41 protein-coding genes are annotated in these 49,779 nt (G+C 42.0%); 22 read left to right on the plus strand and 19 right to left on the minus strand.

Translation table 11 applies throughout. The features are described 5' to 3' along the window. Window positions 1–66: 66 nt before the first annotated feature. Window positions 67–444, minus strand: a complete 378-nt coding sequence (locus RH40_RS01680) for a NirD/YgiW/YdeI family stress tolerance protein (RefSeq protein WP_009599537.1) — start codon at window positions 442–444, stop codon at window positions 67–69. 184 nt (window positions 445–628) lie between these two features. Here RH40_RS01680 and RH40_RS01685 point away from each other — a divergent pair, with 184 nt between their 5' ends. Further along, window positions 629–1,474, plus strand: coding sequence for a CPBP family intramembrane glutamic endopeptidase (locus tag RH40_RS01685; protein WP_009599538.1), 846 nt, complete (start codon window positions 629–631; stop codon window positions 1,472–1,474). 44 nt (window positions 1,475–1,518) lie between these two features. Here RH40_RS01685 and cysS read toward each other — a convergent pair whose 3' ends face one another. Both cysS and RH40_RS01695 read right to left on the minus strand, forming a co-directional pair. Continuing rightward, window positions 1,519–2,892 carry a cysteine--tRNA ligase gene (gene cysS / locus RH40_RS01690; RefSeq protein ID WP_009599539.1) on the minus strand — a complete coding sequence of 458 codons (1,374 nt, stop codon included), beginning with the start codon at window positions 2,890–2,892 and terminating at the stop codon, window positions 1,519–1,521. A gap of 234 nt (window positions 2,893–3,126) precedes the next feature. After that, window positions 3,127–4,155: a S66 family peptidase gene (locus RH40_RS01695; RefSeq protein WP_009599540.1), complete on the minus strand. Its 1,029-nt coding sequence runs from the start codon at window positions 4,153–4,155 to the stop codon at window positions 3,127–3,129. 166 nt (window positions 4,156–4,321) lie between these two features. Between RH40_RS01695 and RH40_RS01700 the strand changes: the two genes are divergently transcribed. From RH40_RS01700 to RH40_RS20005, 3 genes are all read left to right on the plus strand, one after another. Next, a complete protein-coding gene (locus tag RH40_RS01700) occupies window positions 4,322–4,672 on the plus strand; it encodes a hypothetical protein (RefSeq protein WP_009599541.1) in 351 nt (116 codons plus the stop codon). A 505-nt stretch (window positions 4,673–5,177) separates the two neighbouring features. Further along, on the plus strand, window positions 5,178–5,576 hold the full coding sequence (locus tag RH40_RS01705) for a hypothetical protein (RefSeq protein ID WP_009599542.1): 399 nt from the start codon (window positions 5,178–5,180) through the stop codon (window positions 5,574–5,576). A gap of 232 nt (window positions 5,577–5,808) precedes the next feature. Further along, window positions 5,809–6,567: a 4'-phosphopantetheinyl transferase family protein gene (locus tag RH40_RS20005; protein WP_009599543.1), complete on the plus strand. Its 759-nt coding sequence runs from the start codon at window positions 5,809–5,811 to the stop codon at window positions 6,565–6,567. An 89-nt stretch (window positions 6,568–6,656) separates the two neighbouring features. On the opposite strand, the gene RH40_RS01715 is transcribed toward RH40_RS20005, so the two are convergent. After that, on the minus strand, window positions 6,657–9,725 hold the full coding sequence (locus RH40_RS01715; RefSeq protein WP_039954005.1) for an efflux RND transporter permease subunit: 3,069 nt from the start codon (window positions 9,723–9,725) through the stop codon (window positions 6,657–6,659). Beyond that, complete coding sequence (locus tag RH40_RS01720) at window positions 9,712–10,878, minus strand: efflux RND transporter periplasmic adaptor subunit (protein WP_009599545.1); 1,167 nt, start codon at window positions 10,876–10,878, stop codon at window positions 9,712–9,714. Before RH40_RS01720 ends, RH40_RS01715 begins: the two co-directional genes overlap by 14 nt. A gap of 395 nt (window positions 10,879–11,273) precedes the next feature. Here RH40_RS01720 and RH40_RS01725 point away from each other — a divergent pair, with 395 nt between their 5' ends. From RH40_RS01725 to RH40_RS01740, 4 genes are all read left to right on the plus strand, one after another. Beyond that, window positions 11,274–11,729, plus strand: a complete 456-nt coding sequence (locus tag RH40_RS01725; RefSeq protein ID WP_009599546.1) for a hypothetical protein — start codon at window positions 11,274–11,276, stop codon at window positions 11,727–11,729. A 32-nt stretch (window positions 11,730–11,761) separates the two neighbouring features. Beyond that, window positions 11,762–16,204: a toxin VasX gene (locus RH40_RS01730; protein ID WP_009599547.1), complete on the plus strand. Its 4,443-nt coding sequence runs from the start codon at window positions 11,762–11,764 to the stop codon at window positions 16,202–16,204. 9 nt (window positions 16,205–16,213) lie between these two features. Further along, the gene (locus RH40_RS01735; RefSeq protein WP_009599548.1) at window positions 16,214–17,161 is read left to right on the plus strand and encodes a hypothetical protein; all 948 of its coding nucleotides are present in this window, start codon (window positions 16,214–16,216) and stop codon (window positions 17,159–17,161) included. Window positions 17,162–17,494: 333 nt separating this feature from the next. Next, window positions 17,495–18,193, plus strand: a complete 699-nt coding sequence (locus tag RH40_RS01740) for a hypothetical protein (protein WP_009599549.1) — start codon at window positions 17,495–17,497, stop codon at window positions 18,191–18,193. A 47-nt stretch (window positions 18,194–18,240) separates the two neighbouring features. Here RH40_RS01740 and RH40_RS01745 read toward each other — a convergent pair whose 3' ends face one another. Next, window positions 18,241–18,657, minus strand: coding sequence for a cupin domain-containing protein (locus RH40_RS01745; protein WP_009599550.1), 417 nt, complete (start codon window positions 18,655–18,657; stop codon window positions 18,241–18,243). A 566-nt stretch (window positions 18,658–19,223) separates the two neighbouring features. Between RH40_RS01745 and RH40_RS01755 the strand changes: the two genes are divergently transcribed. After that, window positions 19,224–20,945 (plus strand): LVIVD repeat-containing protein, encoded by a 1,722-nt coding sequence (locus RH40_RS01755; protein WP_009599552.1) that lies wholly within the window; start codon window positions 19,224–19,226, stop codon window positions 20,943–20,945. A gap of 145 nt (window positions 20,946–21,090) precedes the next feature. Next, window positions 21,091–21,702 carry a LysE family translocator gene (locus tag RH40_RS01760; protein WP_009599553.1) on the plus strand — a complete coding sequence of 204 codons (612 nt, stop codon included), beginning with the start codon at window positions 21,091–21,093 and terminating at the stop codon, window positions 21,700–21,702. A gap of 76 nt (window positions 21,703–21,778) precedes the next feature. Here the strand turns inward: RH40_RS01760 and RH40_RS01765 are convergent, their stop codons facing one another. Continuing rightward, entirely contained in the window at window positions 21,779–22,489 is a 711-nt protein-coding gene (locus RH40_RS01765) for an SDR family NAD(P)-dependent oxidoreductase (RefSeq protein WP_009599554.1), read from the minus strand. A gap of 218 nt (window positions 22,490–22,707) precedes the next feature. Between RH40_RS01765 and RH40_RS01770 the strand changes: the two genes are divergently transcribed. Beyond that, window positions 22,708–23,301 (plus strand): cysteine dioxygenase, encoded by a 594-nt coding sequence (locus RH40_RS01770; RefSeq protein WP_009599555.1) that lies wholly within the window; start codon window positions 22,708–22,710, stop codon window positions 23,299–23,301. Between the two features lie 87 nt (window positions 23,302–23,388). After that, entirely contained in the window at window positions 23,389–23,514 is a 126-nt protein-coding gene (locus RH40_RS21140; RefSeq protein WP_009599557.1) for a hypothetical protein, read from the plus strand. A gap of 95 nt (window positions 23,515–23,609) precedes the next feature. Here the strand turns inward: RH40_RS21140 and RH40_RS01780 are convergent, their stop codons facing one another. From RH40_RS01780 to pyrC, 5 genes are all read right to left on the minus strand, one after another. Beyond that, window positions 23,610–25,766 (minus strand): c-type cytochrome, encoded by a 2,157-nt coding sequence (locus tag RH40_RS01780; protein WP_009599560.1) that lies wholly within the window; start codon window positions 25,764–25,766, stop codon window positions 23,610–23,612. Next, window positions 25,763–26,374 carry a cbb3-type cytochrome c oxidase subunit II gene (locus RH40_RS01785; RefSeq protein ID WP_009599561.1) on the minus strand — a complete coding sequence of 204 codons (612 nt, stop codon included), beginning with the start codon at window positions 26,372–26,374 and terminating at the stop codon, window positions 25,763–25,765. The genes RH40_RS01780 and RH40_RS01785 overlap by 4 nt, the downstream gene beginning before the upstream one ends. Before the next feature lie 2 nt (window positions 26,375–26,376). Continuing rightward, the gene (gene ccoN, locus RH40_RS01790; protein WP_009599562.1) at window positions 26,377–27,786 is read right to left on the minus strand and encodes a cytochrome-c oxidase, cbb3-type subunit I; all 1,410 of its coding nucleotides are present in this window, start codon (window positions 27,784–27,786) and stop codon (window positions 26,377–26,379) included. Window positions 27,787–27,802: 16 nt separating this feature from the next. Further along, the gene (locus RH40_RS01795) at window positions 27,803–28,165 is read right to left on the minus strand and encodes a c-type cytochrome (protein WP_009599563.1); all 363 of its coding nucleotides are present in this window, start codon (window positions 28,163–28,165) and stop codon (window positions 27,803–27,805) included. 451 nt (window positions 28,166–28,616) lie between these two features. Next, window positions 28,617–29,645 (minus strand): dihydroorotase, encoded by a 1,029-nt coding sequence (gene pyrC, locus RH40_RS01800; protein WP_009599564.1) that lies wholly within the window; start codon window positions 29,643–29,645, stop codon window positions 28,617–28,619. A 329-nt stretch (window positions 29,646–29,974) separates the two neighbouring features. On the opposite strand from pyrC, the gene RH40_RS01805 reads away from it, so the two are divergent. Next, window positions 29,975–31,792: a hybrid-cluster NAD(P)-dependent oxidoreductase gene (locus tag RH40_RS01805; RefSeq protein WP_009599565.1), complete on the plus strand. Its 1,818-nt coding sequence runs from the start codon at window positions 29,975–29,977 to the stop codon at window positions 31,790–31,792. 113 nt (window positions 31,793–31,905) lie between these two features. On the opposite strand, the gene RH40_RS01810 is transcribed toward RH40_RS01805, so the two are convergent. After that, window positions 31,906–32,805, minus strand: a complete 900-nt coding sequence (locus tag RH40_RS01810) for a DMT family transporter (RefSeq protein ID WP_009599566.1) — start codon at window positions 32,803–32,805, stop codon at window positions 31,906–31,908. Window positions 32,806–32,904: 99 nt separating this feature from the next. On the opposite strand from RH40_RS01810, the gene RH40_RS01815 reads away from it, so the two are divergent. After that, a complete protein-coding gene (locus tag RH40_RS01815; protein WP_009599567.1) occupies window positions 32,905–33,693 on the plus strand; it encodes an AraC family transcriptional regulator in 789 nt (262 codons plus the stop codon). On the opposite strand, the gene RH40_RS01820 is transcribed toward RH40_RS01815, so the two are convergent. Next, a complete protein-coding gene (locus tag RH40_RS01820; RefSeq protein ID WP_009599568.1) occupies window positions 33,685–34,602 on the minus strand; it encodes a M14 family metallopeptidase in 918 nt (305 codons plus the stop codon). The genes RH40_RS01815 and RH40_RS01820 overlap by 9 nt on opposite strands. Before the next feature lie 240 nt (window positions 34,603–34,842). On the opposite strand from RH40_RS01820, the gene RH40_RS01825 reads away from it, so the two are divergent. Further along, on the plus strand, window positions 34,843–35,748 hold the full coding sequence (locus RH40_RS01825) for a DUF808 domain-containing protein (RefSeq protein WP_009599569.1): 906 nt from the start codon (window positions 34,843–34,845) through the stop codon (window positions 35,746–35,748). Here the strand turns inward: RH40_RS01825 and RH40_RS01830 are convergent. From RH40_RS01830 to RH40_RS01840, 3 genes are all read right to left on the minus strand, one after another. After that, a complete protein-coding gene (locus RH40_RS01830) occupies window positions 35,741–36,385 on the minus strand; it encodes a DsbA family oxidoreductase (RefSeq protein ID WP_009599570.1) in 645 nt (214 codons plus the stop codon). The genes RH40_RS01825 and RH40_RS01830 overlap by 8 nt on opposite strands. A 220-nt stretch (window positions 36,386–36,605) precedes the next feature. Further along, the gene (locus tag RH40_RS01835) at window positions 36,606–38,474 is read right to left on the minus strand and encodes a methyl-accepting chemotaxis protein (protein ID WP_009599571.1); all 1,869 of its coding nucleotides are present in this window, start codon (window positions 38,472–38,474) and stop codon (window positions 36,606–36,608) included. A gap of 86 nt (window positions 38,475–38,560) precedes the next feature. Then, window positions 38,561–39,163, minus strand: coding sequence for a hypothetical protein (locus RH40_RS01840; protein WP_009599572.1), 603 nt, complete (start codon window positions 39,161–39,163; stop codon window positions 38,561–38,563). A 190-nt stretch (window positions 39,164–39,353) separates the two neighbouring features. Between RH40_RS01840 and RH40_RS01845 the strand changes: the two genes are divergently transcribed. Beyond that, window positions 39,354–40,460 carry a 1-acyl-sn-glycerol-3-phosphate acyltransferase gene (locus RH40_RS01845; RefSeq protein WP_009599573.1) on the plus strand — a complete coding sequence of 369 codons (1,107 nt, stop codon included), beginning with the start codon at window positions 39,354–39,356 and terminating at the stop codon, window positions 40,458–40,460. A gap of 33 nt (window positions 40,461–40,493) precedes the next feature. Here RH40_RS01845 and RH40_RS01850 read toward each other — a convergent pair whose 3' ends face one another. Further along, window positions 40,494–41,051, minus strand: a complete 558-nt coding sequence (locus RH40_RS01850) for a leucine-rich repeat domain-containing protein (protein ID WP_009599574.1) — start codon at window positions 41,049–41,051, stop codon at window positions 40,494–40,496. 581 nt (window positions 41,052–41,632) lie between these two features. On the opposite strand from RH40_RS01850, the gene RH40_RS01855 reads away from it, so the two are divergent. Then, window positions 41,633–42,094 carry a TetR/AcrR family transcriptional regulator gene (locus RH40_RS01855; RefSeq protein ID WP_009599575.1) on the plus strand — a complete coding sequence of 154 codons (462 nt, stop codon included), beginning with the start codon at window positions 41,633–41,635 and terminating at the stop codon, window positions 42,092–42,094. A 51-nt stretch (window positions 42,095–42,145) separates the two neighbouring features. On the opposite strand, the gene RH40_RS01860 is transcribed toward RH40_RS01855, so the two are convergent. Further along, entirely contained in the window at window positions 42,146–43,702 is a 1,557-nt protein-coding gene (locus tag RH40_RS01860; protein ID WP_009599576.1) for a methyl-accepting chemotaxis protein, read from the minus strand. Between the two features lie 379 nt (window positions 43,703–44,081). On the opposite strand from RH40_RS01860, the gene RH40_RS01865 reads away from it, so the two are divergent. From RH40_RS01865 to infC, 5 genes are all read left to right on the plus strand, one after another. Beyond that, a complete protein-coding gene (locus RH40_RS01865) occupies window positions 44,082–45,089 on the plus strand; it encodes a response regulator (protein ID WP_009599577.1) in 1,008 nt (335 codons plus the stop codon). Next, on the plus strand, window positions 45,089–45,526 hold the full coding sequence (locus RH40_RS01870; RefSeq protein ID WP_009599578.1) for a PAS domain-containing protein: 438 nt from the start codon (window positions 45,089–45,091) through the stop codon (window positions 45,524–45,526). Before RH40_RS01865 ends, RH40_RS01870 begins: the two co-directional genes overlap by 1 nt. 36 nt (window positions 45,527–45,562) lie before the next feature. Then, window positions 45,563–47,083, plus strand: a complete 1,521-nt coding sequence (locus tag RH40_RS01875) for a bifunctional ADP-dependent NAD(P)H-hydrate dehydratase/NAD(P)H-hydrate epimerase (protein WP_009599579.1) — start codon at window positions 45,563–45,565, stop codon at window positions 47,081–47,083. Window positions 47,084–47,463: 380 nt separating this feature from the next. Beyond that, the gene (thrS, locus tag RH40_RS01880) at window positions 47,464–49,392 is read left to right on the plus strand and encodes a threonine--tRNA ligase (RefSeq protein ID WP_009599580.1); all 1,929 of its coding nucleotides are present in this window, start codon (window positions 47,464–47,466) and stop codon (window positions 49,390–49,392) included. A gap of 3 nt (window positions 49,393–49,395) precedes the next feature. After that, window positions 49,396–49,779: translation initiation factor IF-3 (infC, locus tag RH40_RS01885; RefSeq protein WP_081454951.1), on the plus strand; the 384-nt coding region annotated here is incomplete at its 3' end.

Raw genomic sequence — 49,779 nt, forward strand, 5'->3', positions numbered from 1 at the left:
ATACTGGCTTTTTTTATGATTTTTGGGTATACACCCAAGTAACCTGCAGTTACTCGGATAGTTAATTTATGGTAACAGTTTTACCATATCAACATCAACACGAGTGTCGGTGAGGTCTTTATCTATTTCGCCACTTAGCTGGACTTTTGTTTCAGGAGTAACATTTTGGCCCAACCATTTATCGTGGTCAATCTCGACGACAATCTCACCGGTCTCATCGACAAATGTATACTTTTCACCACCAAGAGAGCCTTTAATATGGCCAACTAAGGTTACGGGATTTTCGTCACTAAACATACCTGAGTCACGAACCTCTTTTACCGTTGAGACTCCTTGAGAAGGGCCTTGAAAACCACCGCTATTTTGTGGTCCCTTAAAACCACTAGCAAATGCAAGAGACGAGGCAGTAAGAGTTAATGTCGCTAATATTAATGTTTTTTTCATTTTTATTTTCCACTTTGTGTTGAGAACAGGGTCTAATTTAGCAGGTCGCTCTGAATGGAAAATGAATAAAATTGTTATCTTTTAAAAAGAGAAAATAAGAGTAAATCTCAGTTCATTTTCTTTGACGTAAATGATACCTTCCTGTCTTCAATTACAACGTTTGTGTCTTGTACGAGGATTATTTATGACGTTTGATCCGGCAATTTGGTTATGGGTGCCATTTGGGCTCGCAGTCGTTGCAGGTTTAGTGAACCAAAAAGCGCCAGCCATCGTTTTTCTCATCGTAACTGCATTTGCAGGCATGAATATGGGCAGCATAGAGATCTTTGCATTAGCCAGCTCTTTTTCAGTCCTGCTGATGGCATATTATCTCCCGATTTTGCAAAAGAATGACAATACTCAATGGGTGAGTTATGTTGTCTGGCCCATTATTATTGCTTGGTGTGTGTTACTGTTTTTCCACCTCATCCCCGGTTTTAATAATCTAAAGGTACTTGATAATGTGGTTGCGGGAGTACAAAGCGCACCTTATTCTATGTACCTCAACTTAGACAAACCTTTGATCTTTTTTGCTCTCTTGTTTGCATACCCATTATTACTGGGCGATAAGTCCCAGTTTCGATGGAAGTATGCATTAGTAACCTTGATCCCATTATTTTTATTATTGCCGGTTGCTGTATTTCTCGGGGCTTTAAAGCCTGAATTTAGTTTGCCACCTTGGTGGTGGATTTTTGCTTTGAACAATTTGCTCCTGACTTGCATCGCCGAGGAGGCATTGTTCCGTGGCTTTATCCAACAATCGCTCAGTCGCAGATTTGATTGGCGTCTAGGTCTTGTTGTCACCAGTATATTATTTGGTTTAGCACACGTGGGCGGTGGCATGATGCTGATGATTTTTGCTGGTTTAGCGGGTTTAGGCTATGGCTTGGTTTTCCACTTTACTCAGCGCCTTTGGTGTGCAGTAGTGGTTCACTTCATCTTTAACTTTACTCACTTACTCTTTTTTACCTATCCAGTACTCTCTCGCTGAACTTAACATCTTGGGTGTAAGTAAGAGGCGTGAACGCCTCTTACTTAACTCATAGTAGAAAGTTGATATGAGTCGGCTGAATCGTTGATTTGATAACCTAGTTTTTCAAGCTCAGCGCGTATTTGGTCAGCGTCCTGATAATTGCCCTGTTGTTTCAATTGATGGCGTTGCTGAGCGAGTTTTTCTATTTCAACTGGTATGATCAATTTTACTTCACGCTCCATGTCTAGGCCAAAGACCTGATCAAAGTAAACGAGAGTAGCTCGTTTATCTGCGCCGTTGAGATGACTGTCCAATATTGCCCACACAAGTGCTAGCGCGCGGGGCATATTGAAATCTTGGTTGATGAACCCAACGAATTGCGACTGGTAGCTAGGGTCGATTTTGCCTCCTTTAGGTAAGCTTTGCAGCTTTGTCATTAATCTTCTTCGCGCTTTTTGCGCGCCTGCTAGCCCTTGCCAAGTAAAGTTTAGATGACTTCGATAATGACTGGTAAGTGTAAGATAGCGGTAATCAAGAGGATCAAACCCTTTTTCTATTAGTGTATTTAATGTCAGAGATACCCCTGATTTTGATATTTTTTCGTTATCGAGCTGAAGAAAATAGCCGTGTAGCCAGTAATTCGCTTGGATGTGTCCATTCTTCGCTTCGCATTGAGCGATTTCATTTGTGTGATGTACTGGGATATGGTCCTCACCACCAATATGAATATCGAACTGCTTGCCTAAATACTTTTCTGCCATTGCAGAGCACTCTATATGCCATCCCGGAAAGCCAATACCCCAAGGACTTGGCCACTCCATCTGCCTTTGCCTTCTTCCGCTGAGCTTCCAAAGTGCGAAATCGGTTGGGGATTTTTTGTCGCCTAATTCGATGCGTTTTCCTGGAGATAACCCCAATTTGTCTAGGCGAGCGAGCTTACCATAGTCATTGAGCTTGCGGGTGTCGAAATAGACGCCATCGTCGGTAAGGTAGGTAAAACCCTGTTCTTCAAGTGACTGAATAAATTCGATTTGCTCTTGGATGTGCTCGGTAGCTCGGCAGGTTATGTTGGGACGTGAGATGTTCAGTTTTGCCAGATCATTGAAGAAAATGTTTTCGAAATAGCGAGCAATTTCCCATGCTGACTTATTTTGCTTTCGAGCTCCTTTTTCCATTTTGTCTTCTCCCGTGTCACCATCTGAGACTAGGTGTCCGACATCAGTGATATTCATAACATGATTGACTTGGTAATCATTGAGAGTGAATACACGCTTTAAGGTATCGACAAACAAATAGGTTCGAAGGTTACCGATGTGAGCATAGTCATAAACGGTAGGACCGCATGCGTACAAGCTGACCTTGCCATTTTTGATGGCATTGAAAGGTATAATCTGGCGCTTCATAGTATCAAATAGATTCAGGGTCGTTTGATTCATTGTGCTCTCCTAAAAACAAAAAAGGCCGCGGATTAAAAATCAGCGGCCTTGAAAGGGTCAGAAATTCTAGCTAGTAACCACGCGCGTGCCGCCTTAGATAAAAAGGGTTAGGACAACAACAAGAGAACGCGTTTACTATTTTCATAACATTCAATCTATTACAGCGAAGAATGAAAAGCAATCATTTGTAATAATCATCTCTCCACTGACGATTTATTTATTATCAGAAGGAAATCACACCAATTGCTGACTAATGGTTCCGACATGGTCGAGTTCAATTTTAGCTAAGGCACCATTTATTAGAGTAAGATTGGGTGGCTGGTGACCAATATCTAGGTCATACATTACAGGCACTCCACAATCCACTAACGTCTGCTCTATGGCTTCATAATAGGTAAGGGCCTCTTTATGACTAGGCTCTGGAGCGGAACTTCTACCTAATAATAAGCCATTGATATGCTTAAACACGCTTTTAAATCTCATGCTCGTTACTGTTCGGAAGATATTGGTGGGAGACATCTCGGCATTTTCTAAATAAAGAATAATGCCCTCTGGGGAATTCTCTGATAGTGTCTCTAAATCAAGGTATTCAGTGTTAAAAAGGTGGTGTAAGGTATCCCAACACCCTCCAATCAGGCGGCCTCTTAACTCGTTGCCAGAAGATGGTTTTACCAACCATTTCCAACTTGATTCTGTATCCAGATCTAAGCTGCTTGCGGGTTCATTGGCAATATCAGGCCACTCACTGGCAAACATTGCGGATGCTTGTTGAGAGAAGGTTTCTCCTGTTGGTGTTCCAATATGAATCAACGTATCTGCAGTTAGGGGGTCTAACGCCTCTGGTGTCAGATCCATAAAGTTAGAGCAGTGCGCCGACGCCCATCCTAATTTACTGGTGAAAGTCGCCGCTAAGGTACTGACATCAGAGAAACCTAAAATCCACTTTGGTCGAACACTTTGCAATTTGGCAAAGTCGATGTGAGGGAGGAGTTCCATGGCGAATTCTCCTCCCCACGGAGGAAAAATAGCATCAATGTTGTCATCGAGTAAAAACTGCATCAATTCATCGACGCGCTCGTCAATCGGGGCGCTGACGTGTTTTACTTGACCATGTAGGCAATTACCGAGCACTACGCGAAACCCGAGAGACTCAAGATGTGTTTTTACCAGATCAAACCTTGCTTGATGTTGTTTTTCTATTCCTGCTGAAAATGCCGTGACAGCGATTGTAGATCCTGAACGCAAAGGTTTTGGGTAATTCATTTTATTAAGCCATTAATTATCTGATAAATAATAACAATTACAAAATCTCTTATAAATATCAATGGGTATATATAACCTTTGTTAGTTTTTGGTAATTTTGTCTCTGAGTTCTGGATGGGAAAGTAATTACTGAGTAGAGTTTGTCCCAACCAAAAAGAAATTCAATATGAAAATACACTTTTTTGCTGTCTGTTTGATGTCGATGTCGACATTTATATTCGGACAAAATCTGCGTCCGCACATGGTAAGTTATACTGTTCAATCTGGTGATGTTGTGGATATCTCGACTAGCGTAGCTGTTGTTTTAAACCAAGCCGTTACAGTTAGTGTCGGAGAAGGTGTTCAAGCCAATATACTACTATCAGCCGTTAACGATGACACTGAGCATTATCACCTGCAATTAAAACTAAATATAAAAGAGGTGGATAAAATTCTTATTGAAAATGATTTTGTTTCTGGTGGAGCATTGGATATCTCGCTCGCGAATTATCGCATTCACTTACAACTAGATGGTTAGACGTCAGTATCCATTTGTGATTTTAAAATCGTTGTCTTGTTGAAAAGGCTAGCGGTCCTAGCTGAACTTAGATTTTAACAGGTAAAAGGACTTTATTAACTTTGATGATAAGATTAATGAAGGCTTGTAAATAGATTAAGATTGCTAATTTCTACATAAGAATCCATATTATTTTATTTTTAATATTCTGTTAATATTTCATTTGTTAATTAATTGTGTTGTTTAAAATTTTATATGCGGCCATCATGTGTTTTTTATTATCTTTTAAATTTCATAACACTAAAATGGTTTTTGTTGTAAGTGAATATCAAGTTTTAAATTAAATTTTTAGGACATGAAGTTCTATTTAAATATATCCTTAATTATCAGTTTTTATTTGTATATTGGATGGATTGTTCTGGGTAAAGATCACTCATTAACTTAATTTAAATTGATGTGAAATATAAGTTGAAATACTTTTCTTGTGCCGGTTTGGCAATGAAAAATAATACAAGAGGGTATAAATATGAAAGGAAAAATATTTTCAATATTAGCGTTGTCGCTATCTTTTTCTCATTATGTAATGGCAGATTCAAAGTACAGTCCAAATGAAACGCTCTATGGTGGAGTCAACATTAGCCAAGATGGTATTTTGACCTCTCAAGCACTATTTGGATGTGCCGCGCCAACTGAAGTTGAGCTAAAAACAGCGATGGATAATAGTGTTCAAGTGACTATCAAAGATAACTTTCTTGATTGCCGTATAACTCCTTCGGTGCAAGAATTTTCGATTGACCTTAAGCCATTCCTTGAAGATTTTGAATATCATGAAGGTGGGATTCAAATAGCAAACAAGATTATCTTTAAGTATGATGTATTCGGTCAAGTAGATAACTCCGAAAGCAGTGCGATCAATTTCTACTAGAAATTTAGAGTTTCTCTCTGTAAGAAGCGATATACTAATTTACAAACTATTATCGCTTCTTTTATTTTTTATAGCGAATTACGTGACAATGTCACAAAAATTAGTATTATTTGACCGTCAAACAACTTAACTCGGTAAGAGCCCATTCGCTGCGTTATTTTCCTTGAACTCACTTGGATTTGGTATAATATTTTTCGAAGATCAAGATATGGTGAGTTTTAGGGTAAAATAAATGGTAAAAGATAGATCGACAGCCTTTGTGCTTAAAGACATTCTCTCGATGACAGATTCTCCATTGTCTTCTTTTATTCCGAATATTACCAAGCACCCTTTTTCAAATCTTGAACAGCATATTTGCGTTTACAGCTGCCACTACAATGTTGAAAACTTTACCGATGATTTATATCAATATCTTGCTCAAGATGAACCCGCATCTATCCAAAAAGCCGTTACCAAAAGGCGGGCTGAGTTCTTCGCTGGTCGGTTGATGGCGGTACTTGGTCTTGAAGCCCTTGGCAACACTCATAATGTGATAGATATTGGTGAACATCGCAGTCCACAATGGCCAAATGGCTTTCTTGGCTCTATTACGCACTCTTGCAATCAAGCTATGGCTGTGGTGGCATCACAAGAGTACTGGCACTACCTCGGTATGGACCACGAGAAAGATATTCCATTAGACATCGCAAACAATATTGCTGAGCAACTTCTTACCCATGCCGATCGTGAACTTTACCAACAACTGGATATAGACTTTGCCAATTTTTGCAGCGCAGTTTTTTCAATTAAAGAGAGTCTATTCAAAGCGGTGTACCCGCATATTGGCCAATACATTGAGTTCAGTGACGCGAATATGTTAGAGCTTGATATCTCCAAAGGAAGCTTCAAAGTTGAATTGTGTTGGCGTAAGGCACCAAGGGGTTTACAAACTGTGTTTGCCGGGCATTTACTTAAAACGCCCGGTAAAGTGACGACGCTTATTTGTGCTTGAGAAAACCCTCGCGTTCTGCAAGTTTCTCAAAATCATCTTGAGTAGAAAAAAGAATAAGTGGCACCCTCAAATGAGAATGCCAAACTTCTTTATTGTGTAAGTCCCCTTGCTCGAAAGACACGCTCGCATCCAGCAACGATAGCGACATACGCCATAGGAACAATAAACAAAGAAAAGAGGGTTCCTATAGTTAGGCCGCCAACTAACACCAGACCAATATTGATTTGCCCTAGCGAACCTGGCCCATCAGCCAGCGCAAGGGGTAGGGAACCAATTATCATGGTTAAGGATGTCATTAAGATAGGGCGTAACCGAGCCCGAGCGCTCATCATGGCCGCTTCCATAAGCTCGACTTTTTCTTTGCGTTTGATATTGGCAAATTCGACCATCAAAATGCCGTGTTTGGTGACTAAGCCGACCAGAGTAAGCAGCCCTATCTTTGAGTAGAGATTGAGACTTTGACCAAATACACTCAGAGTGAGTATCGCTCCAACCAAGCATAATGGTACGGTCAGCAATATGATCAAGGGATCAACAAAACTCTCAAATTGAACGGCAAGGATCAAGAAGATAAAGATTAAGGCAAGTCCAAAAAGCACTTGCATGCCCGCAGAGGACTCATTTAGCTCTTTTATCACACCATCGTATTTATAGCTTTGTCCTGCCATAAGTAATTGGGGAAGCTGTTGGTCAAGGTAAGCTTCAATATCACTAGCACTGTAACCCGATACTAAATTGGCAGTAATTTCTGCTGCATCCTTACCATTATATGTCTTGATATTGGACTCAGCGGTCACGGGAGTGATGGAGACAAATTGAGAGAGTGGTAGCTTCTGACCCGCTTCAGAGACAACGTACAGTTTATCCAGTACTTTAAAGTCACCGAGATCTTTACGGTTTACTTGTACTTCAATTGGGTAGGTGTAGCCATCATCTGTTTGCAAATCTGCGGCCTTAACTGAGCCTAAAAATGTTGAGATTGCATTGGTAACGTTACTGTATTTTGCACCGGACAAAGTAATAGCGTTACGATCAATCGATAAATCATAGCGCAGTTGGTCACGGTGAGTTGAGTTGTTGACATTAGAGACACCAGGGTAATCTTTCAGTAAATCAACCACCTTTTCTGCAGTAGTAGCAAGTGCCTCTAAATCCCGATTGACTGTGGTAATTTCAAGAACCAAGCCCGTTGCGATATCTAAGTTGTCTGCAGATCTGACAGAGAAAGACGTGGTATAAGCAGAAATATTCTTGCTGGCCTCAGCTTGTAGTTCATCGATAACTTCATTGGCGGTTTTTTTGCGTTCGCCCCAAGGTGTGAGCAACACATGATTGGTTGGTGAGCCCTCTATATATGCCAAGTTAGTTTCGACCGCATCATTTCCTTCTAGAACCTTGTTGATCTGCCCAGAGTTTTTGAGGTTATAGAGTCGGTTAGCACCTGCTGGTGGTGTGGAAGTTACCTCAATAAAACCAGTATCTTCAGTCGGTAATAAAACCTTGGGTATTAACCATACAGCTACCATCGAGAGTAAGATAAGTCCAAACGTTGTTGCTAATACGATTCGCGGTCTTTCGAACCAGTTTTTTAATAAAATCACATAGTTATCAGTTAGTTGATTGAGTTTAGATTCTACCCAAACAAACCATGCAGCACCGCTGCCTTTTGGTTTAAGCAGATAGGCACTCATCATCGGTGACAGGGTCAAAGCAACAAATCCTGACAAGATAACAGCAGCAGCAAGAGTAAAGGCAAATTGCCTAAATAGATCCGCAGTCAGTCCAGACATCAAACCAATAGGCAGATAAACCACCGCTAATGTAAGGGTCATGGCGATAACTGGGAAAACGATTTCTTTGGCACTTGTCATTGCTGCTTGGATTGGAGACAAGCCGTTTTCAATATGGCGATAACAATTTTCAACCACGACAATGGCGTCGTCGACGACTAAGCCAATGGCGAGAATTATCGCTAAAATGGTGAGTACATTGATGCTAAATCCGAGCATAGCCATGACAGCGAAGACGCCAATTACACAGACTGGAATAGTGATAAGTGGGATAATAGCAACCCGCAGTGAGCCAAGGAACAGAACCACAATTGCTGAGACTAAGACAATCGCTTCCAGTAAGGTCATAAAGCTGTCATCAATGGCTTTTTGAATAAAGTCGGCTTGGTTGTACACCATCTTCATTTCTAAATCAGCAGGGAGCTGCATGGTTTCCATGGCTTTTTTAACGTGATGAGCAACGGTGACCGGGTTTTCTGACTTAAATGGAAGTACTTGAAGTGACATTGCGGTATGTCCATTGACCTCAAGCTGACTCGGCTCTAAGCTCTCTTCTCCCATTTTGACGTCGGCGACATCTTTTATTCGAATAATGTTGTCGTTGTCGACTCGAATGACCAAATCCCGCACATCTTTAGTCGAGGTTACTTGATTGACTGGATTGATGGAAAAGTCGCGGATTTCACCTTTGATGGTTCCAGCGGTAAAAGTAGTGTTATAAGTACTGAGCGTCGACACCACATCTGCGGCACTGACATTCAGCGCTGCCATACGCTCGGGCTCAAGCCAAACGCGCACCGCTCGTTTCGAACCACCATAAGGACCCCAAACGCCACCAACGCCCGAAACATTTTTAAATTGAGGTACGAGCTGCTGACTAATAAAGTCGTACATCTCTTGTTTGCTCATTTTGCCGTTTTTGTTAACGAAAGTGATGATGTTACTTGGCATGGCTGTATCAGATGAGTCATCGGTTACGGTCGGCTTATCTGTCATTGCGGGGGGAAAGTCGTTGATGCCTTCGACCTTACTGCGAAGGTTGTTCATTAAGCTTGTGTATTCAACGTCGTCGATACCATCTTCAAACTTGATTTTGAGTGAACAACTGCCTTCTTTGCAATTTGTGGTCATGGTTTTCACTTTATCAAGTCCGGCAATCGAATTGATCAGAACCTGAGCCACGTTTTGTGACATAAACTCGGCACTTGCCCCTGTGATAGAGGCATTAACGTTGGCTGAAGCCGTATGACGCTCAGGAAAATACTGTACTGAGAGCTTTTGATACGAGACCATGCCAAGCAGCACGATTGCGATGCTTAATACTGTCGCAAAAACGGGATGTTTAATACAGATTTCAGGCAGCTTCATCATGAACCTCTACTGCCTTTGTCGCTTGTTTTTGTTTAGTATTTGTCTGAGGTTGCGAGTTAATGGGGGTAGTATCGCTGGGTAATGGTTTCGTCTCAGGTAAAGGCATTTGTGGTGCTTTATCATCAGAGTTTTTAATCGAAACCATATCACCATCTTTGAGATTTTGTCCTCCTGTGACGACAACGATGTCATCTGGACTCAAGCCAGACTTGATGGACACATCACCATTATTTTTGTTTTCACCGAGTTTGACAGAACGTTGGCTGACTTTATTGTGCTTGACTAACCAAACAAACTTTTGATTACCATCAACACTGATGGCTGTTTGCGAGATCACCATTTCAGGGCGTGCTTGCCCAGTCTTTTGCAGTACTTTGGCAAACATACCAGGGACAAGGCGCTTATCGGGGTTATCAATATGTGCATGCACCTCGACTCTGCCCGAACTTTCGTCAACTCTCGGGGCGAGATAATCCAGCTTGCCAGTAAATGATTGGTTAGGATAAGCATCAACAGTAATAGAGACAAATTGTCCCAACTTAGCTTGGCCATATTCAGATTGACTGATGGAATAATGGACTTGGAGTGGATCTAATTTTACTAGGCTGACGAGTGGCGTCGCCGCTTCCACTCGACTGCCAACGGACTGAGTAAAATTAGTCAATTGACCATCAAAAGGAGCCACAATTTTGTAGTCTTGGATCAGGCTTTCCTTTTGGCGAAAGTCGGCTTTGGCTAAGTTGAGCTTTTGTCTCAACTCTTCAACATCTTGCGCTGACATCGAATCGGGTTGTTTTTTAAGCAAAGCCAAGACACGATTTAGCTTTGATTCCGCCAGCCCCATTGAACTTTTGGCTTTATCCAATTCTGCGACCGCTTGAGTGTCATCAAGTTGGGCAATGAGCTGACCTTTTTTGACCATATCACCATCTTGAAAGTGCAATGCTTTGAGTTTTTCCCCTGCACTGAAAGTCAGATCTGCAGAGTAAGTGGGCTCAAGTTTCCCCACTTCGTTGATAGCTGCTGTACTGGTTTGGACTCTAACTTTTTCCGTGGTAACCGGTTTGGCAGTGGCGGGGTCTTTTGCCAAGGTCTGACAAGCAAACAGAGTACTGATCATGGCGAGAAGTAACGTGTTTGACGATTTCATTCAAGATCTCCAATTGATAGAGGAGTTAGTGTATAGCGCAGATTTTGAATAAAACGTTAGAGCTTGGTTAGTGTTTGTTAAATTTTTACCAGATGGCGTAAGTTACATGAGTATAGAGCCAATAAATTACGGTTAGCTCCACCATTATCAAGGATGATTATGTCTCTCTTTAATTGAGTTTTGTGATATTGCGCTAAGTTCTTTTTCTTTGGTAAAAGTGCAAAAACTCAATTTGTCGCGAAAAGTGGTCGCTTTATTGAGTGATGTGATTATTTTTGTAGTAAAAGTGAAAGAATGACCAGTAATTTCAGAGATTTGAATAGTCAATGCGCCATTATGCAATTGAACGAGCTTAGTGGTAAATTTAGCAATATTTTTTTACAGAGCTGATCGCTATGACGTCAAATCTTGCCTTTAGTAGTGAGCCTATCCATATCGCTCGTTTTGGGCACATTTTAGAATTACACCCAGAGATGAGTAAGGTACGGATTGATTTTGAGGGTAATAACGCTGGCGAGCCAGTGTGGGCATCGCTCGGGCGACTGTTTAGTCAAAGTCACATCCAGCTTGCCATTGACAACGAATTGGCCTGTAAAGTCGAGTTTTACGCCGGTGATGCGTCTTTGCCGATAGTCACAGATATTTTCTTTTCAGTATTGGAAGAGAACTCTTTGGTAATCAGAGCTAAAAATGTGCTGTTAAATGGCAGCGAAAAAGTCACTCTACAAAGTGAGTCTGCCTCCACAGAGTACTGTGGTCGAACTGGCAAGGTGACGACCAAAGCTAAGTTTATCACCAGTAATGCTGAAAAAACGCACAAAATTCAAGCGCAAAAAATTGATTTAAATTGAACCCTACCAGCCAACATTCATGAGAATTCATTATGTCAGTCACTATTTGCAGTAACGGTCTTACCATCGTCCATCAAGGTTCAGGAGGAGAGGCCAACGCCTCTGAGCCAGATGTTTGTAAAACCACAGTTGGTCCTGCTGTAAAGAATATCGCCTATGAAAATAATGCAAAATCAGCGGATCTGGCAGAGGGAACCGTGACCGTCTGTGCCGATGGTGGTAATAGTATTGCAATGAAAGGCAGCAAATTTGCCGTGAGTGTCGGGGATGCAGATGGCGATCAGAAAGGAGTTGATTCTGGGACGATCGAAGATGAGGCGGAATTTACTGGTGCGTCTCCCAACGTCATCATGGAAGGTAAGGGTGTGGCACGCCTGAGTGATCCCATGACAATGAATAAAGCCAATACTATTTGTTCTGGAGTACAAAACCCAAGCTTAACCGTGGATCCAGTGCTTGAAGTCCCATCCAGTATTGATATTTGTGTGCGCTATCCCAACGGGAAACCGTTCAAGAATGCTGCCTTCGTAGTGGCTGATGAAAGCGGCGCACCAAAGGGAGCAGGAACACTAGATGCCTCCGGAAAATCAAATGTCAATGGTCTCAAGCCAGGCAAAATAAAACTTAAAGCTTCTGAAAGCGCTGACCCTTTTGAAATCTGTCCGATCAGAAGAAAGAACCCTCACTTTGAACAAGAAGCGCCCCATGATGATTTCTTTGCTCGTGCAACAAAAGGGCAGCAAGGGTTTTGGCAACCGGTACGTGTAGAAACAGGGCTTGCACCGTGGGGGAGTATAGGAAAAGAGCTGAGTAGTGACAGATTCTTTCAAGATATTGTTGAATTAGAAACAAAACTCCATTTTGAATACCAGCATCCTGATAGCGCATTTACACTAGGAAAAACCTGTGATGTTGTGGTTGGCAATTTGAATATGCCCTTGCCTCATACTACGGAATGTATGTTGGCTTATTGTATGCCGTTAATGCTTGAAGAGGGTGAAATACTCTCGGTATTACTTCGACTCGCTTCACATGAAACTACCGACCGCATGACAGCGTTCATGCGTGCTCGTGGTGAGGGTAATCCTCTCACGTATTTACAAAATTACGATTGGAGTGGGACGCAGAAACAGATTAATGAAAGCCTTGCCAATCTACTTAAAAAAATTGAGTCACGAATTGTATTTTTGCGTGATGAGGCGAGTAAACTAAAATACTCGTATTTGTCTGAAGATATTTTTGATAAACACATTGATACACTGAAAGCGTACACCAAAGGTTTACCTGAGCTTATTTCTATGAGCTTTACCAAAATGCAGCTCAGAGCCACCACTTTGCTGGCAAATAGTGCTAACGTCAATGTAACCAAAGACGACGACAATGTTTACTCTACTGAAGCGGGTGATATCAATAAAGTGGTGAACACCACTCAAACCATTGATACTGTGGAACCTTTTATGAATTTGGTCGCGGGTAAGATAGATAATGTCATTCCGATTTATCCGGTTCGTTATGGTTATGCTAATTTCTTTGATGAAATTTTGCCTGCACAAGCACCACCGACTTTACCTGAGATGGCCGCCGCATCGGGTTTAAATGAGACGGGAGGGTATCTTTTACGTTTATTGCGCGAAGGCTGGGTATACATAAAAGAAGAGGAAGGTAAATCCGATAATCAGCAGATCCATATCTTCCGCTACGTTCAAACTGAAACTCCAAACGGCGTGATTGAACAATTTGAGAAATACTACTTTACCAACGAAGAAAACGCACAAGACGGGCTAACGCTCGATATTTCATCGGGATCAACTTTTTATCCCTTTGCCTTTGTGACTGCGAACACTCAAAAGATCTCAATAGCGTATTCAGAGCACGAATGGGCCGCTGACATCATAGATAAGATGAACAGCGACCAAGAATGGCGCACCAAAGCTATGCAGCAAGTTGACATGAGCGCCAGCGATGACTTTAGTGATACTGCCACTCAAGATAAGTTGAATAGTCTGGTGGAAGACTACCGCAGCAATGACGTGAAATGGCTAGCAGATAAAGAAGCGCAAAAGCCGACCGATATTGGCAAGGATATTGTAACCACTCAAAAAAGCTACCATCTTGTGGCTGATGAGTTGGTTGAAACCATGCAAAAAAGCCATAGCGAGAAAAAAGACGGCACCTTAGTAGTGTTATTTGACCCTGTCGGCCGCCAGCGAGATATTGCCAATCAGCTCAAAATGACGTTGGCTGAGGGGCAAGCCTATCAGACAAATAACCTCTATCCATTGACAATAGGCAGCTACGCTAAAGCTTGCTTGGACAGTGAAGTGCCTGAAGTCAGTCAAGTCGCGCAAGAAAACCTTGATACCCAGGCCCTCACTGAGTTTTGGGATAACAGTGAACTCAAAATGGATAAGATTAAGGAGCAGACTCAGCAGTGGCTCGATATAATGGCTTATTTTGTTTCCGGAGAGGGGGCTAAAAATGAGCTAGGTTCACTCACTTTTTACATGCAATATTATATCGATACTCGTCAAGAGGGTTTAAAAAAGCCTGTAGAAGAGTTAGTCAAACTGTTCTTTTTAATCGGCGGGCTTTTTGATGGAGTGACTGCCAGTGAAGACGGTATGGACGCTATGGATGATTGGGTAGGCCAAGCGTTTACTACTGAGACTCTTACGCCAGAGGACAATGCAGCGGGAGCGGGTTTTAAAATCGCAGAGCGTATCTTTACTCAGTGTCATGGGGGAGATTGGAGTGAGTGGATTGAACTCATGGGTAATCATGTGTTGGGCTCTATGGGGACATTTTTGGCCCGTCTACCCGTAGCTTTTGATTATGTAGGTAAGCAAAATAAAAAATGGGCCAAAATAGCGGGCAATGTGGGGCTAGAGAAGTTTTATCGCACCACATTTCCTTCGATACTCGATGCACTTTTGGGGTTAAAAGTGACCGGGAATAGGTTACCAGTACCCTTTGATGACGTTGAATCGCTGATCAAAAAGCAGGCCATCAGTGGCCGCGCTGCTTCTATTTGGCAAAAAACTAAAACCAAATGGTATGATAAGCTAATCGATTGGTCAGAAACGAAAGTGGATGAGAAGCAGACCCGTATTTTGCAACTGCTTGAATTCGAGGTCACGCCAAATTGCCCTAAGATAATCCAAACAATGATTGATAAGATCGAGAAGGTGGTCAAACCTGCCAGTAAAACAGCTGTGCACATAGCCGCCTCCACTGCCAGCGCAGGTTTTTCGGGTTGGTCTTTTTTCCTCAATGTGGAAGCTATGTATGAGATGGGCGCTCAAGATGAGTTTACGACTCTCGACCCTATTACCAATAAAGACGAGCTTTACCGTATTCTTCAAGTGAGCGCGACGTTGGGTGCTTTGGCGGCTGATAGTATCGAGCTAGCTAAATATGGCGCGAAATCAGCAAATGCTACTGCTTCAACACTCAATAGGGGACTTAACTCCCAATTGATGCAAAAATACCTGCCCACCCTGAGCGCTAGAATGGCTGAAAAGCTTGGGTTGGCCAATGTGATAGCTTATAGCCAGCATATGGATAATTTCTTCATAAAAGCACCAGTTAACGCGTTGGTTGCAATTGTAACGATAGCCGAAGCCTCTAGCTATGGTTGGGATGCTTATAAAGCATCTCAAAGTGGGAATGTGGGATTAAAGCACGGCAATTTGTTAGGGGCAGGTTTCTCGATAGCATTATTTGGGACTATCTTGTTCTCTGGTTTTGCCTCTTTGATATTTTTGAGCATCTGTGTGGCAGGCTTGTTTTGGAGTGATAGCATTATTGCGCGCTACACCAAAACGGGGATTGAAAATCTACTTTTTAGATGCTTTTGGGGCAAAAGTGAAGACTATTCGTTTTGGAAAAACTTTGTTAGTGTGGAAAAAATTAAAATTGCAGGGGATAGACTAAAAGTAATAGAGTCTATGTTATTCAAGGAAAAACAAAATTATTTTGAAACAGCGTTTCAAATTGAGTCTCAAGAGTTTATTAATTATCTCTATTGGCCGCAGTTAGAAGTGGAAAGCAAGGCCATCACACCAGGCGTAATTAAATCAGATAAACTTTTTACTTTCCGTTTTGTTTTACCAGAGTTTAAAATGGGCATTTCTCAGCTCCATGGTACTTTGACCAAAGAGCTTTACGATAGATCAGGAATTGCATCGATTGAGCGTGAATCGACTGAGCCTCTGACAGAGGCGTTTAAGCACGCCCTAGTTGTCGCATTGAATGATCCGCAGCAGCATGAATTTAAACAAAATGGACTGCATTTAACCTTGCAAGTAGAGTGCCCATTTAGGCAAAGTCGCGGAATCGCATGCGACCTGAGTTTGAAATGGTGTTATGAGCCAGAGCCTTCATTAGTGGTGCCTAAGCGTATTTTAACTTCATCAGGTGATATTGACGGCCATATGATAGGCATGATTAATGATAAACCTAACGATAATTATTAAGGATAACTGATGAAACGTAGATTTTGGGGCATACTTACCACCAAGGCTAAGCCTTTTTCCAATTGGTGGCAGGAATTTCGCGCAGAGGTGGCTGTAATTCCAATGGATGATCCTCTTGACCCTATCGTCTCTGTCGATGATAGGGTGCTTACCGTAAGAACCGGTTATCACAATCGGCGCAATGCCATTCTCGTTCCACTTATGTTAGTGTTTACTTTTATGGCAACCTATTTTTCCTATGACTCATGGCCAAACTTCCTATCTCTGACTGAGGACGCTAATGAGACCCTGATGCGTATTCAAGAATATCGAAAAACCGGATACGATCCTATCTATAATATTGATAAGATGGAAGCTTATAATGAAGCATTGCTCAATGAAGACAGAAAAGTAACGTTTCTTACTTATATGGAAGCACAATCTGTCAGAGGACGCTTAGATCGGTTCCTAGAAGGCGTGTTTTTACTAGGTTTAACATGGATGATCACTGTGGTTATGTGGCTGCTTTTCCTTCTCAAACCCAGAGATGCCGAAGTGTATTTTGACCGCCAACGGCAAATTGTGTATAGCTGGCGCCATGGCCGGGTGGGCGCGGCTCATTTTGATAAAATGGGCTTAGTTGAAAACCAAGTCGGTATTAACCTTGTGTTACAGTTTGAAAACAAAAAACAAAAGGGCTATCGCCCGATGGCGATTATTGGAATTGATACTGGTAAGCTGACCTTTCACACCGAAGCTGATACTACCTATCCATTAGCGCAAATCCTTGCTTTTATGGATCATGGCAAAAGCGCAGTGATCACCGGCTCTTCCTTTAAGCGTAAACCCGCTAAGTTTTTTTGGCGCGTCGATCGTAAACCAGATAGCTTTGAGCAACGTGTCAACGCTGCCCTAGAGGCCGAAGGAGATTTTGTTCATCAGTACCAAACCCGCTGGGTAAAAGGGCACGCTTTATAAAAGCAAGTACATAAATGAAACGCAGATTTTGGGGCATGTTTGCCACCAAGGCTATATACCGAGAAGAAATTTAATCAGCACCATTAATAAACTGCGGGTTCAAGGCCATAAGTAACTTATTTGAACTTCTTTTTTGTTTAATTTTTTCGATATGAATAGAGAGTATAAAGAGCGGAATTTTATCTATTAAATTTAATATTTTGAATTTTAGAATTAAAATTAAAATATGTGATATAAATCATTCATTTAAATAATTAATTAATGTCTGAGTTATTGATTGGTTTTATCGATGCTGATAGCCTCTTTTCGCTTTGAAATTCTACGGAAAATATAATGAAAAACATAAGGTTATTTGCTGCTATTTTGAGTCTTGCAGTACTAAGTGGTTGTGCGTCAAGAATTGTTGAAATGCCTGACAATTATTGGGAAAAAGAGTCTGTTGAAACTGTTGTCGTTGCATTTGTTAAACCACCTCAAATGAGTGCTTCACGCTACGGAGCGCAAGGCTTACTTGATGTGGTGATCAATGAAGCAATTACTGACTCCGTTGAAAACCATATAGAAACGTTAAATTATGAGAAGCTCGAGGGTCATCAGCCGCGTATCGCTGAAATATTAAAAGCAAAAGGTGCGAAAGATGTCATTATACTCAACAAATACTTTGATGTTAGTGATGCGAATGAACTTCCAGAAGCAGACCAAAAAGACGGTCACTTTAATTATGACCTCTCTAAACTTAGAGAAAAGCATAGCGCCTCTCATATGCTCGTCATTCAAGTAAGAAATGCTGGAACTGTCCGCAACTATTATGGCTTTATCCCACTCGGAGACCCGCGTGGTTATGTGGATGGGGAGGTAACGTTAGTTCGACTGAGTGACAATAAAATTCAAATGAGAAACCTTGTTCTTGTTGAAATTGAAATACCAGATGATGTTGACTGGGACGACGAGGAGAACGGCTACCCAGCGATTACTAAAGTCGTGCATAGTGCTCTTGATGAGGCTGGGCATCAGGTCGGAGACTTGCTCTAATTGTATGAAAGAGCCACTGCCGTGGCTCTTTTCGTTTTTAGAGAAACTTAGTGTTTGAGTTTGGTGACAGTGCCATCTTTTTCGCTGATATAAAAGACAACGATCTTGGCGGGTTGAGAACCATTATTAACGCCATAGTGATATTGGTTAACCATTTCGATGAGGTTGTTGTGCTCAGTACCTGCTTCAAGTTGCAGCACTTTTTGTCTGTCTTCACTGTAAACCCTCAATTTGCCCTCCAATAATATCCCTGCATTAATAACGGGATGAAGATGTACAGGTAAACGCTCTCCGGGTGCGATCGTGATTTCTTTGATAGTGACTTGAGGGTGTTGTAGGTTGATCGATGGTAGTTCTGTGCCATTCCAAGATTGAGTAGACTTGACTAGATCTTTTGAGGAAGCGGCATAAACACCAGAGCTGATAATAAGCGATGTAATACATGGAGTTATCATTTTTTTCATATCGGACTCATTATTTTTAGTTATTATTGTTGTTATAGTGACAGTGAGTTGCTCTATTGCCTTCTCGAAAATATCACACCCTCTTGTTATTTGATAGTTCTAACACTATGGCATTTAGATAAACTAAACGTCATTTTACTGGTTCTGACAGAAAGCCTGCGCCAATAACTGACCCATTGATTATTTTTTCCAAAATATCCCTCGATTTAGCTCGCACTTTCTTATCGGTTAACAAGGTTATTATTTTGTTAATCTATAAATACGCCACCTTGATGTAAGAAGTAGCTCTAATTAACTGAGAATGATGAATGTATGTTTGCTGCATTGAAGCCGATATTTCGTATCCATTCTTTGTGGTTCGGCAGATATCACTTCGCAGAGTGTTAAATCAAAAAAATGCATGCCGAAAAACTTTTCTGAGATTAGGCAGTTCTGCAACTCTACTACTGGTTTTATTTGGGCTAAATCAAATTGTCTTTGACACATTTATTTTGCTCAAAGGAGGTAAGTTAGGTCGCGTAACACTTGGTTTTTAATTAAAACAACGACAACGTTTGAGGCATTGAATGAATAAATACGGCTTTTTTTCCACGTCTTTGACCCTGTTCTTTTGTCAATTTTGTCTAGCGGCGAGCCCTTGGTCTACAGAAAATTCACCACTAAAGATACAAGATGAAATGGTGAGGACTCAGTTTGCGATTGCAATGGACAAAACGCCTAGTGCGCCAAAACTTGAAAGTTATGGCATGTTAAAAGATGGGCGTTTTCAACATCCGACACAAGCGCCATCTTCACACAGTAGCCATCCTTTTAAGGGGCAGTTGGACTATTGGGATCAAGAGAGCTACGCAAAGAATATTAAGGTCGAAGCTTATTATCCTATTCAGGTTGAGCCATTTCATACATGGCAAAATATTGTTGATTTTGATGAGCGTCGCTACTTATATCAATATGTTCGCCGTGACTTAAAGATTTTTGATATCACCAACCCAAAAGAGGTGAAGCTGCTATTGACCAAAGGGCACACGTGGGGACCTGAAGGAGCAGGGGGTGAAGTCAGTCCATTTCGAGAAGGAGAAATGATGGGTGCGGCTTCGGTTGCGTGGAGCGAGAAGCGCCAAGCCTATATTATGGTTCAAGCCTATGAAGTACGCCGTTTTGGGTTATTGGGTGACAAATATCGTCAACCTGACAAAGTGAAGGCAATAAGAAACAGCCCGCACCTGAAAGGTTTTAAGGTGTATGAAATGAAAGGCCCACTGCCGAAAGACTGGCAACTTATTGCTGAGCGAACCACGGATATTGAACATCCTGATGCGCCAATAGGAAAGCAGCAAGGGTCGGGCGTACGTGATATTCCAGCGTATTATGGCGACGGAACCATGTATGTGGCTGCGGCACCAGATAAAAAACACGCATTAACTGAATATCCCAATGATCTTTACAGTGCAGGTTATCAAGCTTGGGATATGAGTGATCCAGCCAATCCAACTCTTCTCGATACATTATCGGTTGATGGTCAGATTGTTGGCAATCCCCAACACGAAAAAGCCTATATCAGTAATCCTCGTTCGGGCAATAAAACCTCTTGGATGGGAGCGAGAATGCCACTTTTTCTTCCAGAAAAGGAGGCGCAGTTTGGCTATGCTGCAATGGGTGGCTTGGGCTTTTATGTCGTGGATATCAGCGATCCAAAAAACATGAGAATCATCAGTCACCTAGAGTTTCCTCCTAGTGTTGCAGGTACGGAAGGAGATTTTATCGATGTGTCGCAAGTAGCAGAAACTGGGCTTGTTTATTACAGTGGCTATCCGTTAAATGAGGATTGTTACGAGCCGTATAAAGATATTTATATTATTGATGTTTCACAGCCGAAAACGCCAAAAATTCAGGGTGTTATGCCAAGGCCAATGCCTCCCAAGGAAGCAAAGTTTAGTGATTTTTGTCAGCGCAGGGGTAGCTTTGGCCCCAAAAGAACGGGTGCATACCATCAACCGGGTCAATCCCGAGCAGGGATTTTACCGTATAATTTTTATAACGCTGGTCTACAGGTCTTTGATGTCTCAAACCCTAATAAGCCTAAAGTAAGTGCTTATTTTGTTCCACCTTTTGCGCCAGAAAAAGTCGCAGATTATGCGATGGGTAATTTGTCTCATTCCGTGTATGTTGAATATGATAGAAATCTTTTTTGGCTATTTACTAACCATGGCTTCTATGTCTTATCAAGTCCTACGTTAGGTAAACCTAATTTAAACGCACCAGTGCAGGCATGGCCACCAAAGGTTTAAAATTGATAGGCTCAGGCCTGAGTTTATTTGGGTATAGGTATAAATCGTCATTTGTGTTACGTTTTTGGTAACTCAGAGTACAAAGCTCGTGTACACTGAGTTGCTGTATTTTATAAAATAATTATCAATGGCTTAGGGAGTTGTAATGAGTATTGAGAGCTATTTAGCATTATTTTTAGCCATGGTGACGATTGGCGTTATTCCTGGCCCCGCTGTTTTTGCGGTTACATCAGCATCGTTAGTCAGTGGTGCGAAACGGGGTATCTTAATGTCTATCGGGCTGACACTTTCCGATTACGTTTTCATTATTTTGGCTATTTCAGGTTTAAGTGTGGTCGCTGAGTTAATGGGTGAGGCATTCGTGATCTTGAAGTATCTCTGCGCGTTATATCTGCTATGGATGGGGGTGATGTTGTTTCGTAGTCAAGGTGGGCTTGAGGAAGAAAATTTAAACCGAACCAACCATAAGTCAGCGATATTGACGGGTTTTCTAATTTCTTTTAGTAACCCTAAAGCGATAATTTTTTATGTGGCACTTTTTCCGGCATTCGTTGACGTGAACGCGGTATCCTTCTCAGAGGTGTTAGGGATCATGTTATGTGCGACTTTGGCTTTTACCCCAATTAATCTAGCGTACACATTTTTGGGTGCGAGAGCGAAAAAATTCGCCACCACTTCAGAGCGTTTATCTTGGTTACGTAAAATTGCAGGCTCAGTAATGGCAGGTACAGGTGTAACTATCGCGCTGCGCTCATAATCAATATTACTCAGTGTGAAAAATTAGCTAAATTTCATAAAAGAAGCCCGATTTATCGGGCTTCTTTATATTACGATTACTTGAGGTTATCCATTACTTTGCATCGAATTGGGAAGACCGACATAGCAGCACCTGGTGATAGACTTCGGGCAAAATCTACGGCTTTGACCAAATCATCTGTATCGATTTTTAACGTATTATCTATTCTGCCATCGTTAGTCATATCTGTATTAACTACACTGGGGCAAAGGCAGCAAACCGTGATATTGTGCTCCAGCATTTCGCTATAAAGCGATTGACTATAGCTTACTAAGGCTGATTTAGTGGCAGAGTAAGCCGCAATTTTTGCCACAGGCGCTAAACCAGCAGTTGAGCCTAGGTTAAATATCTCCCCGTAACCTTGTTGCTGCATTTTTTTGCATACTTTATTACAAACGAGCATGGTTGAAAGTAAGTTCACATTAATGAGTTCGAAAAGATGTTGAGTGGTCAGTTCGACGTGTCCAGCCATTAACACGCCAGCACTATTGACCAGGACTTCGATTGAGTCTTGTTCCTCTAGTATTTTGTCTAGTTTTACTTCTACTGTTTCAGGTTGAGTAAAATCAACTGAATGTGTCTCTACGCAAGTATCGGGGAAATCTCGTTTTAATTCTTGTTCCAGCGTGTCCAAATGAGCTTGGTGTTTTGCAATAAGAATTAACGAATACCCCTGCTTTGCGAAATAGTTCGAGAGTGCTCGGCCTATTCCTCGACTTGCGCCTGTAATAAGTGCTGTTTTAACCACGCGGACGTTTCCTTTTTTCTTTAATTTACCGTATTTCAACGTGTTATCTAACTGATTTTTCACAGGTCTAATTAGTTTTTTAAATGTTATTTTTGTGTAATCTTTATGATATTTTAGTGTTAATTTGTTAGGGTTTGGTGTTAGTCTTAGTCTTGAGAAACGGCTAAAATCATTCTAACAGTTAAGCTTATGAATCACACAAAAAGAGGAGAATAAACTTGCAACGTATCGATATTCAACCGGAGCAAGCTCCTGTCTTAGCAGCCCTTGTCGACAGTGATTATCAATTAAATTATCACCAGTTCCTTGATCAGCTCAGTTTAGCGAATAAACCGCTGTCACTAGCTTCGATTCGTTTTATTTTAGACAGTGTGTCTTTGGATGAGGAAGAAATAAAAAAGCTCGCCTCTTTTGACAAAGAAACCTACTGTCGCAAGCGTCTTTTCCGTAATGAGCACTGCGAGGTTTTGGTACTCAGCTGGCTTAATGGACAAAGAAGCAAAATTCACGATCATCTAAATACCAGCTGTGGTGTGAAAGTTCTTCACGGAGAAGCAACGGAAACCTTATTCGAGACAGCGGCTAACGGTCAAATCTATGCATCTCAATCGACTCACTATCCTCAAGGAAGCATCACCGTCAGTAAAGATAACGATATTCATCAAATCTCCAATTTGCAGGCTGAGGATGAGCCGTTAATCACACTCCATATATATTCACCACCACTCAACCAGTTTCATTTGTACCAGCTTGAAAAAGGTCAACCCGAATTACTTAATCCGAATGAAGACTGCTGGTTTTACCAAATTTAATCCTATGAATTGAAAACAAAAGGGGACATTTGGCCCAAGGCTGAGTAAAATTATCATTATGGTAGAGGCTTTGAAATTGGAGCCATAATGATAATTATTGACCGTTTGGTGAAGCTGGCAGTCATTTGTGCAATATTCTTTACGATTTATGATGTTATTGAGTTTGGTCAAATAACTTGGGTGACACGTTTGATGAGCTTTTTGGGTCTCTGAATTATTTATATTGACCGCATTTAGGCATACCAATAAGCTGATTTATAAAAGTACAGCGCTACCTTGGAGCTGTGCTTTTTTCTTAGTGCGATGGCTTATTTGATATGGATATTGTTGTCTCTCTGGTCATACATCTCCGGTGTCGTATGCAAACCTCCGGCATAACCTGCTTGCTCTAATGTTTCTCTCACAGAAGTGACCTCAGCAGTGCTCACAGGGTTGTTTTGATCGCCAAGATACTTTCTTACGAAACTGATAAGCTCGGCTAATTTTGCGTCGGAAAGCACACCTTCAAAACTGGCCATGTGCATAAAGTTTCGCTCTGGATCTATGTAAGTTGGCTCTAAGCCACGTACTGTTACTGCAATGGTGTTGAACGGATCCGTGTGCATTATAATGCCATTGTTCAATAAGGTTGGGGCAATAGGATCTCTTCCTTTACCATCGTCGCCATGACACGCTCCGCAAGTTTGTTGATAGGTTATATAAATCGGCTCTTGATACGCTTTTTCGTCAAATCCAAGAGGTTGAAGGGGTTTGGTATTTTTCCCGATGAAGTTATTTTTATCGCCATTTAACAAGTAGTAGGACATCGAGGCGACATCATCACGCGTCATCAAGCTCAAGCTATTTTTTACTACATCGGCCATACCAGCAAATACGGTGCCTTTGTCTGAATGACCAGTATGGAGAAAATCGGTGAGCGTTTTTTCATCCCAACCACCGAGATAAAGTTCGTTGGCTGTTATGTCGGGTGCATTCCAACCATCGATTAGATTACCTTGGAAGATACGCTCGGGGATCAGAGCTTGAGCAATATTCCGTGGTGTATGACATTCTGAGCAGTGCCCTAAACCAGCAACCCAGTATTTGCCTTTTTGCCATTTTTCAACATTTTCGACGGTATCTTTCAACTCTTCTGGAACTGAATAGTCGACCGAATCCGTGTCCATGAAAACAAGGTTCCAGCCCAAAAGCCCGAGTCTGATGTTTGATGGGAACATCATATGATTATCATCATTGCGTCTTGCGACAGCCGGAATGGATTGCATGAATTCCCATAAATCTTTCATATCTTGATCGGTTAGATATTGATATGAGGTATATGGCATTGCTGGATAGAGATAACCATGTTTTCCTTTACCACGGACTAAAGCGGCGCGAAAATCTTCAAAATCGTACTCACCAATCCCTTCACTTGCATGCTGGGTGATGTTGGTTGAATAAATAGTGCCAAATGGGGTAACAAACGGCAGTCCACCAGCGAAGGTTTCTCCGCCCTCAGCGCTGTGGCAGGCGACGCAATCGCCTGCATGTGCAAGGTATTCACCGCGCTCGACGGCATCGGAGTCGAGTTTGGCCAGTCTGTTTTGTTCATTTTGTTCAGATTTTCGTAAGTAAGCACCGAGCGCAAGTATTTCATTGTGGGTCAGCTGTTTTTCAAAGGCGGGCATAACATTATTGAGTCCATATTTGATGGTGTGTTGGATCTCTTCAATACTGCCGCCATGTAGCCATACCCGATCGGCAAGGCTTGGAACACCAGTGTGCGGGTTGGCAATAGAGCCATCACCATGACAAGAGGCACAATGCTTTATAAACAGATTTTTACCTAGTTCGACATTAACTTCTGGTACATCGGTATGGCGCTGACTAAGCGATGCGAGATAATAGGACGTTTTTTGTATCTCTCCTTCGGTCATGACATCAGTCCATCCCGGCATCGCCCCATTTCTGCCCTTGGCAATAGAGTGGATAATGGCCTCATCGCTACCACCATACAACCACTCATTATCGATCAGGTTGGGGAAATGCTTCTGCCCTTGAGCATTATCGCGATGGCAACCCGCACAATGGGTCTGAAATAGGATTCGGCCAGCAGATACGATGTCTGCTTTTTGGGCTAAAGAGGTTAGCGAATTATCTTGGATTTGCTTAAACTGAGCATCCAAGTTAGTGGAAGGAGAACTCAGCTTGTCATCGCTTTGCTGCCAATCTAGCAGCCCTTGCCAATTCCCAAGACCAGGATAAAGTATTAAATACCCCACGGAAATTGAAAACGCGATGGCGTAGCTAATAAATAGCAGTTTTGGCGGTGGTGCATCTTTTTCTTCAATACCATCGAAGCTTGCAATAGTTCGATCTTGGTCTGCTTTGTGGTTGTTATACCAATACTTGATGACCACAAAAACCATCAAGAGTAAAAAGATGATGGTGCAAATCACTGACCATAGGTTCCAGAATGTGCTCATGGTGAAAGCTCCTGTGCGGTGTCTCTGCCCAGACTTTGAAGGTAACGTATTAGCGCTTCACCTTTTGTTTTTCCTTTTACTTGAAGTCGAGCTTCAGCGATCTCTTGGTCAGTATATGGCACACCCAATGCGCGCAACGTAGCCATCTTATCTGCGATAGTATTGCCAGAGAGTGATTGTTCGAATAACCAAGGATAAGAAGGCATTATCGATGTAGGGACCACTTGACGTGGGTTGATAAGATGTAAGACGTGCCATTGATCAGAATATTTACGCGCTAAGTTGGTGAGATCAGGACCAGTACGTTTTGAACCCCATAAATTGGGAAACTCATAAATATCGTCGGACTCTTGATTGGGACGACCATTGCGCTTAATTTCTGGTTCGAGTGGCCTAACCATTTGTGTGTGACACACATGGCACCCTTCACTAATGTAGATGTCTCTACCAGCGAGTTCGATGGGTGTTAATGGCACTGCAAGGCTACCTTTAGCAATGTCTGCAGTTCGGAGTACATTGGGTACCACCCAGACCAAGAGTGAAAACGATGCAACGGCTAAGGTGCTTAAGATTAAGATCAGCACTGAGTGGGTGAAATCTTTTGTCATAACTATGCCTCCCTCGCGACGAGTTGCGCTGGAGAGTGGACGGTTTTATATAAATTGATGGTCATTAGAACCAAGCCAAGAACAAAAAGAGCTCCACCGAAGAAGCGTAGAAATAACCAAGGTGCTTTGAAGTTCATCGCTTCTACAAAGCTGTAGACCAACTCACCACCTTCACTTTGAGTTAACCACATATATCCTTCACCAATACCTGCAACCCATAACGCAATTGCGTACAAGGCAACTCCAGCGTGCGCTAACCAAAAGTGCCATTTGATGAGTCTTGGTGACCACAGTTCAGTCTTATTCCACAGTCTTGGAATAAAGTAATAAAACACGGCAATGCCAGACATACCTACCCAACCTAGTGCTCCAGAGTGAACGTGACCAATCACCCATTCGGTATTGTGTGCCATCATGTTGAACCAACGGATGGCGAGTAAAGGGCCTTCGAATGTAGCGAGACAGTAGTAGAGAATGGCGGAAAAGAAGAAAAGGCATATATAGTCAGATTTGAGTTTTGCTTTGTTTTGTAACAGTGTCATTGCACTATTAAATGCACCTGCCCAAGAGGGGAGCCATAGGATAAGTGACATCACGATACCAATATTTTGTACCCATACGGGTACAGAAGAATATATAAGGTGATGAGTTCCAGCCCAAGTATAGAAACCAACGAGTCCCCAGAAGTGGATAACGGATAAGCGGTAAGAGTAAATAGGCCTATCCGCTACTTTGGGAATAAAGTAGTAGTTCATTCCTATCACCCCCGCTGTCAGTAGGAAGCCCACAGCATTGTGTCCCCACCACCATTGAACAATGGCATCTTGGGCGCCAGCAAAGAGGGAGTAAGATTTCATCAGCGAAACGGGCATAGCAAGATTGTTGATGACGAAAATGAGCGCAATAACGATAATAAACGCGGCAAAAAACCAATTAGCAACAAAGATATGTTCAGTTTTTCGCTTTGTGAGAGTGCCAAAAAACAGCACCGCATAAAGTACCCAAACAAGCACAATTAACAGGTCAATGGGCCATTCAAGTTCTGCATACTCTTTTGATGTCGTGTAGCCTGCGGGGAGGGTAATTAAGGCGAGAAACAAAACGAGTTGCCAGCCCCAAAATACCATCCATGATAAGCTTTGATTATAAAGTTGGCAGCGACCAGTTCGTTGTGCGATATAAAGGGAAGTCCCCATTAATATATTCACCACAAAGCCGTAAATCACGCCAGAAGTATGCAGTGGTCTGAGACGCCCGAATTGAAAATACTGTGAATCAAAATTTAAAATCGGCCAATAGAGTTGAGCTGCGAGGATAACTCCTATGGTCATTCCTAATACCGCCCAAGCTAGTGAAGCGAGTACAAAGTACCGGACGACGTTTGTGTTGTACTGCGGGTACGCTTGCTCCATGATTGGTGCTCCTGAACTAAGGGTGTGACGACTTGCCGAGAGTAGAGTAGAAGTGAGCAATATCCTCGATGTCTTGATCTGAGAGAGCATCCGCTTGCTGTTGCATTAGAACCGCCAGTCCGCCCGAACGTTCACGGGCTTGGTAGCTTTTCAAAGAGGAGATAAGGTAGCCTTTATTTTGACCACGGAGGTTGGGATATGCATCAATATGAGCTATACCATCAGCGCCATGGCAAGTCATACATACTTTGGCCTTTTCTTGGCCAATTTTAAACTGTTCATCCGCCCCGTAAACAAAGGCTGAATAAGTAAAAAAAACAACTAAACCCAGAGCTGTCTTTTTAATGCAGTTCCAAAGTAGCTGGCTGACCATGATCATCACTATTTCCCTAGTTATTTAAATGTGTCTCCACACCAAAATCAGAAACTCGGGCTCTATATCAAAACTCGTTTGCTAATCCGTCTGTGTCAGGTGGCGGCATTTAATAATTTTTATAGTAGTAAGTGTAGTAATGACTGGTCGTCTTGCTACATGACAAATATGGTTGAGAAGGAGATTTTCATCAGCATTAATCGTATTTCAGTTAGTTTCTTTGCAATTTCTCATCAGAAAATAACGGGTTAGCGAGTTGTTGTGGCAAAAAAGAGCACCAGACAGGAAAAGTGATAGATGCGTCACAAAAATTAGGATCGGCTTAGAAAGCCGACCCTTAGCTGGATCAAGTGTCAGAGAATTTGACAAGAATTATCGAATTGGCAGGCAAAACCATAGGTCGAAGAAAGAAAACTGCTCATCGATAAACGATTAGATTGAGCAGTTTTTTATGATGCTATTTTACCGTCCAGCTTATGTTTTCTCCAGCACGGATGGGTATGACTACGTCAGAGCCAAATGGCATACTCTCAGGCACTGACCATGATTCTTTGGTTAATGTGACTGTATCTGTATTCCGTGGCAGACCGTAGAAATCAGGACCATTGTGACTGGCAAATCCCTCTAGGTTTTCCAGTTTCCCAGCTAGTTCAAAAACTTCAGCGTAAAGCTCAAGAGCCGCGTGCGCTGTGTACGAACCAGCACATCCACAGGCAGATTCCTTCATACCTTGTGCATGAGGGGCTGAATCTGTGCCAAGAAAGAATTTTTTACTGCCACTCGTTGCAGCATCGATAAGGGCTTGTTGATGAGTATTGCGTTTTAAAATTGGAAGGCAATAGAAATGAGGTTTAATGCCACCGACAAGCATATGATTGCGGTTGTAAAGCAAGTGATGTGCGGTGATCGTTGCCGCAACATTTTCGTTGGCATTTTGTACAAAAGCTGCGGCATCGGAGGTGGTAATATGCTCAAGCACGATCTTGAGATCAGGGAAGTCGTTCACAATCGGTGCTAACACATTATCCAAAAACTCTTTTTCTCGGTCAAAAATATCGACATCATGATGAGTAACTTCGCCGTGTACCAGTAAGAGCATGCCAACTTCTTGCATGGTTTTTAGTACAGGGTAAATATTTTTTGCGTCAGTTACCCCTGAGTCGGAGTTGGTCGTGGCACCAGCCGGATAAAGCTTGGCTGCGACAACTGCTCCTGATTCTTTGGCTGCTCGAATTTCATCACAACTTGTATTGTCTGTTAGGTACAGAGCCATGAGAGGTTTAAATTGCTCGCGTGGGTTTTGCGCCATAATTCGATTGTGGTAATCGATAGCCATTTGTGTGTTTGTAACAGGAGGGATGGTGTTGGGCATGATCAGCGCGCGTCCATTATAGCGGCTTATATCTTTAACGGTATCTTTCAACACGTCTCCATCACGTAAGTGAACATGCCAGTCATCGGGACGTGTAATTGTCAATGTCGTCATTTTTGCTCCCATCCTAATTTTTTGTTGTCTGATTGGAGCCTAATTGCAGCGAAAAACGTGAAAGCAAACGCTTACCTTTAGGCGACAGGATGATAGAGCAAACTGTCATGTATTGCATCCTATTTTTTAGTTATTCCTCGCGTTCTCTCACTTATCATCGGCGCAATGAGTTCAACTCACGTCCCAGTCGCGAAGCTAGTATCTTTATTTTCCATTAACTCAAAGCTTTGAATACTGCACCTTAAAGTCGCTTGGGTGTACAATAGTACCAATTAATTTCGTATTACTTGGGTATAATAGACTCACTAACAAAAATAAGAGGGTAAGCAATGTCACATCCAACCCTAAGACAAATTAATGTATTTCCAGTGAAATCGATTGGAGGGCTGTCGCTTTCATCCTGCTGGGTGGAAAAGCAAGGCTTAATGTTCGATCGGCGCTTTATGTTGGCTTTTTCAGATGGCGCTATGGTAACGGCAAGAAAATATCCTCAGATGGTCACAGTGCGTTCAAGTCTTACCCCTGACGGCATTATTTTTAGGGCGGAAAATCACTCCCCGCTAAGGCTACGCTATTCAGAGTTTAAGATGCAGGAGACGCCAGCACAGGTTTGGAAAGATAATTTTGTTGCGTACACGACAACCGATGAAGCGGATGATTGGTTTAGTGATGTCTTGGGAAAACGTGTCGAGTTATTGTTTAGTGGTGAGCAATCAAATCGAGTTCCAGAAAAGGTGGGGCACAACGTCAGTTTCGCTGATGGATACCCTATGCTGGTGATCAGTGAGGCCTCATTGGAGGAGCTTAATCGACGTAGCCCAGAAACGCACAGTATGGATCAATTTAGAACCAATCTGGTCGTAGGCGAAACGACCCCTTTTGCTGAAGATAGTTGGAAACGAATTCGTATTGGAGAGGTTGAGTTTGAGTCCGTAAAACCCTGCGAAAGATGTATTCTGACCACTGTTGATGTCGATAAAGGTGAATTGAGAGCCAGTAAAGAGCCTTTGAATACACTTACTCAATTTCGTGCCAACGAACGGGGTGGAGTCTTCTTTGGTCAGAACCTAGTGGCAAAGAACGAAGGGATGATCCACCAAGGAGACAAAGTTGAGGTGCTCGAATACAAGGATAAAGAGGTTTATCCAGATAATAGCCCAGTACATCACGAACTAACCTGTGTTGAGAGAGAGGAAATTGCTCGAGATTTTGTCACCTTTTGGTTGGACAGACCCGAAGGGTTTGACTTGTCGTATCTCCCGGGTCAACACCTTCCTATATCGCTTCAAATTGATGGTAAGACGCTTCAACGACGATACACAGTGTCATCCAGTCCCTCTCGTCCCGAACGTATCGCTATATCAGTAAAACGAATTGAAGGTGGTCACGTATCAAATTGGCTGCATGAGAATTTTCAGGTGGGGAGTACTTTGCTGGCTGAGAAACCAACTGGGAATTTTTATTTACAAGAGCAAGCAAAACAGCCGTTATTACTTCTTTCTGCGGGAAGTGGTGTTACTCCTATGTTATCGATACTGCGATACTTATCTGATAATGATTTAGTTAATGATGTTGTATTTTATCATCAGTGTAGTTCTCAAGAAGATCAGCCTTGTTGGGCTGAGATTGAAGCGCTTGCAGAAAAACACACAGGTTTACAAGTATACTGCTCGCTTTCTCGTCCAGACGATGGTTGGGCTGGGTTGAAAGGCAGACTTTCTTTATCTCATCTAAAACGTATACCTGATCTTGAGCAACGGCAAACCTTTGTTTGTGGCCCAGATTTGTTTATGCAAAAAGCGAAAAGTTTGTTGTTGAAAAAGGGACTCCCTGAGCATTTTTATCATCAAGAGGCATTTTCAGCAGGGCAGGCTCCTAAGCAACCGCTAAAAGAAGTCACGCTAACGGTAAATGGAAGATCTTTTAAAGGAAACAATCAGAAAACCATACTGGAACAGGCAGAAGATGTGGGGATCTCCATCGCTAACAGCTGTCGTGCTGGATTGTGTGGAGCATGTAAAATGACCTTAACGGCTGGAAATGTTTATCAGCCTGATGTCCCAGCACTAGAATTTGAAAACAACAAACAAGACGTTGTATTTGCCTGTTGTAGTATTCCTCAAAGTGATATTGAGTTGATCGGTTAATAATAAAGGTAGCGGTCTCTAATTTTTCTAAAATAGATAGCATCTCGAAAAAATCAAAAGGCGGCTTTTATTGCCGCCTTTTTGTTATAAAACTTAAGTCATTGGCAAGGTTATTAATCTCTCACTTTGACATGATTTAGGCATGATTTTTTCTGTCTAGGTTTAATTTGAGATATTACCACGCCTGTAAGAACCAAAAGTCCGCCAATAATGTGATAGTAATAAACAGTCTCTCCTAATATCGATGAAGCCATCAACATAGCAAAAATAGGAACTAAGTTCATAAACATAGCACTCGTGTCGGCACCAATAAGTTTAATGGCCCTCACCCATAACCAAGGGGCTAATATCGAAGCACCAAACCCTGCATAGGCTATTAACGGCAATGATGAAGGGCTAGGAATCAGTTGGTTACTAGTTAGCCATAGCGGAATCAGCATGAGCAGTGCAAACAGGCCTTGCATATAAACCATTGTCCAATTAGACAATGGCATGTTCCATTTTTTTAAGAGAACACAGTAAGCACCATAAGAAGCTGAGGCAATGATCATAAGAATGTCACCGATGGTAACGTCTTGGTGTAATAGGTAGGCAAAATCTCCCTTGCCCAACATAAAAATAAGGCCAGAAATAGCAATAACACCCCCCAATATGCTGGTTGAAGATATTGATTTAGATAGCAGTGGGACGCTGAAAAATATCGCAAATAATGGGACTAAAGACAGTATCAAAGCCTGATTTGAGGCTGTCGTTGTCAATGCCGCATAGTAAGAGAGGGATTGGTGAATCACCATACCTATCAATGATAAAAAAGCGAGCTTAATTAAGTAGGGACGAATTTTTTTATGATTTTTTATGATACTGGGCAAACAAAAAGGGGACAGTACAAAGACAGCAACAAGCCAACGATAAAAACTCATCGCACTTGGCTCTATACTGCTCGCCGCCAATTTATTAATTATCGTGTTACCAGCCCAAATACACACTGTAATGAGTGGGAATAAGTACTTCATATTATCTTTCCCAAGTTTTTGTAACTGGCGCTCAGTGTGTCAGGTCTGTATAATTACACATATCTCTATTCAGACGGTTTGAGTGATAGGAAGACAGACTTGAGAAAATCAGCTAGGCACATCCATCCATCATTACCTATAGATACACCACCTTCTGATGTATTTATGAACTTTGAAGCATTTCTTTCGAATACCGAGACACGTAACCACAGTCATTCGTGGGGACAAATACAGCTTATCAGTGGCGGTATTCTGGAGATGGAGGCTGAAGGTACTCGTTTTTTAGCTCCCCCTCACTTAGCGATTTGGGTTCCGGCTGGTGTTGAGCACACAAGCTTTAATCGTAAACCTTTATCTTATTGCTCTTTGAATATTTCCGATCAATATGCCATGTTTTTCCCGACATGCACTAGTTTGATTAAAGTGACTCCAATCGTATCTGCAATTATCGATGACTTTAGGCAAAGGAAGATAAATATAGCGCAATCTCTTCAGGATAAAAAATTGGTTGAAGTCTTGATTGACCAGCTGGCAACTCAAGACACTCAGCATCATTTTCTACCGTCTAGTGACAATCGATATCTTGCTGATATTCTGGCTGCTGTAGAGGAGAACCCTATAGATAATACAAGTTTAGCTCAATGGGCTGATCTTGTGCATACAACAGAGCGAACATTAGCTCGGTACTGTCAATCAGAGCTTGGTATGAGTTTTACAGAATGGCGATTGAGGGTTCGTTATCTATACTCCATGGATCTATTACGCAAAGGCTTTTCAGTGAAAGAAGTTGCTTTAACTTTAGGTTATAACCAATCAAGTCCATTTATCGCCATGTTCAGAAAATACTCCGGTTTTACCCCGGAGCAATACAAGAAGCGTTTACTCTGATTGTGACAGTACGTACTCCAATCCTCCAACTATCGCGGCAACTTGAGCATGGTTACAGTCTTCGTCGCTCACCTTTACGCTATCTGGGTAAACTTCCGTTGTCGTGCTGTATACACAGTTGGTTATCCCACCACATAGCCCGAGTTTTTTCATCGGGTAGTTGATGACACCGTGTTGAGTTACAGGTGAACCAATAATCTGGTTGTCGCTGTCGGCAGGAGCGATGTGGGTAACCTTGCTGACACTGTTTATCACCGCTGCTTGAAAATCTGCTTGGGGCTTCTCTGTATCTCCAACCGTATAAAAGCCATCTGGAATCGTTCCCGGTATATACTCTAAACCATCTCGTGCGGCTAATGCGGGTCTAAATTCACTCTCGTCAGTGTCAGTTGTCTCATGAAGATCAATATGGACAAGGAAATCACCCATTTTGTTTACCAAATCGATAAGTAACGCCGATTCCTCCGCAGGAGAGTTAGGGTAAAAAGAGCGATTTGGGTCAATAGCTAACGGGTTCCAACGATTGATGGTTTCGTATCCCCAAGGACTGACACAAGGCACTACGATGATGTTGAAATTTTTTGAGTACATGGTCATTTTTGTATTAACAAATTCTAAGGCGCCATGAATGCCGCTTGTCTCGTAACCGTGAACACCGCCTGTAATTAGAACGTTGGGTTTTTCGGCGTTCCAATCTTTTGAGCGAATAGAAAATACAGGGTATCGATCCGTGTCATAGGAGAGTGCACCGTATTGTTCAACATCGAATCTATCGGATAGTGCGGCTATTTTGCTAACAACTTCTTCTTGATAGCTTCTTTTTATCGACGTTTGATTTCGCCATTGTTCGCGCTCACTTTGTTGCCACTCTTTTCCTGCGCTTCCGATTGGGTATGTTGTATTTTTCATTGCTCTACCTTACTGCATGATTGTGACGACAACAGAATAGAGTGCAGAGTGCTGCTTTTCAATAGTCGATGTACGCTATTTCAATCGTATCGGTTTTGAAAAATTTCATCCTAGTGAAGCTCTGAATCTGCAACTGTGAAATCACTCCACTGCGCAATAGCCTATCGTATTAATTCATTTGGTTGCTGAACAATGCAGTGATACATTGTTTAAAAAGAAAGATGAAAATAGGAAATAAGAATGGCGGGTGCGAGTTTATTAACTCTTCTTGATGATATAGCAACAGTTCTAGATGATGTCGCAGTGATGTCTAAAATGGCGGCGAAGAAAACTGCGGGGGTATTGGGAGACGATCTTGCACTGAACGCACAGCAAGTCTCCGGCGTTGCAGCGGAGCGAGAGCTTCCTATCGTCTGGAGCGTTGCCAAAGGGTCATTCCGAAATAAATTAATTTTAGTACCAGCCGCATTATTGCTTAGCTCTATTTTCCCAGGCTTAATTATGCCGTTATTGGTGATTGGTGGTCTTTTTTTGTGTTTTGAAGGCGCTGAGAAAATCCTTGAAAAGTTATTTCATCATGATGAGAATACCGAGCATCCACTTGAGGATAGTGCTAATTCAGTGGTTGAATTTGAGCAAAAAAAGATCGCGGGGGCGATTCGAACGGACTTTATTTTGTCTGCTGAGATAATCGTAATTGCACTTGGTACGGTAAAAGGTCAGTTGATGACTACTCAGATTTTAGTGTTGAGTCTAATTGCTGTCCTCATGACAGTCGGTGTTTACGGTCTTGTCGCTTGTATTGTTAAGCTAGATGATTTGGGTTTTTACTTGAAACGCCAGTCCCAATCTGAAGGTGTATTATTTTTAGTCGGGCAAGGTTTGATATCATTTGCACCGAAGTTAATGAAATTTTTAACGGTAGTAGGGACGATCGCGATGTTTTTGGTGGGTGGTGGCATTATTGTTCACAACATTCCTCTCATGCATCATTGGATTGAGCCTATTATTCTTGATATTCCCAACCTAGCTATCGCTCAAGCTCTCTTACCATCGATAGTGAATGGGTTGGTGGGGCTTGTAGCTGGTTTTATTACCGTGGGCGTCGTTGCTTTGGCAATAAAAATCAAAGACACTATTAATTAGAGTGAGCCAGTTGGTCTATCTTATTGATTAATACTTCAGTAGGCTGGGCTCCTGAAAAAATATGCTTTTTGTTGATAATGATTGCAGGAACTGCACTAATTCCCGCCTCTATCCACTGTTGTTCTGTTGAGGCAACTGCAGTTGCCCAGCTATCATCATTAAGTACTTTGGCAGCTGTATCCATATTCAGCCCGGCGTGCTCAGCACAATTCATGAGCACCTCATCAGAACTGATATCTTGACCTTGAGTAAAGTAAGCGCGAAAAATTTCCATAACCAAGTCGAGCTGACGGTCTTCTACTTGCGACCACATTAGTAGCTGGTGTGCTTTACGAGTGTTATAAATTTTAGTGTCTTCGCTGTAATGGAACTGGAAGCCAACTTGATGTCCCAGCGCGCTCAAAGTATGTTTTGCAGATAGGCATGCTTCTGCGCTGGTGCCAAATTTTTCAATCAAGTGGTCGCTGAGGTTTTGTCCCTGCGTCGGCATGGCAGGGTTGAGTTCAAATGGGTGCCAGTGGATATCAGCTTCTAAATGGTCGGACAATGCGATTAGAGCCAATGCTAGTCTTTTATAACCAATAATGCACCAAGGGCAAACTACGTCAGAGACAATATCAATTTGAACTTTGTCCATATATCTTCCTTTACCGTTCATCATACTCTTATCGAAACAATATTATTAATGATAGTTTTAAAATTAAGGGTTGGCCGATAAATAGGGAAGATAAGTACGAGTGGTATTGGGAGCAGGGTTTAGATTGAGTTTGCGAGCAAAAAATTTTTTATAAGAATAGGTAGACGTTTCGATAAGGTTTGGTGTGGCACCTCGATTGTGCCACACCAATCGGAGTCACTTAGACAGTAAACTTATTCAAAATGGAGTCTTGTTCGCGAATATTGGCGGTTTGAGCTTGCATTTCTACGCTCGCATTTTCGGCTGAATCGGCAACTTGTCTCGACAAGTCCTTGATTTTGACAGTGTTGCTATTTATCTCTTCAGCAACCGAGCTTTGCTCTTCTGCCGCAGAGGCTATTTGTAAATTCATATCGGTGATCTTTTGGATTCCATCACGGATGCTTTCTAGTGCCGAGTTCGCCTCCTCAGCCCTTCGCACAGTATCTACGGCTGTATTCTTACTTGTGTTCATGGCGTTGGATACTGAACTTGCCCCTGCTTGCAATTGTTCAATCATACTGCGGATTTCTGTAGTTGACTCTTGGGTTCTTTGAGCAAGGGTCCTTACCTCATCAGCAACAACCGCAAACCCTCGTCCTGACTCACCCGCACGGGCTGCCTCAATCGCAGCGTTTAATGCAAGCAGGTTAGTTTGGTCCGCGATATCATTTATCACCTTCAATATCGTCTCTATGTTTGCGGTGGCACTTTCAAGCCCTTTAACTTCCTCGACAGCTTCATCGATGCGCAGTGCTAGTGCATTAATGGCCTCGGTCGTATCACTCACTACCGACGTTCCTGTACTTGTTGCGCTATCGGCCTGATTAGCAGCAGCAGCAGCGTTTTGAGCATTGGATGCAACTTCTCCTGAAGTTGTCGCCATTTCATTCATCGCCGTTGCAAGTTGTTCAAGCTCATGCAGTTGATCTCGCATTGCAACAGCAGACTCTTGTAGACCCATTGACGTCATTTCAGAGCCACGAAGTATCTCTGTACCAATGGATTTTGATTGATTGATGAGTTTTTGCAATGTGCTAGTAAACTCGTTGAACCCCTTAGCTAAGCTAGAAAATTCCTCATCGGTATCCGTGTCCAGACGTTGCGTTAGGTCACCTTGGCCCGAGGCAACGCTCTGGATAGCCTGATTTAATGTAGCGAGCGGTTTCATTAGTATTTTGATTAGGAATAACAAGATAAAAATACTTGCGACTAGTGCTACTACAGTATAAACCATGGAACTATTACGCAGTTCAGCTAGGGAATGATACGCTATTTCTTCGTCTAAAATCACGCCGACATACCAATCTTCGCCGGGGACGTTCGAAAAATCGACCTTGAAAGTTTTACCATTAATCATTACTTGTTGTGGTTCATCTTCAATTTTTGCGTCACCAAGAAAATCTGACATTGGTTTACCATTAAACTCCTTGGATGGGTGGGCGATGGTTGTTCCATCTTCAGCAACAATAAAGACATAACCTGCATCGAATAGATGGACTCTATTAACCAGTTCAGCAAGAGCGCCTAGGCTCACGTCATAAAAAATGGCTCCGATAAATTTACCATTATCATTCACTGGAGTTGCGATAGACACTAAGATTTCTCCAGTTGCAGAATCAGCATATGGCGCTGTAATGACAAGTTTACCGGAGTTTTTGGCATCTATGTACCATGGTCTTTTTCTTGGATCCCATGTCGGTCCTGGATTCCAGCCGGGATCGTTATTGATGTTAGAGCCGTCTTTCTCGAATCCTAGACCGGCCAAAAGGAATGTTTCTTTGATTATCGGCCGGGTGATCACTGCCGAAATGGATTCTGGGGAAAGATCAACCTCGAGCATACTTGTGGCATAGTTTGCTAATGCTTTGCGCAGTTCAATTTCAGCGGCTGTGGTGTCCCTCACGCCGTCAACAATCTCTGTAACGCTTGATGTGACCAGAGTTCTAACTTCATTTTTGACGGTGTAATATTGTTGGAGCGTTAAAAGAGTGACGGTCACTAACAGTAAAATAGAAGACGCGGCCACTATCTTATGGCTAAATTTCATTAGTCAATCCCCACCTATGAGTAAAAGCAATCACTTATAGATTTATAGTTATTAAATGAAATTTCAGCCAGTAAAAAGCTGTTTTTCTATAATTTTGTGCCTAAAATTGCATTTTCTAAGTTATCGACTAGCTCTTCGTCGTTCTGAAAAAAGTGCAAGATGACGTCAGAACGACTTTTTCCAGATTGAATTTGTTTTTGAGCTTCTCTAATCATGAGCATATATCTAAGCTCTTGAGATAGTTGACTACTTACCTCTCTCCAATCCTTGATGTCTTTTGTTGTTTGGTTCTCTTTCAGTTGTGGCTTTTGTAAAGTGAGCTCGTACATTATCAGCTTTAGATAGTCATTCGTGATATCAGTTGACGCGATTGTTTTTAATCGATCGAGCAGCCCAATAATGAGTTCGTCTGATTTTAAATAACCTGCTTGCTTGGGAAAGTTTTTGACTACTCGAGAGGATATCTCCACTCTTTCACATTCACTTTGAGGTGTGAATGTGAGAGAGGTTAAGGTATCAAAAGGTAACCAAAATTCTTGGCCTGGCTCTACGGCATATTCAATTTTTCCAAGTCTTATCAGAACTAATCCATCCGTAACACGGATCAATTGGTGCTTAAACGTTTTTTTGCGTGGGGTGCATAAAAGGAATGGATAATATTTTGATTCGAATGAAGTCGCGTAATTCATTAGGTTAGTTCTCTGATCAGCAGGCGGACAAGGTTAGCGGTTATTAGTTCAAAAGCCAAGCTCATTGGCGGATATCTGAACCTCATGAGAAAACTGTGGTCTGACCTTACATAAGATATCAACATGAAAGCTTTTCAGATGTGCCTCAATGAGTAGAATAGGTGCGTTTTAAAATTTAATTAACATTATGATGACCAAAATAAACGACCCATATATTGACATTCGCCCTTACAATGATGAAGAAATTCCTGCAGCTATTGATCGACTAGTCGGTGATAAAGAGTTTATCAATGCGATATTACAATATCGTTTAAAGACGAGTCCTATTTGGTTGAAGCGATTGGCAACTCCTCTGGTGAAATCATACTTAAAGATAAAGTGGTCTCAACTAAACTCCGTTGAAGCTATTCAACTTGAGGTCAAGAAGTATCTTGACAAAACTCTAGAGTCAACTTCTGATGGGGTAACGTTCGAGGGGCTCGATAAGCTCGACCCGAATCAGTCGTATCTATTTGTTTCAAACCATAGAGATATCGCTATGGACCCAGCGCTCGTGAATTATGGTTTGTTTTTGCATGGTCATAAAACAGTTCGAATTGCAATTGGGGATAATTTGCTGAAAAAACCTTGTGCAACAGAACTGATGAAGTTAAATAAAAGCTTTATCGTTAAACGTTCAGCTAAAGGTCCTCGCGAAATGATGAAGGCACTTGGTACGCTATCCGCTTATATTAAATACTCGTTAGACTCTGGGCATTCTATATGGATTGCACAACGAGAGGGGAGAGCGAAAGATGGCAACGACTTTACCGAGCCTGCGATACTTAAAATGTTTCATGTAGAGGGGCGTAAGCAGAAGGTCTCATTCGCCGACTACGTAAAACAACTAAAAATCGTGCCCGTTTCTATTTCTTATGAGAATGATCCTTGTGATTTGGCCAAAGCAAATGAGCTTGAGGCAAAGGCATCGGATGGTAACTACGAAAAAAGTGAGTTTGAAGATATTGAAAGTATTGTTCAGGGGATTATAGGCCCCAAAGGCCGAATTAATGTTGCTTTTGGCAATGTTATAAAACAAGATTTTGACTCGCCCGAAGCGTTAGCAAGTGAGCTTGATCGCCAGATTCACAGAAATTACAAACTGTTTCCAATCAATCAATTTGCCGCTGGTGACGAGTCAGTAGCCCAAGAGGTCAAGGATAAAATGGCAGAAAAACTCCGCAGTCTTCCTAAAGCTGCTCGACCTTATTTAATTGCCAGTTATGCTAATCCGGTTGGAAAACAAAAAGCAATTTAGTGAATACGAGCCTGAATTTGCTTTAAAATAGATTTAACGGGCGACTGCGCCGCCCAACTCTAAATTGGCGGGCCACTTTGTAATTTGGTTTCCGCCGAGAAAAATATTTCCTTTTACAGTCATAGTAGCGGGAAATGTGGAGATCTTTGAACCACCAATATAGAGGTTTCCCTCAACGACTAGACCCTCTGGCAAGTTTTGTAATGGAGTGCGAATAACGCTTAAATCTCCCTTTACCTTAAAACGAGGTGGAAGGGCAGTTAATGGGGTGTCGGTTAGGTTAATGTAGCCTCCAACTTTTACACCTTTTGGCCAGCGTGTAATTTTGGACCCTAATAAATTTGCGTAGCCCCTTATGTTGACGCCATTCGCTATCTTCTTCAAACCACAGTTTGTTGCGGTTAAACTTCCTTGGATATCTATACCTTCTGGTATTGTTTTAATTTGGGTTTTGGATATATCCAAATTACCCTGTATCACAAGGCCTGCTGGTAGCTCTGTGTAGGGTTTGTTTCTTAGATCAATGTTTCCATAGTTATCAATATGATTAAGTATATGGAACTGATCTAGGATCAAGGCTTGGCTATTCATACTATAAATCATTAACAATACGGTAAAAACTCGAATCATAAGCAGCTCAGATGTAGTTGAAGTGAACCGTAAAAGTATTTTGCTCAGTATAACAGTCTTTCACCAGATCCAACGATAATCCCTGTATCCTTCCATAAAAACCATTCAACTTTGAACTGAAATCTTAGTTTATCTTTGATTTTATAGAATCTCTATCTCTTGTTTTGCCTCAACTTTGTCTTGATTTCGAGAATGATTCACATTCTTATGTGATTAAGATCAATTAATCACGAAAATCCATGTTATATCAGAAGCTGATTACTATTCATTGAGTTGTCAGCACTGAAAATTTATAACATTATCGAACACTCATAATGATATAAACAAAAATAGGGGACTTACCGATTAAAACTGTACTTAAACGTATTTGATCTCTTTTAATTGTTGTTTGTAGGGCTGTGGTTCAGGCTTACTAACCCAAAGATAATTAAGAGAAACTTTGTGTTTAGACGAGCGTATTCAATTACGTTTTAGTATCTAAAGTTTTTTCGGAGTGAGTACTAATAATAAAAATACAAATAGACAGAGAGAAGATCTTAAAAATGCCGAAACGTAGTAAAGAAGATACTGAAATCACCGTTCAGAAAATAATGGATGCCGTCGTTGATCAGTTGTTGCGTCTTGGATATGACAAAATGTCCTATACCACTTTAAGTCAGCAAACGGGGGTTTCAAGGACGGGTATTAGTCATCATTTCCCAAAGAAAACCGACTTTACGAATGCACTGGATGGTCGTATCTTTTCGATGTTCATTGATCACGTGGACTTTGAAGCAGGCTTGAAAGCTTTTTCAGCAAGTTGGGTTAGTTCGTTGGATAATTCAGAGTTTCGGGCAATCTTAAAACTTCTATTTCACCATATTGTTACCGCACAAAATGCTCACGACTTTGCGAGCAGAGGAATAGAAAGGCTATACACGATTACTGAAGAAAAATTTGGTCAAGAAAGTCACAAAGAGCTAGAGTGGCTGGTAGGTAAGTCATTGATTAAGCTCTCTAAATAAAACTTCGCCCATAGCTTTATTCAAGTAATGCTATGGGCTGCTTTTCAGTGATTAAAGCTTCCTGAATTGTGCTACCAACTTGCCTTGTGAGGTCACGTTTGAAGCGAGTTCATCGCATTCTTTTTTGGTGTCAGTGGCTAGGTAATTCGTTGCAGAACAAACGTCTGTAATAGATTGTATGGTTGATTTCATTTCGTCTGAAACTCGCGCCATTTCCTCTATTGCCGTTGCAATCTGACTATTTCGTTTTGATATGTCTTTGACTTGATTGAGCAGATCATCAAGTTTTCCGCCCGATGTATTGGCGCAATTTACGCATTGGTCTGATAGCTGTATGCCTTCATTCATCGCTTGAACAGCTTTATCTGTGCTGGTTTGGATAAGTTTAATGATATTTTGTATTTCTTCTGTCGACTCATGGCTGCGTTGTGCTAATTGGCGAACTTCATCTGCCACAACCGCAAACCCTCTGCCTTGATCACCAGCCCTTGCTGCCTCAATTGCCGCATTGAGTGCCAATAAGTTTGTTTGTTCCGCGACACCTTGAATTACTATAAGGACTTCACCAATAGTTTTGCTGTGCTCTGCGAGTTGTTGAATAACGGATGATGCAACGCTTAATTGTTCTGACAGTTCATTAATCGAATCTATCGTTTCCGTGACGGAAGACCTACCTTCTGTCGCGGCGCTGTCTGCTTGGTCTGTAACGTCTGAAGCTTTCTGAGCATTTCTTGCTATTTCGTCCGCAGTTGTGTGCATATCATTAACCGCAGCTGCGACCTGCTCTGTTTCTGCTGTTTGATTGGTCAGGTTTTCCGCAGTGGTATCACAATTTTTTGCAGAAGAGGCGGCCATATCGGCTATTTTTTGGTTAGAGTCTTGAATTCTACCTACGACAGAATTGAGCTCAGACTGGCGCATTTTCAGTGCGAGTTGTATTTCCGAAATGTCATCAACTTTTTTGTTGTAAATCAGTTCCATAAGCGGGTTGTCAAAAACTTTTCTTGCCTCCTTTGATAGGTTTTCTAAGCGTCTGGTCAAAAGGTATGCGCTACCTGAACCTAAACCAAAAAGCAGCCAGACTGCGACTATGGGAGATAGGGTAGCGATAAAAGAGCATATGGCAGAAAAAACAAACAGAGAAGCGGTGACTCTTTGCCAGAGGCGAAAGCGAGGTAGTTTGAGTTGGATAGGAGTTTTTCCCTTATTTAATTGAGCGTATATCTCTTCCGCGTTTTCAATATATTCTCGTTTCGGTGTCAGTCTGACGGATTGGTATTCTATCGTTTTACCATTTTCTTTAATCGGTGTTGCAAATGCATCAACCCAATAATGATCACCATTTTTACATCGATTTTTTACAATCCCCATCCAAGACTCGCCTTTTTTAATCGATCCCCACATATTCTCGAAAGCAGCTGGTGGCATATCAGGGTGCCTAACCATATTGTGTGGCTGTCCAATAAGCTCGTCTAATGTGTACCCAGCAACCTCACAAAAATCTTCACTTGCGTAGGTGATGTGGCTGCTCGGTTTTGTCACGGATAGTAGGTTGTACTCGGGTGGAAACGTAATCTCTTTCTGTGTAACGGGCTGATTAATCCGCATGTCGCTCTCCTGTGCTAAGGGGGAAGCGACTAAAAATGAATCGCTCTTTCAGAGAGTATAAGTATAAAAAAAGAACTAATGATAAAATTGTTTTAAAATAATAAAATCTAAATTATCTCCTGCCTGTTTTCTGTCTTCATAGTCTACGCTTATAGCTAGGGTCGCGTAATCCATACACAGCTCGGTATAAAGCGCTGTAAAATAGGATCAATAAGTATTTGTTCTTGTCATGTGTTGTTCGAGAACTTTGTTACAAAATTTGATTGAAGAAGTTTATTGTTAGTGATAACTATATCTGTATGTAATTCTTGTAATTTTGGATTGTTTGGTGGATAAGCAATCTTTTGATGGCAATTTGTAAACAGGAGTATGCGCAGGCATGTCATATCCAGTTCTAATATGCGATGACTCCACGCTAGCGAGAAAGCAAATGGCTCGCTCAGTACCGACTTCACTCAATGCGGACATTACGTTTGCGGTGCACGGTCTCGACGCGCTAGAGCAACTTGAGAGTAGCTCGTTTAAATTAATGTTCCTCGATTTGACCATGCCAGAGCTTGATGGCTACGGGACACTTGAGGAGATGAGTAAGCGAGGCATCGATGTGCCTGTGGTAGTTGTTTCTGGGGACTTTCAACCAAAGGCAAAAGCACGTGTCTTAGAGTTAGGTGCAAAGGCATTTATTCAAAAGCCAGTCAACAAAGACGCCCTAAACGAGATTTTAAGAGAGCTCGTTGAACCTGAAGACAAACCCCAAACTATCGTTACTCCCGTGTCCTATGAAATGCCTCGAGTTAAACGTCGAGATACGTATATGGAGGTAGCGAATGTTTCGATTGGTCATGCCGCCGACGCTTTGGCGCGTCACTTTGACGTGTTTGTGCATCTGCCTTTGCCTAACGTAAATATCTTTGAACTTAGTGAACTCCATATGGCTCTGCGAGATTTGGCTGATAATGATCAGGTATCGGGTGTATGCCAAGGGTTTAGTGGCGAGGGAATTGCAGGGGAAGCCTTAGTTCTGTTGAGTGATTCGAGTGTCAGTGATCTCAAAAAGCTGATGAAGGTTCCTACTGAGAGTGAGGAACTCGAAGAGCTAGAGTTACTTATGGATGTTTCTAACATTCTGGTTGGCTCTTTTTTAAACGGGCTAGGTAAACAGGCGGAAGTTCGCTTCTTTCAAAGCTCCCCTGTATTACTTGGCCGTTATATTTCAATCGACTCTGTTATCGAAAATACCACTGGGAGTTTTAATAAAACGATGACATTTGAAGTTAGCTATAAAATAGATCAGACAACCATAGCTTGTGATCTATTGTTTATGTTCGTCGATGAATCCCTTCCGATACTCGATAATAAGTTGTCCTATCTAATGGAGGACTTCTAATGAACTCATTACCAGCAGAGTTTGAACAATTCCATTGGATGGTCGACATGGTTCAAAATGTTGACCTTGGGCTGATTGTGTTAGATAGAGAACACAATGTTCAGCTCTGGAACGGTTTTATGACCCATCACAGCGGCATTCAAGGGCATGATGCAATTGGTAAATCATTATTTGACATATTCCCCGAAATTCCCAAAGAATGGTTGCAGCTTAAGACCAAGCCGGTATATGACTTGGGATGTCGTAGTTTTATAACTTGGCGACAAAGACCTTATTTGTTTAAGTGTCGAAATGTTCGTCCTGTGACTCAGCAGGCTGATTTCATGTATCAAAATATAACTTTAAACCCAATGAGAACAACTACAGGCGAAGTCAAGTCTCTATTTCTTTCAGTCCAAGATGCAACGTCTGAAGCATTAGCATCATTAAAAATCTGAAAAGATTAACGGAGTATATTAAGCCAAAGTTTAATCATGTCAGAAATCATTTCCCGCGACATACCCTATAAATTATATACAAGCCAACAAGTAAAAGTGGGCGAAAAAGAGCTGACTGAGAAAAAAGGCTTTGAAATGTACACGCTAATGAAACGTGCAGGTCAGGCCGTCTATGCATTAATTCAGTTGCAATACCCGAGTGCTGATAGAATTCTAGTGTTCTGTGGTAATGGTAATAATGGTGGTGATGCATTTGTAGTTGCGACCCTAGCAAAGCTAGATGGAAGAAATGTCAGTCTCGTTTTTAACGGTCAAAAGGAACGACTTTCTGAAGACGGTCTGCGAGCTTATCAGGAATGGATTGATGCAGGAGGAGATATAACAGAAATAAGTGAAGAAGATATTGTCTCCTCTTTTGATCTTATCGTTGACGGTTTGTTAGGCACAGGGATTTCTGGAAAAGTAAGACCGCAGCTACAAAACTTAATCAGCAAAATTAATCATCTTTCTATTCCTATTGTGAGCATTGATGTTCCATCTGGTCTTTGCTCTGATACTGGGGGTAAGCTTGGAGAGGTGATAAAATCTGATCACACTGTCAGCTTTATCGGTGTTAAACGAGGCCTGTTGACAGGTTACGCGCGAAATTATGTTGGGGAGCTTTTTTTCGCGGGCCTTGGCATTGAAGATGAGTTTCAACGTTGTTATCCCACAAATGTTTCTGTGTTATCCAAGACGGAGTTATTGAATTGCCTTCCCAAACGAGAGTCTATCGCTCATAAAGGGACAAATGGTCGGCTACTTTGTTTGGGCGGAAATTCTGGCTACTCTGGGGCAATAAATCTCTGCTCAAGGGCAGCTGCGCGGACGGGAACAGGATTGATTAAAGTACTGTGTCATAAGGATTCAAGTGTCTCATTACAGGTAAGTTGTCCAGAGGTTATGACTCAGAGTTGGTGTGGCGACAATAGGGAATTACGGGATGCATTACTTTTTGCTGACGTAGTGGCATTAGGCCCGGGGATGGGAAGAGATCAGTGGGCGAAACAACTTTATATGCGTATTTCTGATGTCGATAAGCCCAAAGTTTTAGATGCTGATGCTCTGTATTTCTTGAGCTTAGCACCAAATAAAGACCCTTATCGTATCTTGACACCTCACCCGGGAGAGGCGGCAATGCTTTTGGGACTAACGGTTAAAGAGATTGAGCAGGATCGTTTTTCTGCCGTGCACGACCTACACGAAAAGTATGGGGGTGTAATCGTTTTAAAGGGAGCAGGGACTCTTATTTATGATGGTCATTTCATATTTATCTGTAACGCAGGCAGCCCTGCAATGGCATCTGGGGGAATGGGGGATATTTTGACGGGTATTGTCTCCTCTTTGTTGGCGCAAGGCCAGTCTCTTATCGAAGCGGCAAAAACAGGGGTTCTTCTACATAGTGTCGCTGCCGACCAAATTGCTGAGAGGGAAGGACCTGTAGGACTTCTTGCTGGAGATGTTATCCAAGAAGTTCGTCAAGTTATGAACCTATGGCTGAGCGAGAGTAGTTTATAAACCTCTGCGACACTCTTCAACAGGAAGCGTCTTGTTGGTATGCTGATTTCGCTACCAACTTTCAATGTAGGTAACTAAATCCTTATACTTTTGCCTTGTCTGTGAGACAAATAATCTCTTCAGGCCTTAAATTCCAAGGTTACCTTAATATACAACCGAATGTCTTGGTGTTGTGTAGATGTAAGTACATAAAAATAGTGTGTCTTTTTAAGTTCAACTAGTTTAAACTCCACAGCTGGCTCATTGAGAGGTTCATCTGTATTTGTTCCTAAAAGTGCGCCAGATACATAAAAGTCTTTATTACTTTCTCACTCAAAATAAAGATCGATTTTATTTTCATGTGTTGCTTGGTGTGCAACACCACTGTTAAGGACAGTTAAATGCCTATTATTACTCTTCCTGACGGCAGTCAGCGTCAGTTCGATAACCCCGTTTCTACCCTTGATGTTGCTCAGTCTATTGGTCCTGGTCTTGCGAAAGCAACGATTGCAGGTCGTGTGGATGGACAGCGTGTTGATGCGTGTGATCTCATCGAACAAGATGCAAGCTTAGAAATTATTACCGTAAAAGATGAAGTTGACGGTTTAGAAATCGTGCGACATTCATGTGCTCACCTACTTGGTCATGCGATTAAGCAATTGTACCCAGAAGCCAAAATGGCTATTGGTCCGACGATTGATAGCGGCTTTTACTATGATATCGATTTAGAACAGTCTTTAACCCAAGAAGACCTCGAAAAAATCGAAAAGCGCATGAAAGAATTGGCGAAAACCAAGTATGCGGTTGTAAAGAAAAAGGTAAGCTGGCAGGAAGCTCGCGACGCGTTTGAGGGTCGTAGAGAAACATACAAGATGGAAATTCTGGACGAGAACGTATCACGTGACGATCGTCCAGGCTTATATCATCATGAAGAATACATTGATATGTGTCGTGGTCCTCACGTTCCACATATGGGTTTCTGTCAGCATTTCACGCTATTAAGTATCGCTGGTGCTTACTGGCGTGGTAATAGCGACAACAAAATGTTGCAGCGTATATACGGAACGGCTTTTCACGATAAAAAAGCACTGAAAGCGCACTTGACTCGCCTAGAAGAAGCAGCAAAGCGTGATCACCGTAAAATTGGTAAGCAGCTAGATCTTTTCCATATGCAGCAAGAAGCGCCAGGTATGGTATTCTGGCACCATAATGGTTGGTCTATATTCCGTGATCTCGAAGTGTTTGTTCGTGAGAAGCTCACCGAGTATGACTATCAAGAGGTGAAAGGTCCTCTTATTATGGATCGCGTTCTTTGGGAGCGCTCTGGTCACTGGGATAAATACGCAGATGCAATGTTCACCACTGCATCTGAGAACCGAGATTATGCACTTAAGCCAATGAACTGCCCAGGTCACGTTCAGATTTTTAACCAAGGTCTGAAGTCTTATCGTGATCTTCCATTACGTATGGCGGAATTTGGTTCATGTCATCGTAACGAGCCGTCGGGTGCCTTGCATGGTATTATGCGTGTTCGTGGCTTTACACAAGACGATGCTCATATTTTCTGTACTGAGAGCCAGATCCAAGAAGAGGTTACTTCTTGCATCAAGATGGTTTACGATACATACGAAACGTTTGGTTTTAGCAATATCGCTGTTAAACTATCTACTCGTCCAGAAAAACGCGTTGGTTCTGATGAAATATGGGACGAATCAGAACAAGCACTTAAACAGTCACTTGAAGCTATGGATATTCCCTATGAAATTCAAGAGGGTGAAGGTGCATTCTATGGTCCAAAGATTGAGTTTACTTTACATGATTGTCTAGACCGTGCGTGGCAGTGTGGCACTGTTCAGCTTGACTTCAACCTACCGGGTCGCTTAGGAGCAACCTACGTAGATGAAAATAATGAGCGACAAGTCCCTGTTATGATTCACCGTGCGATACTGGGTTCTTTGGAACGCTTTATTGGGATTTTGATCGAAGAATACTACGGTTTCTTCCCAACTTGGTTATCGCCAGAACAAGCCATAATCATGAATATTACTGACAAACAGTCAGATTATGTCCATGAAGTGGCACAAAAACTACAAAAATGTGGAATTAGAGCCAAAGCAGACTTGAGAAATGAGAAGATTGGCTTTAAAATCCGCGAACATACTTTGAAGCGTGTACCTTACATGTTGGTTTGTGGTGACCAAGAAATGGAAGCCGGAGAAATCGCAGTACGTACTCGCAAAGGTAAGGATCTCGGTAAGTTTAAAGTGGATGATTTTGTTTCTTACATCCAAGACGAGATTTCGAGCCGTAAGCTCAATCTGGAGGAATAAGCTATTAAAGGCGGAAGACGCGGCCAACAACCGGCCAAGCAAAGTGCTCATCGTTTAAACGGTGAAATTCGTGGCGTTCGTGAAGTTCGTTTGACAGGCGCAGATGGTGAATCGGTTGGTATTGTATCAATCCAAGACGCTGTTGCTGCAGCTGAAGACGCTGGCATGGATCTGGTAGAAATCAGTCCAAATGCAGAGCCACCAGTATGTCGAGTGATGGACTACGGTAAATTCCTCTTTGAAAAGAGCAAAGCTGCTAAAGAGCAGAAGAAAAAGCAAAAGCAGATTCAGATCAAGGAAGTTAAATTCCGACCTGGAACTGATATAGGAGACTATCAGGTAAAACTACGCAACCTGACGCGTTTCCTAGAAGAAGGCAACAAAGTG

The organism is Vibrio caribbeanicus ATCC BAA-2122, from assembly GCF_000165125.1.
Taxonomy (GTDB): domain Bacteria; phylum Pseudomonadota; class Gammaproteobacteria; order Enterobacterales; family Vibrionaceae; genus Vibrio; species Vibrio caribbeanicus.

Bases quoted from the DNA above. Each gene is read 5' to 3' on its own strand.
- RH40_RS01680 (WP_009599537.1), bottom strand. From the start codon at position 444: ATGAAAAAAACATTAATATTAGCGACATTAACTCTTACTGCCTCGTCT.
- RH40_RS01685 (WP_009599538.1), top strand. From the start codon at position 629: ATGACGTTTGATCCGGCAATTTGGTTATGGGTGCCATTTGGGCTCGCA.
- cysS (WP_009599539.1), bottom strand. From the start codon at position 2,892: ATGAATCAAACGACCCTGAATCTATTTGATACTATGAAGCGCCAGATT.
- RH40_RS01695 (WP_009599540.1), bottom strand. From the start codon at position 4,155: ATGAATTACCCAAAACCTTTGCGTTCAGGATCTACAATCGCTGTCACG.
- RH40_RS01700 (WP_009599541.1), top strand. From the start codon at position 4,322: ATGAAAATACACTTTTTTGCTGTCTGTTTGATGTCGATGTCGACATTT.
- RH40_RS01705 (WP_009599542.1), top strand. From the start codon at position 5,178: ATGAAAGGAAAAATATTTTCAATATTAGCGTTGTCGCTATCTTTTTCT.
- RH40_RS20005 (WP_009599543.1), top strand. From the start codon at position 5,809: ATGGTAAAAGATAGATCGACAGCCTTTGTGCTTAAAGACATTCTCTCG.
- RH40_RS01715 (WP_039954005.1), bottom strand. From the start codon at position 9,725: ATGAAGCTGCCTGAAATCTGTATTAAACATCCCGTTTTTGCGACAGTA.
- RH40_RS01720 (WP_009599545.1), bottom strand. From the start codon at position 10,878: ATGAAATCGTCAAACACGTTACTTCTCGCCATGATCAGTACTCTGTTT.
- RH40_RS01725 (WP_009599546.1), top strand. From the start codon at position 11,274: ATGACGTCAAATCTTGCCTTTAGTAGTGAGCCTATCCATATCGCTCGT.
- RH40_RS01730 (WP_009599547.1), top strand. From the start codon at position 11,762: ATGTCAGTCACTATTTGCAGTAACGGTCTTACCATCGTCCATCAAGGT.
- RH40_RS01735 (WP_009599548.1), top strand. From the start codon at position 16,214: ATGAAACGTAGATTTTGGGGCATACTTACCACCAAGGCTAAGCCTTTT.
- RH40_RS01740 (WP_009599549.1), top strand. From the start codon at position 17,495: ATGAAAAACATAAGGTTATTTGCTGCTATTTTGAGTCTTGCAGTACTA.
- RH40_RS01745 (WP_009599550.1), bottom strand. From the start codon at position 18,657: ATGAAAAAAATGATAACTCCATGTATTACATCGCTTATTATCAGCTCT.
- RH40_RS01755 (WP_009599552.1), top strand. From the start codon at position 19,224: ATGAATAAATACGGCTTTTTTTCCACGTCTTTGACCCTGTTCTTTTGT.
- RH40_RS01760 (WP_009599553.1), top strand. From the start codon at position 21,091: ATGAGTATTGAGAGCTATTTAGCATTATTTTTAGCCATGGTGACGATT.
- RH40_RS21140 (WP_009599557.1), top strand. From the start codon at position 23,389: ATGATAATTATTGACCGTTTGGTGAAGCTGGCAGTCATTTGTGCAATA.
- RH40_RS01780 (WP_009599560.1), bottom strand. From the start codon at position 25,766: ATGAGCACATTCTGGAACCTATGGTCAGTGATTTGCACCATCATCTTT.
- RH40_RS01785 (WP_009599561.1), bottom strand. From the start codon at position 26,374: ATGACAAAAGATTTCACCCACTCAGTGCTGATCTTAATCTTAAGCACC.
- ccoN (WP_009599562.1), bottom strand. From the start codon at position 27,786: ATGGAGCAAGCGTACCCGCAGTACAACACAAACGTCGTCCGGTACTTT.
- RH40_RS01795 (WP_009599563.1), bottom strand. From the start codon at position 28,165: ATGATCATGGTCAGCCAGCTACTTTGGAACTGCATTAAAAAGACAGCT.
- pyrC (WP_009599564.1), bottom strand. From the start codon at position 29,645: ATGACGACATTGACAATTACACGTCCCGATGACTGGCATGTTCACTTA.
- RH40_RS01805 (WP_009599565.1), top strand. From the start codon at position 29,975: ATGTCACATCCAACCCTAAGACAAATTAATGTATTTCCAGTGAAATCG.
- RH40_RS01810 (WP_009599566.1), bottom strand. From the start codon at position 32,805: ATGAAGTACTTATTCCCACTCATTACAGTGTGTATTTGGGCTGGTAAC.
- RH40_RS01820 (WP_009599568.1), bottom strand. From the start codon at position 34,602: ATGAAAAATACAACATACCCAATCGGAAGCGCAGGAAAAGAGTGGCAA.
- RH40_RS01825 (WP_009599569.1), top strand. From the start codon at position 34,843: ATGGCGGGTGCGAGTTTATTAACTCTTCTTGATGATATAGCAACAGTT.
- RH40_RS01830 (WP_009599570.1), bottom strand. From the start codon at position 36,385: ATGGACAAAGTTCAAATTGATATTGTCTCTGACGTAGTTTGCCCTTGG.
- RH40_RS01835 (WP_009599571.1), bottom strand. From the start codon at position 38,474: ATGAAATTTAGCCATAAGATAGTGGCCGCGTCTTCTATTTTACTGTTA.
- RH40_RS01840 (WP_009599572.1), bottom strand. From the start codon at position 39,163: ATGAATTACGCGACTTCATTCGAATCAAAATATTATCCATTCCTTTTA.
- RH40_RS01845 (WP_009599573.1), top strand. From the start codon at position 39,354: ATGACCAAAATAAACGACCCATATATTGACATTCGCCCTTACAATGAT.
- RH40_RS01850 (WP_009599574.1), bottom strand. From the start codon at position 41,051: ATGAATAGCCAAGCCTTGATCCTAGATCAGTTCCATATACTTAATCAT.
- RH40_RS01855 (WP_009599575.1), top strand. From the start codon at position 41,633: ATGCCGAAACGTAGTAAAGAAGATACTGAAATCACCGTTCAGAAAATA.
- RH40_RS01860 (WP_009599576.1), bottom strand. From the start codon at position 43,702: ATGCGGATTAATCAGCCCGTTACACAGAAAGAGATTACGTTTCCACCC.
- RH40_RS01865 (WP_009599577.1), top strand. From the start codon at position 44,082: ATGTCATATCCAGTTCTAATATGCGATGACTCCACGCTAGCGAGAAAG.
- RH40_RS01870 (WP_009599578.1), top strand. From the start codon at position 45,089: ATGAACTCATTACCAGCAGAGTTTGAACAATTCCATTGGATGGTCGAC.
- RH40_RS01875 (WP_009599579.1), top strand. From the start codon at position 45,563: ATGTCAGAAATCATTTCCCGCGACATACCCTATAAATTATATACAAGC.
- thrS (WP_009599580.1), top strand. From the start codon at position 47,464: ATGCCTATTATTACTCTTCCTGACGGCAGTCAGCGTCAGTTCGATAAC.